39 protein-coding genes, 1 tRNA gene and 2 rRNA genes (2 of these 42 only partly in view) are annotated in these 57,671 nt (G+C 59.4%); 23 read left to right on the top strand and 19 right to left on the bottom strand.

Going from position 1 to position 57,671, the window contains the following annotated elements; genetic code table 11:
• Window positions 1-97, top strand: partial view of a mannitol dehydrogenase family protein gene (locus RL_RS00525; protein ID WP_011649922.1) — the final stretch only. It extends 1,361 nt beyond the left edge of the window; 97 of the gene's 1,458 nt are visible here — the last part of the coding sequence; its start codon lies beyond the left edge, outside the window; the stop codon is at window positions 95-97.
• A gap of 129 nt (window positions 98-226) precedes the next feature.
• Here the strand turns inward: RL_RS00525 and RL_RS00520 are convergent, their stop codons facing one another.
• The 7 genes from RL_RS00520 to RL_RS00490 all read right to left on the bottom strand — a co-directional run bounded on the left by RL_RS00520 (window position 227) and on the right by RL_RS00490 (window position 9,177).
• On the bottom strand, window positions 227-2,677 hold the full coding sequence (locus tag RL_RS00520; protein ID WP_011649921.1) for a GcvT family protein: 2,451 nt from the start codon (window positions 2,675-2,677) through the stop codon (window positions 227-229).
• Window positions 2,678-3,553, bottom strand: coding sequence for a phosphotransferase (locus RL_RS00515; protein WP_028743590.1), 876 nt, complete (start codon window positions 3,551-3,553; stop codon window positions 2,678-2,680).
• A gap of 286 nt (window positions 3,554-3,839) precedes the next feature.
• Window positions 3,840-4,916, bottom strand: coding sequence for an ABC transporter ATP-binding protein (locus tag RL_RS00510; RefSeq protein WP_011649919.1), 1,077 nt, complete (start codon window positions 4,914-4,916; stop codon window positions 3,840-3,842).
• A gap of 31 nt (window positions 4,917-4,947) precedes the next feature.
• Complete coding sequence (locus RL_RS00505) at window positions 4,948-6,045, bottom strand: Gfo/Idh/MocA family protein (RefSeq protein WP_173364429.1); 1,098 nt, start codon at window positions 6,043-6,045, stop codon at window positions 4,948-4,950.
• The gene (locus RL_RS00500) at window positions 6,045-6,923 is read right to left on the bottom strand and encodes a carbohydrate ABC transporter permease (protein ID WP_011649917.1); all 879 of its coding nucleotides are present in this window, start codon (window positions 6,921-6,923) and stop codon (window positions 6,045-6,047) included. The genes RL_RS00505 and RL_RS00500 overlap by 1 nt, the downstream gene beginning before the upstream one ends.
• 1 nt (window position 6,924) lies before the next feature.
• Window positions 6,925-7,884, bottom strand: coding sequence for a carbohydrate ABC transporter permease (locus tag RL_RS00495; RefSeq protein WP_011649916.1), 960 nt, complete (start codon window positions 7,882-7,884; stop codon window positions 6,925-6,927).
• Between the two features lie 6 nt (window positions 7,885-7,890).
• On the bottom strand, window positions 7,891-9,177 hold the full coding sequence (locus RL_RS00490) for an ABC transporter substrate-binding protein (RefSeq protein WP_011649915.1): 1,287 nt from the start codon (window positions 9,175-9,177) through the stop codon (window positions 7,891-7,893).
• A 198-nt stretch (window positions 9,178-9,375) separates the two neighbouring features.
• On the opposite strand from RL_RS00490, the gene RL_RS00485 reads away from it, so the two are divergent.
• The 5 genes from RL_RS00485 (at window position 9,376) to RL_RS00465 (ending at window position 14,891) form a co-directional block, all read left to right on the top strand.
• A complete protein-coding gene (locus tag RL_RS00485) occupies window positions 9,376-10,053 on the top strand; it encodes a TetR/AcrR family transcriptional regulator (RefSeq protein WP_011649914.1) in 678 nt (225 codons plus the stop codon).
• Between the two features lie 131 nt (window positions 10,054-10,184).
• The gene (locus RL_RS00480; RefSeq protein WP_011649913.1) at window positions 10,185-11,333 is read left to right on the top strand and encodes a Gfo/Idh/MocA family protein; all 1,149 of its coding nucleotides are present in this window, start codon (window positions 10,185-10,187) and stop codon (window positions 11,331-11,333) included.
• Between the two features lie 3 nt (window positions 11,334-11,336).
• Entirely contained in the window at window positions 11,337-12,500 is a 1,164-nt protein-coding gene (locus RL_RS00475) for a dihydrodipicolinate synthase family protein (protein ID WP_011649912.1), read from the top strand.
• A 137-nt stretch (window positions 12,501-12,637) separates the two neighbouring features.
• Window positions 12,638-13,462, top strand: a complete 825-nt coding sequence (locus RL_RS00470; RefSeq protein ID WP_011649911.1) for a sugar phosphate isomerase/epimerase family protein — start codon at window positions 12,638-12,640, stop codon at window positions 13,460-13,462.
• Between the two features lie 151 nt (window positions 13,463-13,613).
• Window positions 13,614-14,891: a Gfo/Idh/MocA family protein gene (locus RL_RS00465; RefSeq protein ID WP_028743588.1), complete on the top strand. Its 1,278-nt coding sequence runs from the start codon at window positions 13,614-13,616 to the stop codon at window positions 14,889-14,891.
• An 88-nt stretch (window positions 14,892-14,979) separates the two neighbouring features.
• On the opposite strand, the gene RL_RS00460 is transcribed toward RL_RS00465, so the two are convergent.
• The 3 genes from RL_RS00460 to RL_RS00450 all read right to left on the bottom strand — a co-directional run bounded on the left by RL_RS00460 (window position 14,980) and on the right by RL_RS00450 (window position 18,990).
• The gene (locus RL_RS00460; RefSeq protein ID WP_011649909.1) at window positions 14,980-15,990 is read right to left on the bottom strand and encodes a hydroxyacid dehydrogenase; all 1,011 of its coding nucleotides are present in this window, start codon (window positions 15,988-15,990) and stop codon (window positions 14,980-14,982) included.
• The gene (locus RL_RS00455; protein ID WP_011649908.1) at window positions 15,987-17,843 is read right to left on the bottom strand and encodes a DUF2264 domain-containing protein; all 1,857 of its coding nucleotides are present in this window, start codon (window positions 17,841-17,843) and stop codon (window positions 15,987-15,989) included. Before RL_RS00455 ends, RL_RS00460 begins: the two co-directional genes overlap by 4 nt.
• 127 nt (window positions 17,844-17,970) lie before the next feature.
• Window positions 17,971-18,990, bottom strand: a complete 1,020-nt coding sequence (locus RL_RS00450; RefSeq protein WP_011649907.1) for a LacI family DNA-binding transcriptional regulator — start codon at window positions 18,988-18,990, stop codon at window positions 17,971-17,973.
• 147 nt (window positions 18,991-19,137) lie between these two features.
• Between RL_RS00450 and RL_RS00445 the strand changes: the two genes are divergently transcribed.
• The gene (locus tag RL_RS00445) at window positions 19,138-20,424 is read left to right on the top strand and encodes an ABC transporter substrate-binding protein (protein WP_011649906.1); all 1,287 of its coding nucleotides are present in this window, start codon (window positions 19,138-19,140) and stop codon (window positions 20,422-20,424) included.
• Window positions 20,425-20,485: 61 nt separating this feature from the next.
• Here the strand turns inward: RL_RS00445 and RL_RS00440 are convergent, their stop codons facing one another.
• The 5 genes from RL_RS00440 to RL_RS00420 are packed head-to-tail and all read right to left on the bottom strand — an operon-like array spanning window position 20,486 to window position 25,896.
• Entirely contained in the window at window positions 20,486-21,457 is a 972-nt protein-coding gene (locus tag RL_RS00440; RefSeq protein WP_011649905.1) for a glycoside hydrolase family 26 protein, read from the bottom strand.
• 3 nt (window positions 21,458-21,460) lie between these two features.
• Window positions 21,461-21,982, bottom strand: a complete 522-nt coding sequence (locus RL_RS00435) for a DUF995 domain-containing protein (RefSeq protein WP_028743585.1) — start codon at window positions 21,980-21,982, stop codon at window positions 21,461-21,463.
• A 38-nt stretch (window positions 21,983-22,020) separates the two neighbouring features.
• On the bottom strand, window positions 22,021-23,889 hold the full coding sequence (locus RL_RS00430; protein WP_011649903.1) for a glycosyltransferase family 2 protein: 1,869 nt from the start codon (window positions 23,887-23,889) through the stop codon (window positions 22,021-22,023).
• Window positions 23,886-24,869: a UDP-glucose 4-epimerase GalE gene (gene galE, locus RL_RS00425; protein ID WP_011649902.1), complete on the bottom strand. Its 984-nt coding sequence runs from the start codon at window positions 24,867-24,869 to the stop codon at window positions 23,886-23,888. Before galE ends, RL_RS00430 begins: the two co-directional genes overlap by 4 nt.
• Window position 24,870: 1 nt before the next feature.
• Complete coding sequence (locus tag RL_RS00420) at window positions 24,871-25,896, bottom strand: UDP-glucuronic acid decarboxylase family protein (protein WP_011649901.1); 1,026 nt, start codon at window positions 25,894-25,896, stop codon at window positions 24,871-24,873.
• Between the two features lie 384 nt (window positions 25,897-26,280).
• Between RL_RS00420 and RL_RS00415 the strand changes: the two genes are divergently transcribed.
• Window positions 26,281-26,601, top strand: coding sequence for a hypothetical protein (locus RL_RS00415; RefSeq protein ID WP_011649900.1), 321 nt, complete (start codon window positions 26,281-26,283; stop codon window positions 26,599-26,601).
• Window positions 26,602-26,616: 15 nt separating this feature from the next.
• Here RL_RS00415 and RL_RS00410 read toward each other — a convergent pair whose 3' ends face one another.
• Window positions 26,617-27,399, bottom strand: a complete 783-nt coding sequence (locus RL_RS00410) for a helix-turn-helix transcriptional regulator (RefSeq protein ID WP_011649899.1) — start codon at window positions 27,397-27,399, stop codon at window positions 26,617-26,619.
• 843 nt (window positions 27,400-28,242) lie between these two features.
• Between RL_RS00410 and RL_RS00405 the strand changes: the two genes are divergently transcribed.
• The 15 genes from RL_RS00405 (at window position 28,243) to RL_RS00335 (ending at window position 54,992) form a co-directional block, all read left to right on the top strand.
• Window positions 28,243-29,199, top strand: a complete 957-nt coding sequence (locus RL_RS00405) for a hypothetical protein (RefSeq protein WP_011649898.1) — start codon at window positions 28,243-28,245, stop codon at window positions 29,197-29,199.
• A gap of 141 nt (window positions 29,200-29,340) precedes the next feature.
• Complete coding sequence (locus RL_RS00400) at window positions 29,341-31,377, top strand: hypothetical protein (RefSeq protein WP_011649897.1); 2,037 nt, start codon at window positions 29,341-29,343, stop codon at window positions 31,375-31,377.
• A 25-nt stretch (window positions 31,378-31,402) separates the two neighbouring features.
• Window positions 31,403-33,700, top strand: coding sequence for a type I secretion system permease/ATPase (locus RL_RS00395; RefSeq protein ID WP_011649896.1), 2,298 nt, complete (start codon window positions 31,403-31,405; stop codon window positions 33,698-33,700).
• Between the two features lie 5 nt (window positions 33,701-33,705).
• Window positions 33,706-35,055: an HlyD family type I secretion periplasmic adaptor subunit gene (locus RL_RS00390; RefSeq protein ID WP_011649895.1), complete on the top strand. Its 1,350-nt coding sequence runs from the start codon at window positions 33,706-33,708 to the stop codon at window positions 35,053-35,055.
• Between the two features lie 117 nt (window positions 35,056-35,172).
• On the top strand, window positions 35,173-35,664 hold the full coding sequence (locus RL_RS00385) for a hypothetical protein (RefSeq protein WP_011649894.1): 492 nt from the start codon (window positions 35,173-35,175) through the stop codon (window positions 35,662-35,664).
• Window positions 35,665-35,933: 269 nt separating this feature from the next.
• Complete coding sequence (locus RL_RS00380) at window positions 35,934-37,586, top strand: GNAT family N-acetyltransferase (protein ID WP_041936526.1); 1,653 nt, start codon at window positions 35,934-35,936, stop codon at window positions 37,584-37,586.
• A gap of 122 nt (window positions 37,587-37,708) precedes the next feature.
• Window positions 37,709-39,397 carry an ABC transporter ATP-binding protein/permease gene (locus RL_RS00375; RefSeq protein WP_011649892.1) on the top strand — a complete coding sequence of 563 codons (1,689 nt, stop codon included), beginning with the start codon at window positions 37,709-37,711 and terminating at the stop codon, window positions 39,395-39,397.
• A 112-nt stretch (window positions 39,398-39,509) separates the two neighbouring features.
• Complete coding sequence (locus RL_RS00370) at window positions 39,510-40,178, top strand: CBS domain-containing protein (protein WP_011649891.1); 669 nt, start codon at window positions 39,510-39,512, stop codon at window positions 40,176-40,178.
• 376 nt (window positions 40,179-40,554) lie between these two features.
• On the top strand, window positions 40,555-43,020 hold the full coding sequence (locus RL_RS00365) for a phosphoketolase family protein (RefSeq protein ID WP_011649890.1): 2,466 nt from the start codon (window positions 40,555-40,557) through the stop codon (window positions 43,018-43,020).
• Window positions 43,021-43,050: 30 nt separating this feature from the next.
• Window positions 43,051-46,941 (top strand): GH36-type glycosyl hydrolase domain-containing protein, encoded by a 3,891-nt coding sequence (locus RL_RS00360; protein WP_011649889.1) that lies wholly within the window; start codon window positions 43,051-43,053, stop codon window positions 46,939-46,941.
• Window positions 46,942-46,946: 5 nt separating this feature from the next.
• Window positions 46,947-48,266, top strand: a complete 1,320-nt coding sequence (locus tag RL_RS00355; RefSeq protein ID WP_011649888.1) for a glucoamylase family protein — start codon at window positions 46,947-46,949, stop codon at window positions 48,264-48,266.
• Window positions 48,267-49,169: 903 nt separating this feature from the next.
• The gene (locus tag RL_RS00350) at window positions 49,170-50,426 is read left to right on the top strand and encodes a DUF2092 domain-containing protein (RefSeq protein ID WP_011649887.1); all 1,257 of its coding nucleotides are present in this window, start codon (window positions 49,170-49,172) and stop codon (window positions 50,424-50,426) included.
• Entirely contained in the window at window positions 50,423-50,632 is a 210-nt protein-coding gene (locus tag RL_RS00345; protein ID WP_041936119.1) for a hypothetical protein, read from the top strand. Before RL_RS00350 ends, RL_RS00345 begins: the two co-directional genes overlap by 4 nt.
• 113 nt (window positions 50,633-50,745) lie before the next feature.
• A complete protein-coding gene (locus tag RL_RS00340; protein ID WP_011649886.1) occupies window positions 50,746-53,505 on the top strand; it encodes an MGH1-like glycoside hydrolase domain-containing protein in 2,760 nt (919 codons plus the stop codon).
• A gap of 8 nt (window positions 53,506-53,513) precedes the next feature.
• The gene (locus tag RL_RS00335) at window positions 53,514-54,992 is read left to right on the top strand and encodes an alpha-amylase family glycosyl hydrolase (RefSeq protein ID WP_225510311.1); all 1,479 of its coding nucleotides are present in this window, start codon (window positions 53,514-53,516) and stop codon (window positions 54,990-54,992) included.
• Between the two features lie 339 nt (window positions 54,993-55,331).
• Here the strand turns inward: RL_RS00335 and RL_RS00330 are convergent.
• From RL_RS00330 to RL_RS00320, 3 genes are all read right to left on the bottom strand, one after another.
• A tRNA-Met gene (locus RL_RS00330) sits at window positions 55,332-55,408 on the bottom strand.
• Window positions 55,409-55,622: 214 nt separating this feature from the next.
• Window positions 55,623-55,737: ribosomal RNA gene (rrf, locus tag RL_RS00325) — 5S ribosomal RNA — on the bottom strand.
• Window positions 55,738-55,978: 241 nt separating this feature from the next.
• A 23S ribosomal RNA gene (locus RL_RS00320) occupies window positions 55,979-57,671 on the bottom strand (it continues 1,248 nt past the right edge of the window).

The following is a 57,671-nucleotide window of genomic DNA, read 5'->3' as shown; positions in this document are numbered from 1 at the left end:
TTTCCCGGCGGCTTTGACAGGCCACCGAGCCTGGACGCAGGATGTGGCTGACAAGCTGGAGATCCTGATCCAGGACGACCGGCTGCCGCTATTCTGAGGCTTGAGGTCTTTCCGAGGTAGACTCTGTTCCGGCAGGGCGGAGTGGGGCGACCACGGCACAACATCTCCTCGTCACCTGTGTCCTCAGGGCTTGGCCCGAAGGCGGGGATGAGAAAAGTTCGAGTCGTCAGGCCTTCACCCGCGCCATATCCGGATCGTAGAGCGGCGACAGCGAGACCTTGCAGGGGATGCGTTCCCGCGCGACATCGAGCTCATAGGTGCCGGAGAGGACGAAATCCTCGGTCACGCCGTCGGGATTGCGGACGTAGCCGTAGCCGATCGGCTTGCCCAGCGTATAACCGAAGCCGCCGCTCGACAGCCAGCCGACGCGCTTGCCGTCGCGATAGATCGTTTCGCGGCCGAGCAGTACGGTATCGGCATCCTCGGGAACGAAGCAGGCGAGGCGCTTCTTGACGCCTCCCGAAAGCTGCCGCTCGATCGCCTCACGGCCGCGGAAGGGAATGCTCTTCCGCATCTTCACCGCCCAGCCGAGACCGGCCTCAACAGGCGTATGGTCGGGACCGATATCCGACCCCCAGGCGCGATAACCCTTTTCCAGGCGGCAGCTCTCGATGGCGCGATAGCCGGCATTCACGAGGCCGAGCTCACCGCCAGCGGCCATCAGCACGTCATAGACCGTGGTCGCATATTCAACGGGAATATGCAGTTCGTAGCCGAGCTCGCCGACATAGGTGATGCGCAGCGCCCGCACTGGGCAGCCTGCAATGCCGATGGTCCTGACCTTGCCGAAGGGGAAGGCCGCATTCGAGACGTCGCTGCCCGTCACCTTTTCCAGCACGGCGCGGGAATTCGGTCCCATCAGCGATAGCACGGAATAGGCGGATGTGACGTCGACCAGCTCGGCATGCATCTCCGCCGGAATATTGCGTGCGATCCAGTCGAAGTCATGGGTGGCGAAGCCGGTACCGGTGACGATGTAATATTCGTTCTCGGCGATGCGGGCGACCGTCACGTCGCATTCGATGCCGCCCTTGTCGTTCAGCATCTGCGTGTAGACAAGCGATCCCACCGGCCTTGCGACATCGTTGGAGGCGATCCAGGACAGCGCTGCCTCAGCATCCCTGCCCTTCAGCACGAATTTGGCAAAGGAGGTCTGGTCGAAGATGGCGGCCGCCTCCCGCACCGCCTTGTGCTCGCGGCCGACAGCGTCGAACCAGTTCTGCCTGGTGTAGCTGTAGACGTCCTTCGGCTCCTCGTTGGCGAAGAGATCGGCAAACCAGTTCGGCCGTTCCCAGCCGAGCTTTTCGCCGAAACAGGCGCCCTGCGCCTTCAGCCGGTCATAGAGCGGCGATTTACGGCAGGGGCGGCCGCTCGAATGTTCCTCGAACGGCCAGGCCATGGTGTAATGTTTGCCGTAGGCTTCGAGCGTGCGTGTCCGCACCCAGTCGGTATCGAAATGCGGACGTCCGAAACGGCGGATATCGACCGGCCAGAGATCATAGGGCGGTTCGCCCTTCGTCACCCATTCGGCAAGCGCCATGCCGGCGCCGCCGGCCGAGGCGATGCCGAAGGCGTTGAAACCGGCGCCAACGAAGAAATTCTTCAGCTCCGGCGCTTCGCCGAGAATGAAGTTGCCATCCGGCGTGAAGCTTTCCGGGCCGTTCAGCAGCTGCTTGACGCCGACATTCTCCAACGCCGGAACGCGGCCGAGCGCCTGTTCCATGATCTGCTCGAAATGGTCGAAATTACTGTCCAGCAGCGTGTAATGGAAACCGTCGGGGATGCCGTTTGCCGCCCAGGGAATGGGGTTCGGCTCGTAGCCGCCCATGACGATGCCGCCGACCTCTTCCTTGTAATAGGTCAGGCGATCGGGATCGCGCAGCGTCGGCAGGTTGGAGGGCACGCCGAAGGATTCGGTGATGATGTATTGGTGCTCGACGGAGACCAGCGGCACGTTGACGCCGAAGCGGGCGGCGAAGGCACGCGTCCATTGGCCGGCACAGACGACGACGCGCTCGCATTCGATGCGCCCTTGCGCCGTGATGACGGCACGGATCCTGCCCTTGTCGATTTCAAGGTCGAGGACTTCGGTATCCTCGAAGATCGAAACGCCCGACATGCGGGCGCCCTTTGCCAGCGCCTGGGTGATGTCGGAGGGATTGGCCTGACCGTCGGTCGGGAGGAAGGCGGCACCAACGAGATCGTCGACCGCCATCAGCGGCCAGAGATCGAAGGCTTCCTGCGGGGTCAGCAATTGCATTTCGAGGCCGAAGGACTGCGCGGTGGTCGCTTGGCGCCTGACCTCGGTCCAGCGTTCCTCATTGCAGGCAACGCGCAGGCCGCCATTCATCTTCCAGCCAGTGCCGAGGCCCGTTTCCTCTTCCAGCCGCTTGTAGAGATCGACGGAATAGCCGAGAAGCTGGGTGATGTTGGCGCTGGTGCGCAACTGGCCGACGAGGCCGGCGGCGTGGAAGGTGGTACCCGAGGTAAGCTTCTTGCGCTCCAGCAGCACGGTATCGGTCCAGCCGAGCTTGCCGAGATGGTAGGCCGTCGAGCAGCCGATGATGCCGCCGCCGATGACCACGGCTTTCGCCGTCTTCGGTAATTCCTTCGTCATTTATTGGTCCTGTTCAAAGGCTTGATAGGCGCGATCGAAGCGCGCGAGATTTTCGGCCGTATAGCCGGCGTAATCGAAATCGATGCTGGAATGAATTTCCGAAATCATGCTCCAGAGCGTCTCGCGCAGCAGCGAGGCGCATTTCATTGCGGTGTAGCGCCTGTTGAGATCATCGGTCAGCGGCCGGTCGAAATAGGTCTCCAGCATCGTGCGCTCGGTCGCCTCCGAGAGCTCGTTGTTGGAGGCCAATCCGCCGAGATCGAAAAGCGGCGTGTTGAAACCGGCATAGTCCCAGTCGATCAGCCAGAGCCGTTTGCCGTCATCGAGAAAGTTGGCGGCCAGCAGATCGTTGTGGCCGAAGGCGATCTCGAAAGGCCCTGCCGCTTCCTCCAGCGTCTCAGCCCTGCCGACGAGCCCCGGCAACAGAGGAAGATAGGCGCTCTCCGACGCCTTCAGATTGGCGGCGTAATCTCGGATGACGTGGAAGACCCAGAAGATCATCGCCTGGCCGCGGAAATGCCGGGCGATATCGCGATGGCAGGCACGCACCAGCGGCAAGACCCGGGCGAGCATTTGCGGCGTCCTGATATCCTCCGGCGAAAGCGCCCGCGCCTCGATATATTCGAGCACCAGCACGCCCGGCGAATGATGGATGACGGCAGGCGAAATGCCGGCGGCATGCGCCGCGCGGCTTGCGGCAAGCTCGTTCTGCCTGTTAATGTGATGGATCGGAATATCGGTGCCGAGCCTGACCACGCAGCGCGCGACGGCATCGCTGACCAGATAATTCCTGTTGGTGATGCCGCCTGCTATCGGCGAGATTGCGATCGGCCCCTGCCAGATGCCAAGCGCATGAATCCTATCTTCAGGCGTCATGCTCACCCCCCAGAGCATGATGCCGAAAAGTGTGAGCGGTTTTCGGACGACATCATGCTCTAACTATATAATGTAGAACAGGATTCAGATTTTGGGCCGACCCGGCCTAAAATCATCCTGTTCTAGCGGCCCCTCGTGAAATGATGGGCCAGAGGAGGATCGGCTGTCAAGCAGCCGCTACAGCGCCGCGCGTCCTTTCAGACGCGCAACGGACGCTGTAACACCTTTGAATTACTTCATAATTTATCCTTAAATCGATTCGGATTTAAGGAACTATGCAGTGGGGTCAGATCGTCTTGCCGGCCGCATCGAAGACGTGGCAGCGGGCCGGATCGAAGGAAGCCTTCACATTGGCGCCGCGCTCCACCTTCTGCTGGCCGTCGAGCGCGACGGTCAGGAGCTGGTTATCCGGCGTCGTGGTGTAGAGCATGGTGGCGCCGCCGAGATTTTCGACGAGATCGACGTTGATGGTCGAGAGCGTGATTGCGCCTTCGGCCAGCGAAAGATGCTCGGGGCGGATGCCGAAGGTGACCTCCTCTCCGGCCCCGCCTTTCAGCCGGCGCGGCAGGCGGACGGAATTGCCGCAGACATGAATGCTGGTTTCGGTCTCGCCGGCCTGCTCGATGCGGGCCTTCAGGAAATTCATCTTCGGGCTGCCGATGAAACCGGCGACGAAGCGGTTGGCCGGGTTGTTGTAGAGATCGAGGGGCGCTCCGACCTGCTCGATACGGCCGGAATTCAACACCACGATCTTATCCGCCATCGTCATGGCTTCGACCTGGTCATGGGTGACATAGATCATCGTATTGCCGAGGCTGCGGTGCAGGCGGGAGATCTCGACGCGCATCTGCACGCGCAGTTCGGCATCGAGGTTCGACAACGGCTCGTCGAACAGGAAGATACGCGGCTCGCGCACGATGGCGCGGCCGATCGCGACACGCTGACGCTGGCCGCCGGAGAGCGCCTTCGGCTTGCGCTCCAAGAGCTTCTCGATCTGCAGGATCTCGGCGGCGCGTTTCACCTTCGGCTCGATCTCGGCCTTCTTGTAACCCGCCGTCTCCAGGCCGAAGGCGAGATTCTTGTAGACCGACATATGAGGATAGAGCGCATAGGACTGGAAGACCATGGCGATACCGCGCTTGGCAGGCGCCACCTCGTTCATGCGCTCGTTGTCGAGCAGCAGCCCGCCGCCGGTGATCTCCTCGAGACCTGCGATCATGCGCAGCAGGGTGGATTTTCCGCAGCCCGAGGGCCCGACGAAAACGACGAATTCGCCGGGATCGATCGTCAGGTCGATGCCATGGATCACGTCCATCGCGCCGTAGCGCTTCTCGACCTTCTGAAGAACGACACTGGTTGCCATCTTCTCAAAACCCTCTCTTTTATTTTATCCGTTACTTCGTTCTTGCGCGCCAATCGGCGTATTTCGGACTATCGGGACCGACCGGCAGCGGCACGTCGGCGCCGCTGTCGGAAGACTGGTAGATGGCGGTGACGAGTTCGAGCGCGCGGCGGGCGTCCTTTGTCGTTACCGGCAGCGGCGCATGGCCACTCAGGAACGCATGGAACTGGCCCATCTGCGTGGTGAAACGCGGCGCGACCGGCTGCCAGTCGCCAACCACCCTGTCGATCTGCTCCCGCACGTCGTCATTCGCAGCGATGATCTTCCAGGGGTCTTTGCCGGGGGTATAGGGCTCGTGGCTGCTTTCAAAAGTGACATTCTCGAAGTGCAGCCTGAGCCGGCTAATCTGTTCCTGCGAACCAAGCGTGCAGGACAGCGAGACAAAGGCGCCGCTTTCCATCAGCAGGCTGGCGGAGGCACAATCCTCGACCTCGATATCGTTGACGCGGGTGGCGACGCGGCCGAAGACCCTGGCCGCCGGACCCATCAGATGCATCAGCATGTCGTGCAGATGCAGCGCATGGGTGACGAGCACGCCGCCAAGTTCCGTCGCCCATTTGCCGCGCCAGGGCACGGCGTAATATTCCGGCTTGCGCAGCCAGAAGGTTTCGACCGAAGCGGTATAGGGCTTGCCGGCAATACCGGCGTCGATGATCCGCTTGGCCTTCTGAATGCCGTCGCCGTAACGGTACTGGAAGATCGGCATCAGCACGCCTTTGGCGGTCTTTTCCGCTGCCATGATGGTATCGACGGCGGCAAGCGAGCCCGTCAGCGGCTTTTCGCAGACGACATGTTTACCGGCGGCAAGTGCTGCGACCACCTGTTCCAGATGGATGCCGGGAGGGGTGCAAATATCGATGATATCGATCGTGTCGTCGGCCAGCAGTTCCGCAAAAGAGGTGGTGCGCCGTTCGATGCCGAACTCGTCGCCGACCGCTGCCATGCGCTGCTCGTTCAGGTCGCAGATCGCCACGACCTTGAACTTGTCGGAATGAGGCAGGTAACCCTCGACGATATGGGAGCGGCCGATGCCGCAGCCAACGATCGCGACTGTCCTGATGCTCATGTCGCTCTTTCCCGTCATCGCCATCAACGCTTCATGCCCGTCGTGGCGATGCCCTCGATCAGCAGGCGCTGGAAGAACAGGAAGAAGAAGAACACCGGCACGAGCGTCAGGGTCGACATGGCGAACAAACCGCCCCAATCCGATGCGCTGGTCGAGTCGACGAAGGTGCGCAGGCCGAGCTGGATCGTATAGGTGTTCATGTCGTTCAGGTAGATCAGCGGACCGAAGAAATCGTCCCAGGTCCAGATGAAGGAGAAGATCGCAGCCGTTGCCAGCACCGGCAGCGACAGCGGCAGCATGATCTTCCAATAGATGCGCCAAGCGCTGCAGCCGTCCATCATCGCAGCCTCGTCCAATTCGCGCGGAATGCCGCGGAAGAACTGCACCATCAGGAAGATGAAGAAGGCATCGCTTGCCAGGAACTTCGGCACGACAAGCGGCAGGATGGTGTTGACCCAGCCGAGATCGAGAAAGAGCACATATTGCGGGATCAGCGTCACGTGATAGGGGATCATCAGCGTGCCGAGCATGATCGCGAACCAGAAATTCCGGCCGGCAAAACGCAGCCGCGCAAAGGCGAAAGCCGTCAGCGAACAGGCAATGACATTGCCGGTCACCACCAGCAGCGAGATGACCAGCGAATTCCAGAAGAACCGGCCGAAGCTGACATCGAGGCCGACCCAACCGCGCGCATAGGAGGAGAAATCGATCGACGACGGGATGAGCGAGGTCGACGAGAAGATCTCGGTTTCCGGCCTCACCGATGCCGAAACCATCCACAACAGCGGATAGAGCATGAGGAGTGAAGCTGCGATCAACAGGGCGTGGATGATCAGCGACGCCGGCAGGCTGCGTTTGGTGATGTCGGATGGCGGCCTGGCGGCGGTGACGGAAGCGGTCATCTCAGTCATCGTAGTGCACCCAATAACGCGAGGTCAGGAAGGAGAAGGCGGTGAAGATCGCGATGATCACCACCAGGATCCAGGCGAGCGCCGAGGCATAGCCCATGCGGAAATTGCCGAAGGCTTCCTGATAGAGGTAGAGCGTGTAGAACAGCGTCGAGTTGATCGGACCGCCGGTGCCGCCTGATATGATGAAAGCCGGTGTGAAGGCCTTGAAGGCATCAATCGTCTGGACGACGGCATTGAAAAAGATCACCGGCGTCAGAAGCGGCAGCGTGATCTTGTAGAATTGCCGGAACTTGGAAGCGCCGTCGAGGCTCGCGGCCTCATACATATCCTGCGGGATCTGGCGCAGGCCGGCCAGGAAAATAATCATCGGCGAGCCGAACTGCCAGACGGACAGCGCCACCAGCGTATAGATCGAATAGTTCGGATGCGAGATCCAGCTCGGACCTTCGATACCGAAATACGAAAGCGCGGCATTGACGAGGCCATCGCTGGCGAAAAGCTGGCGCCAGAGCACGGCGATCGCCACGCTGCCGCCCAGCAGTGACGGCAGATAGAAGATGGCACGATAGACCGACAGCCCGCGCAGGCCGCGGTTCAGCGCCATGGCGACCAGCAATGCGAAGGTCAGCTTGAACGGCACCGAGAAGACGACATAGGTCAGGGTGACATACATGGCGGCCGAGAATTTCGGATCCGCCGTGGCGATGCGCACGTAATTCGCCATTCCCACCCACCGCGGCGACTGAAGCATGTCGAAGTCGGTGAAGGAAAGGTAGAGCGAAATCAGGGCCGGCCCGAGCGTCAGCCCGAAAAAGCCGATGAGCCATGGAAGAAGGAAGAGATAGCCGGGAGCATTGGCATTCCAGAGACGCCTGAAGCGTCCATCGGCCACGGCCCCCTGATATCTTTCCACATTGATGGCCCCTGCGGGCGTGCGCATCGCATTGCTCATACGGGATCAGCCTCGTGCGAGAATCTGCGTGATTTCAGCGACAAGCTGTTTGCCGCCGTCGGAGGGAGACAGCTGTCCGAAGCCGACCTGTTCGGCGATGTTGCGTAACATCAGCTCACCTTCACCGGCGCCGGCCGGCGGCGGGGGCGGCAATTTGCCGGCGAGATCGCCGAGGCCGCTGACATAGGCCAGCGCAACCTTGCCGTTCTCATCAAGCTTCGCCGCGACGACCTCGCGCATGGCGCTCGATTCCGGAATGCCGCGTTCGACATCCAGAAGCAGCGCTGCCTCGGGATTCTTGACGAAGAAATTGACGTAGTCCACGGCCAGGTCCACGGCTTTCGACTGGGCGGACACCGAGAAGAACATCGAAGGCTTGCGATAGTGGCCGCCCTTCGATTCCGGCTTGATGCGCATGTAGTTGGTCAGCGCCAGCTTGTCCTTGTTCATTGCCTGATAGGCGACGAACTGGTTGGAATGGGCAAAACCGGCGGCCGACTTGCCGAGCGAGACCGTGTTGGTTTCGATATCGTTCTTGTCGAGAGCCTGGATATCGGCAGGAACACAGGCACCGGCCTCACGGAACTTGGCCCACATGTCGTACCATTCGGAGGCATCGTCCACGTCGAAGGCGATCTTGCCGTCAGCGGTATAAAGCGCCTTGCCGCGCTGACGCAGCCAGTTTTCGAACAGCGGTTCGCCGCCGCTGCCGTCGGCGATGCCGAACATGCCCTTGCGTTTGCCCGCCTTGGTGATCTCCGCACCGATGCGGCCGAATTCTTCCCAGGTGGTCGCCTGGGTCGGCAGATCGACGCCGGCCTCCTTGAAGGCCGTGGTGTTCAAGACCGTAGCCGCCGAATTCGCGCCCAGGCTGACGCCATAGAGATGACCGTCGACGCTGCCGCCTTCGATCTGCGCCTTGTCGAAATCGTCGAGGTTGAGCTTGGCCGGCATATAGGATTCGAGCGGGGCGAGCGCGCCGCGCCGCGCATATTGGACGATATAGCGATAGTCCATCTGGATGACATCGGGCGCGTTGCGGCCGGCGACCTGGGTCGCGAGGCGCGGCCAGTAGTCGCCCCAGCCGAGGAATTCGCCGGTGATCGACGTGCCCGGCTTCTTCGACTGATAGAGCTGCGATACCTTGTTGGTGCGGTCGGCGCGCGGCTGCGAGCCCCACCACAGGAGACGCAGTCGCGTTTCCTGTGCCAAAGCGCTGGTTCCCAGCGCCGAGAGCGAGAGAAGCGTGGCGCCTCCCGCGACGAAATTACGTCTGCTTACACGGAATGTCATTTCTTTTCCTCCTCCAAAGGGAAGCGCCTCCACACGCTTCCGAACCTGGTTACCCTTGCATAAATAACTAATTGGTTACAAGCTACGGGCAAAGCGGCGAGCGTGTCAAGCGGTGTCGCTCGCGGGGCTTTCAAATTCGGTTTTTACAATTTCGCACCGAAGGCTTATGAGCGCAACATGTGAGACGGAGGTGGAGAGATGAACGACAGCGGGGGGAATGGGGAAAAGAAAAGGTCTCGGCGCCCATCTGCCGAACGGACGGCCCAACGCGATCCGGAGCGGACACGCGCTGCTATCCTTGACGCGGCAACCCGGGAATTTGCCGAAAACGGCATGGGCGGGGCTCGTGTCGACGCCATCGCCGAGCGCGCCGGCACCAACAAGCGCATGCTCTATCATTATTTCGGCGACAAGGAGCAGCTCTACCTCAGAGTGCTCGAAGAGGCCTATGTCGGCATCCGCACCGCCGAGCGCGCGCTGCATATCGGCGACCGCAGCCCCGAGGAAGGCATCAGCGAACTGGCGCTCTTCACCTGGCGTTATTTTCTCCAGCATCCGGAATTCCTCAGCCTGCTCGGCACGGAAAATCTGCATCGGGCCCGCTGGCTGCGCCAGTCCGTCCGGCTCAAGGAACTGCACTCGCATCTGATCGGCGAGCTTTCGGACGTGCTCGAGCAGGGAAAGAAACAGGGGGTCTTCATCGAGACTGCCGATCCCCTGCATGTCTACCTGACGATCGCCTCGCTCGGTTATTTCTACCTGTCCAATCAATACACGCTTTCGACGATCTTCGGCCGCGACCTGATGGAGCCGACCCATCTCAATGCCTGGGAAAGGCATATCGTCCACGTCACGCTCGCCTCGATCAAGCGCTGAATTTCGAAAATCGGAATTGACTATTGACAGCCGCGTTGCTCTTCTGCCATCAAGTAACTGTTTAGTTACCGGCTCGGGAGGACCGGACGAGGATGCCCGCTCCCGCCGCAAAAATCTGCTGGGAGGAAAAAATGGCACGCTTGGGGATCATCTTGCACGGCGTCACCGGCCGCATGGGTTACAATCAGCACCTGGTGCGCTCGATTCTCGCCTTCCGCGACCAGGGCGGCATCACGCTGAAATCGGGTGAGAAACTCGAGATCGACCCGATCATCGTCGGCCGCAACGGCGCCAAGATGGAAGAGCTGGCGAAGAAGCATAACATCAAGCGCTGGTCGACCGATCTTGATGCCGCTCTCGCCAATCCCGACGACACGATCTTCTTCGACGCCGGCACGACGCTGATGCGCGCCGAACTTCTGTCCAAGGCGCTCGACGCCGGCAAGCATGTCTATTGCGAAAAGCCGATCTCCGACGATCTGCAGGTGGCCCTCGACCTTGCCCGCAAGGCGCGCCGCTCCGGCCTCAAACATGGCGTCGTGCAGGACAAACTCTTCCTGCCCGGCCTGCGCAAGCTGGCGCTGCTCAGGGATTCCGGCTTCTTCGGCAAGATCCTCTCGGTGCGCGGCGAATTCGGCTACTGGGTTTTCGAAGGCGATTGGGGCGTACCGGCCCAGCGCCCCTCCTGGAACTACCGTAAGGGCGACGGCGGCGGCATCATCCTCGACATGCTCTGCCACTGGCGCTACGTGCTCGACAATCTGTTCGGTGAAGTCAAAGCCGTATCCTGCCTCGGTGCTACGCATATTCCGCGCCGCATCGACGAGCAGGGCAAGCCCTATGACTGCGACACGGACGATGCGGCCTATGCGACCTTCGAGCTCGAAGGCGGCGCGATCGCGCAGGTCAATTCCTCCTGGGCCGTCCGCGTCCGCCGCGACGACCTCGTCACCTTCCAGGTCGACGGCACGCATGGTTCGGCCGTTGCCGGTCTGACGAAATGCTGGAGTCAGCACCGCGTCAACACGCCGAAGCCGGTCTGGAACCCGGATCAGCCGCAGACGATCGACTTCTACAAGACCTGGGATGAGGTTCCGGACACGCAGGCCTTCGACAACGGTTTCAAGGCGCAGTGGGAAATGTTCATCCGCCATGTCGTCGAAGACGCACCGTGGCCCTATGGCCTGGAAGCCGGCGCCAAGGGCGTGCAGCTTGCCGAACTCGGCCTGAAATCCTGGGCCGAGCGTCGCTGGCTCGACGTTCCCGCACTGGAGTTCTGAGCCGTGACGACGATCAATCTCCCTCTCGACGGCAAGATCGTTCCCTATACGCTGACCGGCACACCGATCGCGCTCGCCAAGCGCGACGCCAAGGCCTTTCCGCGCATCGCCTTTGCCGCCGCCCATGTCGTCGCCGATCCGCTCGCCGACAACGATCCGTGGCTGACGCCGGCGATCGATTGGGAGCGGACGCTCGCCTTCCGCCATCGGCTCTGGGATCTCGGCCTCGGCGTTGCCGAAGCGATGGATACGGCGCAGCGCGGCATGGGCCTCGGCTGGCCGGAAGCGCGCGACCTGATCCGCCGGGCGCTCAGTGAGGCGGCCGGCCGCAAGGACGCGCTGATCGCCTGCGGCGCCGGCACCGACCATCTGACGCCGGGACCCGACGTCACCGTCGACACAATCCTCAGTGCCTATGAGGAGCAGATCGAAACCGTGGAGGCGGCCGGCGGCCGCATCATCCTGATGGCGAGCCGGGCGCTTGCCGCCGCCGCCAAAGGGCCGGACGACTATATCCGCGTCTATGACCGGATCCTTCGCCAGGTCAAGGAACCCGTCATCATCCATTGGCTCGGCGAAATGTTCGATCCGGCGCTCGAAGGTTATTGGGGCAACGGTGATCATATCCAAGCCATGTCCACCTGCCTCGAGGTGATCGAGGCCCATGCCGACAAGGTCGACGGCATCAAGATCTCGCTGCTCTCCAAGGAGAAGGAAGTGGCGATGCGCCGCCGGCTGCCGAAAGGCGTGCGCATGTATACCGGCGACGATTTCAACTATGCCGAACTGATCGCCGGCGACGAAGAGGGCCATTCCGACGCACTGCTCGGCATTTTCGATGCGATCGCTCCGGCTGCCTCGGCAGCCCTCGAAGCGCTCGGCCGCAAGAGCAACCATGAATTCTTCGATCTGCTGGAGCCGACCGTGCCGCTGTCGCGCCACATCTTCAAGGCGCCGACCCGCTTCTACAAGACCGGCGTCGTCTTCCTCGCCTATCTCAACGGCCTGCAGGACCATTTCGTCATGGTCGGCGGCCAGCAGAGCACCCGCTCGCTGACGCATCTAGCCGAACTCTTCCGCCTGGCCGACAAGGCCCGGGTTCTCGCCGATCCGGAACTCGCGACGGCGCGCATGAAACAGGTGCTTGCCGTCCACGGGGTCAACTGAATCACGGGCTGCTGCATAATTTTGTCCTTAAGTCGGAACCGATTTGAGGACAAAATTATGCAGCAATTCAAAGTGCTACAGCGTCCTTTGCGCGTCTGAAGAGACGCGCGGCGCTGTAGTGACGGGAGGAGAATGACATGCAGGTCGAAGGACTTTCGATCAACCTGGCGACGATCCGCGAGCAATGCGGCTTCGCCGAGGCCGTCGATATCTGCCTGAAACACGGCATCACCGCGATCGCCCCCTGGCGCGACCAGGTCGCCAAGGTCGGTCTCGACGAGGCGGTGCGTATCGTCAAATCGAACGGCATCAAGCTGACCGGCCTTTGCCGCGGCGGCTTCTTCCCGGCGGCGAACGATGCCGACTGGCAGAAAAACCTCGACGACAACAGGCGGGCCATCGATGAGGCGGCAGCATTTTCCGCCGATTGCCTCGTGCTCGTCGTCGGCGGTCTGCCGGGCAGCTCGAAGGACATCGTCGCCGCGCGCCGAATGGTGTTCGACGGCATTGCTGCCGTTTTGCCGCATGCGCAGGCTGCCGGCGTGAAGCTCGCTATCGAACCGCTGCATCCCATGTATGCCGCCGACCGTGCCTGCGTGAACACGCTCGGTCAGGCGCTCGACCTGTGCGAGCAGCTCGGCGAGGACGTCGGTGTTGCGGTCGACGTCTACCATGTCTGGTGGGATCCCGATCTTGCCAACCAGATCGCCCGCGCCGGGCGCATGAAACGCATCTTCGCTCATCACATCTGCGACTGGCTGGTGCCGACAAAGGACATGCTGCTCGACCGCGGCATGATGGGCGATGGTGTGATCGACCTCAAAGGCATAAGACGGATGGTGGAGGCCGCCGGTTTCTTCGGAGCTCAGGAGGTGGAGATCTTTTCGGCCGAAAACTGGTGGAAACGCCCGGCCGAAGAAGTGATCGCCACCTGCGTCGAGCGCTTCAGGAGCTGCTGCTAAAGCATGTCGCGCAAAAGTGTGCAGCGGTTTTGCGACCATGACATGCGAAAAGCCAAAGACCTAAAGCGGGGCCAAGCGATCTGAAAGATCGCGACGCGCTTTGGGCCTGATTTCAGTATTTGTTTCATCACGCATGCAGGAGGATCATTCGATGGAGAAACGCCGTTTTGCCCTGATCGGCACGGGAAACCGCGGCACCACCATGTGGGGCAAGGATCTGCTTGCCGGCTGGCGCGAACATGTCGACCTGACCGCGATCGTCGAGAAGAATTCGCTGCGCGGCGAGCGCGCCCGCAACATGATCGGCAGCAATGCGCCGCTCTACGAAAACATCGATTCGATGCTTGCTGAGCAGAAGCCGGATCTCGTCATCGTCTGTACGCCCGATCATACGCATGACGATATCGTCGTGCGGGCGCTGGAGTCCGGCATCGACGTCATTACCGAAAAGCCAATGACGACCTCGGTCGAAAAGATTCGCCGGATTCTGGATGCCGAAAAGCGCACCGGTCGCCGGGTCGATGTGTCCTTCAACTATCGCTACGCGCCGACGGCTGCGAAGATCAAGGAATTGCTGAATGCCGGCGAGATCGGCCGGGTCACCTCAGTCGATTTTCATTGGTATCTGAACACCAAGCACGGTGCCGACTACTTCCGCCGCTGGCATGCGTATAAGGAAAATTCCGGCAGCCTGTTCGTCCACAAGGCGACGCATCATTTCGATCTGTTGAACTGGTATCTCGACAGCGATCCCGAGGCCGTCACCTCCTTCGCCGACCTGCAGAATTACGGCCGCAAGGGCCCGTTCCGCGGCCCGCGCTGCAAGCTCTGTCCGCATACGCATGAATGCGACTACTATCTCGATCTCGAGGCCGATCCCTTCCTTGATTCACTCTACGAAGATCCCTCGAAGATCGACGGCTACTTCCGTGACGGCTGCGTCTTCCGCGAGGACATCGACATTCCCGATACGATGGTGGTGTCGCTCCGGTACCGCAACAACGTCCATGTCTCCTATTCGCTGAACACCTTCCAGCCGATCGAAGGCCATCACCTTGCCTTCAACGGCACCAAAGGGCGGATCGAGCTTCGCCAGTATGAAGCCCAGCCCTGGGAAGAGCCGAAGCAGGACACGATCCTGCTCATCCGCAATTTCCCTGATGGTAAGGAGGCAGTGGAGCGCATCGTCGTTCCGCATTTCACCGGCGGCCATTACGGCGGCGACGACCGGATGCGCAACATGATCTTCAAACCCGATACGGAAGACAGGCTCGCCCAGCGCGCCGGCACGCGGGCGGGCGCCATGTCGGTGCTTTGCGGTATTGCCGCGCTGGAGAGCTCGCGCACCGGCAAGGTGGTCGATATTGCCGATCTCATGCCTGAACTTGCCAATGACGGTTCACCAAATTCGCTGAGGACGTCGCGCTGATACCCTTCGATAGAGCGTTTTTACGCAATTCAGGACGGAAAACCGCTTCGCACTTTTGCTGGAATTGATTTAAGCCGCTCGACGCGCGTCAGGCGATGTTTGCGAGATTTGCCTGGTGGATCTGGTAAAGCAGCGGCTGGCCGGTCACGAAGCGCTCTATCTCGTCCACCGCCATCTCACCGAGACGCGCCCGTTCCAGCCCAATAGCGCCGGCAATATGCGGCGTCAGAAAGACGTTCGGCAGATCGTAGAAAGCAGAACCCGCCTCCGGGATTTCCGGATCGGTGACGTCGAGGACCGCGTCGATACGACCGGTCTTCAGCACCGAAAGCAGGGCGGCCTCATCGATGAGAATGCCGCGCGCCGTGTTGATGAGCGTCGCGCCGTCCTTCATCAGCGACAGCCTTCGCGCATCGATCATATGCTGCGTCGACGGCAGCGATGGCGCATGCAGGGAAACGATATCCGATTGCCGCATCAATTCGTCGAGATCGATTTTTTCTGTTCCCAGGCCGGCGGCCTCGGCGGCATCAAGCGTCGGATCGGAGAGCAACAGCCTGTAGTCGAAGGGTTTCAAGAGTTCGATCACGCGCCGGCCGATGCGCGAAGCGCCGACGATGCCAACGGTGCGGCGGTAGTTTCCGATCGCTTCGCGCTGCATCAAATGTGTCCGGTTGCGGTTTCGGTCGGCAACATAGAGATCGCGGAAACGGAAGACGCGCTTGCCGGCGAAAATGATCGCCGCCAGCGTGAATTCGGCCACCGGCACGGCGTTAGCCTCGGCCGAATGGCTGACCGGGATACCGGCTTCGAAGATGGCGTCGTCGATGACTCCCTTTACCGTGCCCGCCGCATGGACGATGAACTTGAGATGCGGCGCCGCGGTGGGAATTTCAGGCCCGACATAGGGCCCGCCCCAGCCGGTGATCAGGATTTCCGCCTCGGCCAGCAGACGTCGCGCACGCTCGTCGTCGAAGCGCTGCAGCGGCTTGGAATCCAGCAGGCGACCGATGCCGCCCAGCCGGCGCAGGACCTCATCCGGCAGGACATGCTGCGTGCGCGACGGTTGCATGGCAAGGATAATGGCCGGCTGGCTCATGGCATTTGTCCGGGCGCTTCGATGGCGCTGACTGTCACGCCCTTTTCCCTCACCAGGGCCTCCAGCGCTGCAATGTCGGGCGCTTTCGGCGGTCTCGCCCAGGCAGACGAGAGGGCGGCGGGATCGTCAAGCGCCAGCACTGCCGTTACCAGAATGGTTTCACCGGTCGGAATCTGCCCGCGCAGCTGCGGCACCAGGGTTTTCGCGACAATCACATTGGTGTTGGGCATTGCCTTCTGGACGAGGCCCGAACGTTTGACCGAGGAGCCGAGATCGAGAATGCCGGTGAAATCGGCTTCGCCGACCGCATAAGCAACCCCACCCGAAGCGGACAGCGTATCCAGCTCGAAGTCCCGGCGGCCGATGGCAAAGCCGCCTTCGGCAATCCGCAGCGGCCGGCTTGTCCTGATCCTATGGAGGCGGATATGCCAAGGTGCGGCGGGCACGAGCCAGGTTTCGACGTCGACATCGGCAAAAGGCGACCATTTCGCAAACAGCACCTCGCCTGCGATCTTGGCTTCCTCGTTCGTTTCGCGCACGCGGTAGTGCAGGCCGTCATCGCTGAAGGCAAGCGCTGAATCGAAGGCGGCAAGCGCAAAGGCACGCTCATCGGCCTCGACGCTGAAGCCGTAGCGGGCGGAATAGGCGAACTTCGCGTATTTTTCCGTGCCGCACCGCATCTGCAGGTTTTCCTGGCCGGAAGACAGCGCAACGACATCGCCGCCCGCCCGCATGATCACCATGCCGGGATGACGCTGGGGGATGATGTCAGGTGCTTGCTCCGGCACTTTTTCCTTCGCCGTCCAGAATGGGTGATCCTCAGCGATCGCCAGCGGCAGGAAGGCCTTGAAGGCCCAGTAGGGCGAGCCGGCGGAATTGTAACTCTCCGACATCAGCAGGTTCGGATAGCCGAAACCGATCGACAGCACGCCGTCGCGATCGGCAATCGGCTTATCCTTCCACCAGCGCAGATGCTGCAGGCAGAGATGCTTGACCTCGCCCCAGGGCAGAGCCTCGACATCGGCAAAGGCGAGCGCCGACCAGAAGCCGGCACAGGCAAAGCGATAAGTCAGGCTGCGGCCGAAGGGGATCGTCGCCCCGTCAGCGGCAAACCAGTGCCGGAAATCCCGGGCGAAGAGGACCGCGCGCTCGCGGTAGCGCTTTGCATAGTCGTCGTCGACGAGCTTCGAATAGATCAGGCCATAGAAATGCATGGCGAAGGGAATGTAGTGGTCGATGCGGCGGACGTTTCCGTCACGATACCAGCCGTCGCCGATATAAAAGCCTTCGAGCTCCTCAAGATATTGCCGCGTCAGGCTGCGGTCGAAATCGGCGCCGAGACGATCGAGCGCGATATCGACGAAGATCCGGAAGAATTTCCAATTGTTGTCGGCATAGTCGAACTGCCGGGCATGCTTGAGATAGGCGACGACATTGCCGCGGGCACGCGCATCGAGCGGCTCCCAGATCTTTTCGGGCACCAGCGCCAGGGCAAAACCGAGAGCGGCAAGCTCGACCATCCGCTGATCGCGGCCATTGACCGTTCCCCAATATTCGGGGTGGGCGGGATCGGTGCCGTTTGCGAGGCCTTCGGCAAAACGATGCCAATGGGCGAAGTCGCCATTGCCGGCGCCAAGCGGCGCCAATCCCCAGAGCGGGCGGGCGAACCCTTCGAGATCGGCTGCTGCCCGGTCGAAATGGGCGCCGCCGCCATTGAGGGTGACGCGGGCATTGCCCTTCGAGAAACAGGCAAGCAGCGGATCGAAGAGCGCAAGCAGGGCGCGGCTCATATCGGCGCGGGTTTCCAGCGGATTGCCTGCGAGCGGGTTGGCGCTGGCGGGATCATAGGTCATCGGTATCACTCACGGGTTCTAGAGCATGATGCCGAAAAGTGTGAGCGGTTTTCGGACGACATCATGCTCTAACTATTTAATTTAGAACAGGATTCGGATTTTAGGCCTTGACCTAAATCATCCTGTTCTAGGCGTTCGGAACGGTCCCTCCCGGAATGGGAGCGACCGCCTGGCAGATGTGGCGCGCAGAGGCCGTCCTGTTGCGGAAACGGGACAGCATCAGCGAAACGGCTTCGCGCCCGAGGGCGGCGCGGTCGACACGCATGGTGGAAAGCTGCGGATTGGTCATCTGCGCGCAGGGCAGATCGTCGAAGCCGACAATCGCGAAATCCTCCGGCACACGCAGGCCTGCCTCGGTGACGGCCTCGAGCACGCCGACGGCGATGAAATCATTCATGCAGAAGGCGGCGGTAAAACCGGCATTCTCGGCAAGTGCTTCTGTCGTGCGTTCGTGCGCCTCCCGGCTGGCGCTGCCTTGAAGAGCCAGGGATACGAGACGGCCCTCGGCGCCGGAGACGGCGGCGATTGCCGCCTCGAAACCGCGCACGCGCTCCCGGATCGTATGGCGGTGAGAACCGCTCAGGTGCAGGATGCGGCGATGGCCGGCCTTTGTCAGCCGGCTGGTCGCCTCATAGGCGCCAAAGAAATTAGCCGGCGAAACGCCATCGAACTGCATCCTGGGATCGGTGCCGTTGACAAGAACCGTGGGAGTCATGCTGGCTTGCAGCCAGTCGCGCAAACTCTCGTTCGGATCTATACCGACGAGAAAGAGACCTTCGGCGCCCGCGGTCTGCATATAGTCGCGCACGGCATCCGGCGTGGTTCGATCCTCGCGGACCAGCCGGACTTCGAAGGGCATACCCGCTTCGGCAGCGCCGGCGCGCAGGCCGTCGACGATCGCTTCATAAAAGACGCTGAGGGTGCCGGTGACGCCGTCGCTGGCAATCAGCGCCAGTCCCCCGGCAACGGCCTCGGAAGCAGGCTTGACGGGATAGCCGTTCTCGGCTGCCACTTTCAATATCTGCAACCGCACGCTTTCGCTGATACCAGGTTCGTTGGCGAGCACGCGTGACACCGTGGAGACCGAGACGCCGGCCAATGTGGCTATATCGGCCTGACGCGGCCGTCTGATTTTTTGGTCGTTCATAGGGCAAGCATCATGCAAATAATGCAAATTTGCAAGAAAATGATTACTTCTTGCAAAGAATATTTTTTTGCGTAGTCTATTTGCTGAAATGCCCTGACAACGCCATTGGAGGATGGCAGCAGGCATATTTGGGACAAGGAGGATATCATGCAGGTCAATCGCCGTTCATTCCTGATGGGTTCAGCCGGTGCGGCCGCCGGCTTGGCCTTCGGTGCCGGAAGCGCCATTCCGGCCTTTGCCGAAGACGCACAGCTACGTGCCATGTGGTGGGGTTCCAACGATCGCGCCAAGCGCACACTTGACGTCGCCAAGCTCTATCAGTCCAAGACGCCCGGCGTCACGATCGTCGGTGAATCGCTTTCGGGCGACGGCTACTGGACGAAGCTCGCAACGCAGATGGCCGGCCGCTCGATCGCCGACATCTTCCAGCTCGAGCCAGGAACCATCTCGGACTATTCCAAGCGCGGCGCCTGCATGCCGCTCGATGAATTCGTCCCCTCGACGCTGCAGGTCGACAGCTTCGGCGCTGACATGCTGAAACTGACCACCATCGACGGTAAGCTCTATGGTGTTGGCCTCGGCCTCAACTCCTTCTCGATGTTCTTCGACACAGTCGAGTTCGAAAAGGCAGGCATCCCGGTGCCGACGCCCGACCTCACCTGGGATGAGTATGCCAAGCTCGCCGTCGAACTCGCCAAGTCCTCCGGCAAGAGCGGCGGCCCCTATGCGGCGCGCTACGCCTATGTGTTCGATGCCTGGCTGCGCCAGCGCGGCAAGAGCCTCTTTGCAAGGGAAAGCGTTGGGCTGGGCTTCACGGCCGACGATGCCAGGGAATGGTTCGACTACTGGGAGAAACTGCGCAAGGCGGGTGGCACTGTTGCCGCCGACGTGCAGACGCTCGATCAGAACACGATCGACACCAATGCGCTTGGTCTCGGCAAGTCGGTGATCGGCATGGCCTATTCAAACCAGATGATCGGCTATCAGCTGATCATCAAGAACAAGCTCGGCATCACCATGCTGCCGCGAGAGAAGAAGGGCGGCCCGTCGGGCCACTATTACCGTCCCGCACTGATCTGGAGTGTCGGCGCCACGACGAAGAACGGCGAAGCGGCCGCGAAATTCATCGACTTCTTCGTCAACGATATCGAAGCCGGCAAGATTCTCGGTGTCGAGCGCGGCGTGCCGATGTCGCCGACCGTGCGCGAAGCCATCCTGCCGCAGCTTAACCCGACGGAGCAGGAGACGGTCAAATACGTGAACCTGCTCAAGGATCAGGTCGGCGAATATCCGCCGCCGGTGCCGATGGGCGCAACCCAATTCGACCAGCGGGTGTTGCGCCCGATCTGTGACGAACTCGCCTTCGAACGGGTCTCGCCCGCCGATGCGGCAACCCGGCTCATCGAAGAGGGTAAGGCAACGATCAAGGGATGATCGGTCGCCGGACGTGAGAGGAGAGGCCCGCAACACCCCGGCGGGCCTTTCTGTTTTCTGGCTATCGGTTAGCCAGACTTTCGACCACGCGCCAGTCCGGCCGACCGAGATCGAAGGGCCAGGCGTGCACATCCCGATCGTTGAAATAGACCACCTCCTGCAGATTCGGGAAGGCGCTCTGCTTCAACGCAACCGTTTCGATCCACGGCTTCATATAGGCGTCGCCGCCTCCATAGCCGAGCTCCGCCACCCAGATGGGCTTTCCGTAGCCGGCGACGAGATCATATCCCTGCTTCAGCGCTTCCGAGAAGGTGCGGTGCCCATTGTAGGCAAGCTCGTCGTAGCGCTGCAGGCCGAAGACCGAGAGCCCGACGAGATCGACATAATCGTCGCCGGGATAATAGGCCTGGAGGCCAGGCTCTCCCTTCGGCGACCACATGAGCTCGGTGCCGGGCGCCTCTTGGCGGACAATGTCCATCATCCGCTTGTAGGCCGTGATATAGTCCTGCGGGCTCCAGCCGGACCATGAAAACCGCCCTGACTTGTCCTCCATCTCCTGTCCCCAGCGGACGATCACCGGGCTTTTCAGCTCAGATATCATCTGCGCGATCGCACGCATGTTGACATCATAATCACCGCGCAGGACCTTTGCGCGAAGCTCCGCGGAGGTCAGCCGCCAATCGACGTCCCAGGACCATGGCTCCACAGTGATCAGCAGGTTGCGGCCTCTGGCCTGCGCATAGGCATCGGCGACACGCAGCGTCTCGAGATCGACGTCCTCCCATGGCAGGAACAGGGCTTCGGTCGCGACACTCGCCTGGGCGCCGAAATCGCCGTGCGGATCGTAGGCACCGAACTTGATGCCGTCGGCATGAAGCACGGGGCGCTTGTCGATGATCGTCCGCACGGCCGCCGCCGGGTTCGGGGCAATGCCGGCATATTGCACTTCGCTTCGGCCCGGCAGATCCGCGACACACAGTAGCAGCAGCGCTATCGCGGCGGTCGAGAGGTTTTTTTTCATCAGCTTCTTCATGGCTCACCCTCCTTTTCGGGCTACTTCCTGGCTCAACAGGATCTGCTTCACTTCGCTTGCCTTCGCGCTCACGGTGTCCGTGGGAACAAGCTTCTGGAACTCATCACCCTGACGCACCGATGCGTGGCGGAAGACGTACCATTCGCCGTTCGGCTGGCGCCGCTGGTAGATCGTATTGCCGATCTTGCGATGTCCGAAACAGGTGCTGGCGCGGGCCGCGCCCTCGGCATTCGTCCAGGTGGCGCGCATGCAGAGCTGGCCGAGATCGTCGACCACCCATCTGCCTTCGGCAAAGGACGGCTTCCCCTTGTCGTTGCTCCAGGCGACGAACCGCCGGCCGTCATAGAAGAAACGACCGCCGCCGGTGTTCCAGGTCCAGGTCTTGTCGCCGTAGATCCGATAGAGCTCATAGGCGCTGAGCGGCGTCGGCGCCTTCGTTTTGGCAACCTCGGCGCCGTGCGTTGCCACCGGCAGGCACAGGCTGAGAGCAAGCGCTGCTCCCCATAGTCTCGATCCGATACTCATTACATCCTCCATACTCGACACTTGCCGGTTCCGCCGGCTCACGCACCCTGTTCATCTCGGCCGGTTCTGCCGAAACCATTCCATCTCAGGTGGAATTTCACGATCCTGGTCTTGCCGCCGCCGAGGCCGGCGCCGGCCACGGCAAATTGCGTTTCGGTGAAACTGACAAACGTCTGGCCGTGCGAAAGAGCTTCGAGGCCGCGCAGGCCGTGGCTCCCCGCCTGCGTGCCGCCGGCGACGAAAATCGCAAGCCCGGTTGCTGTCGCAAGCCACAGCCCGCGCGATTGCGGCAGCAGCGGCAGATCGTTTTCGACCGCATGGCGAACGACGATCAGCACCGTCAGCGCCAGGTAGACCGAGAGGTTCATCATGGCGAAAACATAAAAACCCTGGGCGGCCGCGGCATCGGTCGCAAACATCATTGCCGCGGCGGAAAGGCCGGCGAGCCCGATATAGGGCGCGATGACGCGCAGCGGCAAAGACCGCTGCTGCTGCCTTCCCTTCGGCGTGATGCGAAAATCGACGAAGGAGCCGCAGATATAGTCGCGAACAGCGGCAAGGCTGCCGGCCAGCGACCACGGCCAGCGCAGAAAGATGAAGGCAAGCCCTTCCCAGCCGAGCAGTTTCGCATCGTGCGGCCTGAAGGTTGCCGTTGTCCGCCAGAAGAAAGCAAACAGCGTCAGCACCATCGACATCGGCACGAAATGCAGCAGGAAATCCGGATAGGTGACATTGACGAAGACACGGCCCGTCAGCAGCGCGGCAACCGGCAGCAGGAACATCATGGCCATGAAGACGGAAAAGAGCGGGTACCAGAGCTGCGAGAACACAAACTGGAACCTCAGCCGCCAGGGCAGGTGCATGATGTGACGGCGGGAATGTTGCAACAGAATGGTGACCAGGCTGCGCGACCACTGGAATTCCTGGACGACGAGGTCGGTGAAATTCGCCGGTCCGTCGCCATGCGCAATCGCATCGACGGCATGCACGCCACGCCAGCCGCCGGAATTCATCATCAGCGTCGTCGAATGGTCTTCCGCAAGTTCCGGGCCGAGGCCGCCGATCTGACGAAGGGCTGATGTGCGAACCGCATAATGGGAACCGATGCAAAGAGGCGCCCAGCCATTATTGTAACCCGTCTGCAGCGAACCGTGCAGGCTTGCCTCCGCATAGAGCCTGCCACGCGCCGCCCAGCTTGTCCCGGCATTGGCATCGCAGATGCTCGGAGCGGAGACATAGCCGATCTCGGGATCGGCGAAGGGGCGCAGGATTTCACGGAGGTAGGTCGGCGTCGGCACATGGTCGGCATCGAACTGGGCGACGAAATCGTAGCGCGCATAGCCGAAATGGTCGTAGAAATAAGCAAGGTTGCCTTCCTTGCAACGCGTCCGGCGCGGCCAGGTGGTGCGATGATACTCCGCCACACCCTTACGAGTGGAGATCAGCACGCCGTGCTCCTCACACCAGCGCCTGGTTTCCTCCGAAGGGTCCTCGTCGGCGAGCCAGACATCAAAATCGACGCCGATCTGGTCGAGCATCGCCTGCAGCGTGGTGCGGACGACGGCAAAGGGCTCGGACGGCGCCTTGGTGACGACCATAGCCACCCGCCCTTCCGGCAGCCCTGCGCGAGGGCTGACCGTCCTCGCATCGAGGAAGATCAGGATGAAATAGGCCGGCACAAGCGTGATCCAGACAAGCACGAGGGTGACGAGCACGAAGGTGGCCCAGGAAATGATATGGGCGGACTGGCACCACCAGATCCAGAAATAGCCAAGTGCCGTCAGCCAGCAGAGAATGCCGAAGCCATAGGCGACACGGTTCCAGCCGGTGAAAACAGGATCGAATGTCTCAACAGTTGCGGCTTTGGCCGTCCTGACGCCATGGCCGATTTGCGAAACGCTGCTCATGCCCTCATCTCCAGCCCGAAGGTGGGGCCGGCGGTGCGGATGATCGTATCGATATCCGAGAAAGCCGGCGCGAAGCCGAGTTCCGCCTTCGCCCTTGCGGTATTGGCAAAGAGGATCGGCGGATCGCCGACACGGCGGGAGCGATAACGCACGGGGACTTCGCGGCCGCTGGCGCGATGGATCGCCTCGAGAATCTCGCGCACCGAGGTGCCCCGGCCGGAGCCGAGATTGACGCTGAGCGAGCCGCCGTCCGCCAACAGATGATTGACGGCGGCGAGATGCGCCTGCGCGAGATCGCTGACATGAATATAGTCGCGAACACAGGTTCCGTCCTCGGTCGCATAATCGGTGCCGAAGATATCGAGCCGCTCCAGCCTGCCGGCGGCGGCGAGAAGGGCGCGCGGGATGAGATGGGTTTCGGGTTGATGGCGCTCGGCGAGCTCGCCGTCTGGATCGGCTCCAGCCGCATTGAAATAACGCAGTGCGGCAAAGCGGATGCCGTAGGCAGCGGCAAAATCCTCGAGCGCCATTTCGAAAATCAGCTTGGTGCGCCCGTAGGGATTGACCGGATGCTGCGGGCTTTCCTCCCGTATCGGCAGCGAGGCGGGGACGCCATAGGTGGCGCAACTGCTCGAAAAGACGATCCGGTCGATATCCTGGTCGAGGCAGGCCTCCAGCAGTGTCAGACTGCCGACGACGTTGTTCCGGTAATATTTTCTCGGCATCTCGACGGATTCGCCGACATAGGCATTGGCACCACAATGGATGACGCAATCGGGCGAAAACTCCGCAAGGGTCCGGCGCAGCGCGGCTGCGTCGGCAAGTTCCGCCCGGATGAGCGGCCCCCAGCGGACGCTGTCGGCATGTCCGGTCGAGAGATTATCGTAGGTAACCGGGATCATGCCGGCGCGCGACAGCGCTTTGCAGATATGACTGCCTATGAAACCGGCGCCGCCGGTGACGAGGATGTAGCGGGGCATCTCATACGACCTCCGCCTTCTCTGTGCCGGCGAGCAGCCCGTCGAAATAGTCGACGGTGCGAGCCAGGCCGGTTTCGAGGCCGATGCGGGGCTGCCAGTCCAGCTCGGCCATGGCCCGGGAAATATCCGGCCGCCGCTGACGGGGGTCGTCGGTGACCGCCGGAAGGTGGACGATCCGGGAACGCGAGTTCGTCAGGTCCCGGATGATTTCCGCCAGGCGTCGAACGGTCATTTCTGTTGGATTGCCGAGGTTGATCGGCCCGTTGCAGGCGCTGCCGGCGGTCGAAAAACGCAGGAAACCCTCGATGAGATCGTCGACATAGCAGAAAGAACGGGTCTGCTGGCCATCGCCATAGATCGTCAGATCCGCGTTGCGCAGGGCCTGCACGATGAAATTGGAAACCACCCGCCCGTCGTCCAGGCGCATGCGCGGTCCGTAGGTGTTGAAGATGCGGCCGACCTTGACGTCGACGCCATAAGTCCTGTGATAGTCGAAAAACAGGGTTTCGGCGCTGCGCTTGCCCTCGTCATAACAGCCGCGCGGTCCGATCTGGTTGACATTGCCGCAATAGGATTCGTGCTGCGGGCTGTGGATCGGGTCGCCATAAACCTCCGACGTCGATGACTGGACGACGATCGCACCGGTCTTTCGCGCGCAATCCAGGGTGTTGACGGCGCCGAGCACGTTGGTGAGCAGCGTTCCCACAGGATCCCGCTGATAGTCGGGCGGAGAGGCCGGAGAGGCGAAATTGAAAATGAGCGACGCTTCGATGTCGAAGGGCTGGCGAACATCATGCTCGACGATGTGGAAGCGAGTGTTCGACGCAAGGTGATCGACATTCGCACGGCGGCCGGTGGAAAAATTATCGAGGCAAATGACACGGTGGCCGTGCTGCAGAAGCCTTTCGCAGAGATGTGAACCGAGGAAACCTCCCCCGCCATTCACAAGAACGGTGCGCAACGCTTGCGCTACCGGTATGCCTGACGACACTTCAGAATAGCCTTCGCTGGGAACGAAACTACGCATTACAAACTCCTTCCCATGTATTTAGTCTTTTGATTTATTTATGCGCTTCAAGTCTTCCTATCCGTCTGGATGTTCGTGATCCCTCCCTTTCAAGACATAACTTTGTAGTTATTCTTAGGATAACTGATTTACTACTCAAATGATAAGACGATTAGCGTGAAGGTCAACTTGAAAAAGTTCCAGTATCCAAAATAATTACACAAGTATTCTTCAAGGTAACGAATGATTAATCACACTTAATACTTCTCCGCCACAATGCTTTCACCCGCCGCTTAAGCTCCACTCAATGCAGCTAATATAAAGGGGAAGGCGGGAGATTGGCCGAGCTCAACAACTGCACCGCCGGTCTTGCATCCGGAAGCGCCATATGCGAGGGGTTTTGACATGGTGAAAAAACAAGATGCAGCGCAGCTGAAAGGCCGGCGTATCCGCTCGGCGATGTTCGCCTGGGGAACGGCGCTTCTTGCGATCGGACCGACGGCCTGCACGGTCGTCGACGACCATATCGCGGTCGTCGCGAAGAAGAATATCCCCGTGGTCGAGGCGCCGCGCGTTTCCAAGGCCTATGCCTATCCGGCAAATCGCGTCGGGCGCCCGGCTGCGGCAACGGTCCGCACCGTAGCCTATCACGGCTCGGCGCCCTATATCTGCTCTCCAAGCGGCTTCGGACAGAAGTCACGCTGCTTTGCACGCCCCCCGATCTGAAGCAAAAGCGTCAGATCAATTGCGCCACCGGCCGGACATATCTTCTTCACCGGCCGGATGCTCGTTGAAGAAGCGGGATGCAGCTTCCGTGCGGTTTCGGACGTTCATCTTCTTGTAGATGTTGCGGACGTGAACCTTCACGGTATTCTCGGAAAGGTGCAGCTTGTCGGCGATGATCTTGTTCTGCGTGCCCTTGCATATGAGATCCAGGATCTGAACCTCCCGGGTCGTCAAAGCGGAGATGCTGTCGCGTCTCAGCTTGAGCGCATTGCTGCGGGCCGCATCGACCGATTTTGTCTGATAGAGCGAAGGCTCCAGCTGGGCGTTTTTGTTGGTGAGGCGATTGAGAAGTGCCGACGGAAAATGTTCGCCGCCCTTCATCAGCAGATCCACTGCAGCCATGAAGACATCGAGCCGCAGGTTGAGTGGCAGGACGCCGTCGATGATCCGGGCTTCTACCAGCCGGCTGACATAGGGCTCGAGCATGTCGATAGCTTCGACGACAAGTCCGATTGAGGTTTCAGGGTGGTTTTCGCGGGCGGCCTGCAGCGCTTCATGAAGCTCCGGGCCGGGTATATGATAGAATAAAACGAGCTTCATATCGCTGGAATCTTTATCCAGTATCGGCTTTGTACTCGTTATGCTTGCCACTTCACAGTTCGGAAATTTCTTTGCCAGTGCTTCTACCATGCATTCGGAAAACAGATCCGCCTTGGCCACCACTAGTATAGTATCTCCGGACGAACCCAACTTCCTCCCCTGGTCCGCATTCTCCATTCCTGAGCCTGTCATGAACATTTACGCCTCCCCTAGCGTTACACTTTACTCAACTTGGCGCGATGGCGGGTATTAGATAGTAAGAAATGCCGATCCCAAATGTCATCGCTTTATTTTTTAGACATTTCTTAATTATGTTAATACGGATTGAGAAGGAAGGAAATGGCCCAAAGTGATTAGTTTTAGCGGGCGAAAAACGATACGATACAAAGCTTTGGTTGTATTTTCACTGCGATAGATACTTCAAGGCTATATTTGCTCCGACTATAGATGATCAGTTGAATGTAATATTTCAGTACAAATTGTCATGTTTTAGTTGTGCAGGGCAGGCCGGATATGAGACAGCGAGATGTCGACAGGTGCCCGTCAACTCTGCGGTGGATGCCGGGAGCCCCGGATTATCGCTGCTCGCCGACGCGGCCACCGAACAGATCTTAGCGCTCCGACGACAGGAGCTATCCGAGGGCTATTCGGGCGGGGCAGATCCGCCTTAGCCCGAATTGATGTCTATCGGATCCGCATTTTTTCCAGCATTCTGTGATCGTCGTCCAAGTGGCGACAGGGAGAAGCCAGGTATTGTTATGCGTTTTTGATACACGGCCTCCATTATAGGGCAACTCAACGAAAAGAAAACCTGACCACTCCCTATCCTTTTCAGGATTCGGAGCCGGATATGTGCGGCCTTGTACTGAGTACGTACGTTCCCAATACCAACGGTTTGATCAACAAATCGCGATGAAGCTGCAGATGACTGGTATCGAATACATCTGCCGATGTTAACCGCATCGGAGCGAGCGCGAGTAAAATCCCATTTGAGATGAGAGGGATTTCGAAAAGCTGCTCCGGTTTTTTCTGGAGAATGCAATGTCTGACGACACCGAAATCACGAAGGTCGGGGCGCTTGCCGACGGGTTTGCCAACAGCGCGATCAATTCGACTGAAATCGACGACGATTCGACCGGTTATGTCGGCGGCGTCGCCAATGGCGACAATCGCGACAATACCGACAACAGCGTCGACGTCGACGTCAAGGCGGAAATCGATGTCGCTACCAATAATGGCGACAACCGCGACAACGAATATGACTGGAGCTACAAGTCCGACGACGATACGAGCACCAAGACCACAACGATCACCGATACCGACACCAAGACCGATTACGACTGGAGCTATGACAGCAAGACGTACAGCGACAACGACACCGACACCAAGACGATCACGGACACCGATACGAAGACCGTGACCGACACCGATATCAAGACCGTTACGGAGACGGAGACGGATACGAAGACGGTTACCGACAGCAACAACACCTCCGACAGCTTCAACAAGACGGACACCGACTTCGCCGTCATCGAGGACGTCAAGGACTCCAACCTCGGCGTTGCCGGACACGACCTCACCTTCAACCTCGGGGACGACTTTTCCTTCACTCTCGACGTCGACAGCATCCTGAACAATTCGCTGACCGGCGCAGGCAATGACAGCGGCTTCAGCGCCGTCCAGGCGAACCATCTGGCTGACCAGGATAGCGCCTGGAACACCAAGATGGAGAACGAAGGCGCTCAGAACCACCTGAATGCCAATGGCGGAACTGCCAACAGCGCAGAAGGCATGGAGATGGACGGCAAGAGCTGGGATCTCAAGGCCGGCGACGATGCCAATGGCGCGAGCACGGCCGATGCTTCGGCGATCCTTGCCAATTCCGGCTTCCACCTCGAGCTCGTTCAGGGTGCGAACCTGCTCAGCAACACAGTCGACTCCAGCGTCATCGGCGGCAATTCTCATACCTCCGACGTCGGCGAGGACACCAGCACCTGACACTGACCTCCAACGACCAAGACGAACTGCACCGGCTCAGGCCGGTGCAGTTTGACTGCTTGAAAACGATTTGACGACCACACCACGGCTCCCGGCGGGCGCCTCCAAGGCCGATCGTCATTTCGAATGGGAGGCCGAACCATGCATATCGAGAAGATTTCGGAAATCATTGCGCACTTCATCGGTCTCTTCGAGATGACGACCGACGAGATGAGGTTGCGTACCAACTATGCCGAAGGCGCAGGACCGGGCGCGGATGGACCGGCTCTGCCGGATCAGGATGCCTTCACCGCCGCCTTCTCTTCCGATCTTCAGCTCAAGGACTACGATCCGGGCATCAATTACAAAAGCGGCAGCTACGAAATCGAATTTGGCCCGGCACGCCATTTCGGCCGCGTCTTCGAAGAGAGCCTCGAGAAGCTGGCAGCGATTGCGGGAAAGGACATCCCGTTACCGCATTTCGGCGATCCTACAGATATTGTGCTCACGGATGAGCCGGAACTGACAGTCTTTGCCGGGCCTGGGTCGGCGATCAGTCATGTCCTCCAGGTCAACGCTCTCTACGACGACGACTATCTCGATATGACGGATGGCGTCCATGCGCCCCGAGACACGAGTTTCGTCATCGAGCGGCTCGCGGATTTCAGCACCAAGGCCGAGATCTTCACGCCTTTTGCGAGCCTCCACCGCACCGATACCTATGATGGCGCCCTGAAGGTCGCCGAGGATCTCGAAGTCTATATCCAGAATGCTCAAAATACCGAGGACAGCGGGACAACTTCGCTCGGCACCGACGCGACGCATGAGTTCGTCCGTCTCGATCCCGGGGTCAACGACACCGTTTACATCAATGGCAAGGCCGAGACCGATATACCGGTTCTCGACGACTTCCTGCCCGACCGCGGTCTCGCCAAGCTCCCGGAAGAGCCCGATGACAGCAATACATCCGTCGAGCAGGACGACCCGAGCGGCACCAGCCTTGAGGTGACCGCCGGTGCAAATCTCGTCGTCAACGTCGCCTCGGTGATCAATACCGGCGTCATCACCTCGGTCACGGCGGTGATGGGTAATTATCACCAGGTCGACGCGATCTCCCAGGCCTTTGTCTACAGCGACAACGACGAGATCGCTTCAACGCTGCATTCATCCGACCGATCGGGCGAGGCGGCGGAAACGATCGCCAAAAATATCGCCCTCTTCGAACACAGCACCTTCGAAGCATCGAGCCACGCCGACACAGATGCAACCGAGCCGACCTTCCCGAACAGCTGGCGCGTCAGCGTCATCGACGGCGACGTCTCCTTCGTCCAGTGGATCGAGCAATATCAATTCGTCACCGACAACGACACGATGACGGTCATCACCTCGGGATCCGAAACCACGGTTCTGACGGGCGGCAACACCTCCATCAACTTCTCGTCATTTTTCGGGATGGGCATGCAGTATGATCTGGTGATCATCGGCGGCAACGTGCTCGACATCAACAGCATCACACAGATCTCGCTGCTCTACGACAATGACTGGGTGCGGGCGGAAGACGGCGTCGATCCCGGCGCCGACATACAGACGGGCGACAACCTGATCTGGAATTTCGCCTCGATCCACAATGTCGGGACGGACAGCCCGTTCGCAGCCATGCCGGACTATATGGCCGCGACGCAGAAGGCGATCGAGGACCGCGATCCAAACATGCCGGAAGGGCTGTCCTTCGATGTGAATTTCCAGGGCTATGCCGGCCTCAACGTGCTCTATATCACCGGCAATCTCTACGACATGACGATCATAAAGCAGGTCAGCATCCTCGGCGATTCCGACGATGTGACCCTGGCGGCATCGACCATCCTCGAAAACAATCCCGACGCAACGGTTACAATCGACACGGGCAGCAATGCGGTCGTCAACATCGCCGAAATCGTCGACTACGACAGTTTCGGCCAGACGACCTATCTGGCAGGCCAGCTCTATTCAGACGCCATCCTCATTCAGGGCGGGCTGGTGGAACATGACACGACACAGCCGCAGCCGGCCGACGACAGGCTCGCCAACGAAGTCATCGCCTTTTTCGACAACGACGATCCGGCGGGCGGCGATTGCGCTGACGGCGTCATCAATGCCGGGAATGATTTTTCATGGTCGTCGACGCACCCCGCCGACGTAATGCAAGCCATGGTCGCCTGACCTTGAGTATTGCGAGGGAACCACGATGAACCAGATTTCGAAACAAATCTTTGCGGCAGGCAGCGCCCTCGATCTGAGGTCGGGCACTATACCCTCCGCTGCCCCTTCGGAAGCGACGATGACCGATGTGTGCGTATCCGCGATCGACGAGGCGGTCGAGAACCTTCGCAGGCTGAGCGGCGCCGCTGCTTCGTCGCCCGATCGCCCCAAGAAGACGTCCGAAGCTGCGGCAAACGAGGCTGCCGATATCGGACGCGCAAGCGCTACGCAGGCGCCCCTCCCGGAAAAGATGGTGGTGCCGGAAGCTAAAGTGGAAACGGCACCTCCTGTCGCGGTGGCGCAGGGCCTGGCGACAGCAAAAACGCCGGAAGCGCCGGCCCGGCCGCAGATTGAAGCGCGGGTGAGCCCCGAACAGCCGAAAGAGAAGATCGAGCTTAAATCGAGCCCGACGATGCCTTTCGCCAAGACCATCGAAGGCGAAAGCGGTCCGATCAGCGAGAACAATAGGCGGATGCGCGCTGGCGGCGGCGGAAACGGCAAGGATTCCGATCCCGGGGGCGGCGGGGGCGGGGGCGGGGGAAGCGGCGGCGGTTTTCACAAGCGCAGCGAGCCTGTGAATTTCGCCGCCAGCCTCTCGCGCGGCATGGCGGCGGTACGGCACAACATGGTGGTCGTCATGATGTTCACGATCGCCATCAACGTCCTTCTGCTGGCAATCCCGCTCTATCTATTCCAGATATCCGATCGTGTGCTGACCAGCCGCTCCGTCGACACGCTCGTCATGCTCTCGATCGCCGTGATCGGCGCCGTGCTGCTGCAGGCCTTCATGGATTCGGTGCGGCGCTTCATCCTGATGCGCACCGCGGTGGAGCTCGAAGTGCAGCTCGGCGCGCCGATCCTCAGTGCTGCAGCCAGGGCATCGCTGCATGGCAGCGGCAAGGACTACCAGACGCTGCAGGATCTGCAGCTGCTGCGCGGTTTTCTGACATCAGGCACGCTGATCGCATTTCTCGACGCCCCGCTGATGCCGTTCTTCGTGGTCGTCGTCTATTTCGTGCATCCGCATCTCGGCATCATCATCATGGTCTGCTGCGCGGTGCTTTTCGTCATCGCCTATCTGAACCAGAAATTCACCGCCCGGCAATTCGCCGAATCCAACGGCTATCTCAGCCGGGCGAATTTCCATCTCGATTCCATGTCGCGCAATTCGCAGATCATCAACGCCATGGCGATGATCCCCGAGGCCGTGAAGATGTGGGGCCGGGAAACGGCGGGCTCGCTGAAGTCGCAGGTCGAGGCACAGGACCGCAATATCATCTTCTCCGGCATATCGAAGGCCTGCCGCATGATCACCCAGGTCACGCTGCTCGGCTGGGGCGCACATCTGTCGCTCTCCGGCGAGCTGACGGGCGGCATGGTGATTGCGGCCTCGATCATCTCGGGACGCGCGCTGGCACCAATCGAAGGCGCCATCGAAGGCTGGAACCAGTTCAACCGGTCGGCAGCCGCCTATAGCCGGATCAAGGGACTACTCTTGAATTCCCCATTGAACTTCCCGCGCCTGCGTCTTCCCAATCCCGAAGGCCGGCTCGATGTCGAACGCATTCTCTTCGTGCCGCCACCGCAAAAGAAGGTCATTCTCAACGGCATCTCCTTCTCGCTCAGGAAGGGGGAATCGCTTGCGATCATCGGTAATTCCGGGTCCGGCAAGACGACGCTCGGCAAGATGCTTGTCGGCTCGATCGTCCCGACATCGGGAAATGTGCGCCTCGACCTGATGGATCTGCGCAACTGGGACCAGCGCCAGTTCGGCGAAAGCATCGGCTATCTGCCGCAGGACGTGCAGCTATTTCCCGGCACGATCAAGGCTAATATCTGCCGTATGCGCGACGACGTCGACGATCACCAGATCTACGACGCCGCGGTGCTGGCCGATGTGCACGAACTCATCGCAGGCTTCCCGCAGGGCTACGAAACCATCGTTGCAGCCGACGGCGCTCCGCTTTCGGGCGGCCAGAAGCAGCGCATTGCGCTGGCCCGCGCCTTCTTCGGCAATCCCAAATTCGTGGTGCTCGACGAGCCGAATTCGAACCTCGATACGCAGGGCGAGGCAGCACTTGCCAAGGCACTGATCCACGCCAAGAAACAGGGCATTACCACCGTCACCATTACCCAGCGCCCGGCTCTCCTCCAATGCGTCGACAAGATCCTTGTGCTCAAGGACGGCACTGTCGCCATGTTCGGGGAAAGGATCGAGGTGCTGCAGGCGCTTTCCAAGAACAACGGCAATAACGGTCAACAAGCACCGCGCATTGAGGGATGAACAACATGGGACGGAAAAATCGGGAGACGACCGGTCCGGTGCAGCTCGAGTGGTATAGCGATGTGCCGCGCTCGATCCGTGTGCACAGCATCGTTGGCCTGACGGTTCTCTTCACTTCGTTCGGCGGCTTCGGCTTCTGGGCGGCGACGGCGCCGCTCGCCTCCGCCGTTATCGCGCAGGGAAGTTTCGTCGCGACCGGCAACAACAAGATCATCCAGCATCTGGAAGGCGGCATCATCAAGGAGATGCGTGTCAGCGAAGGCGATACGGTCAAGGAAGGCGACATCCTGCTGACGCTCGATCCGACAGCATCCCGCTCAAACGAGCGGATGCTGCAGCTTCGTCGCCTGCGCCTTGAAGCCGTCGTCGCCAGGCTCCGTGCCGAAGCGCAGGGCCTGCGCCAATTCCAGCTTCCCGATATCGTGACGAAGGAGGCCGGAGATCCTGATATCAACGCGATCATCCAGAGCCAGAACGTCGTGTTCCACAGCAAGCAGATCAAGCTTGAAGAGCAGCTCAATCTGATCGGGAAGAACATCGCATCGCTCGAATTCCGGTTCGTCGGCTATAGGGGCCAGCGAGAATCCTTCGAAAGGCAGCTGTCGCTGCTGACCGAGGAACGCGACTCCAAGGCTCGGCTGGTCAAGGTCGGCTATATGCGCAAGACGGATCTGCTGGCAATCGAACGGGCGATCGCCGATGCGATGGGCGACATTGCTCGACTGAACGGCGAGCTCAACGAGAGCGAGGCGGAGATCGCCAAATTCCGCCAGGAAGCCGTCATCGCCGTCAACTCCAACAAGCAGGCTGCACTCGATGCGCTCGAGACCGCCGAAACCGATCTGGACAGTGTGCGCGAACAGATGCGCGAGGCAGCCGGCGTGCTCGAACGCACCACTATCCGTTCGCCGGTGTCTGGCACGGTGGTGCGCTCCTATTTTCACACAGCCGGCGGTGTCATCACGACAGGAAAGCCGATCATGGAGATCCTGCCGTCGCATGTGCCGCTGATCCTGGAAGCGAAGGTGCTGCGCACTTCGATCGACCAGTTGCATGAGGGAGAAACGGCCTCGATCCGCCTCACGGCGCTCAACCGGCGCACGACCCCTGTTCTGCAGGGCAAGGTCTTCTACGTCTCAGCCGATTCGATCGAGGAAAATGCGGGTGCTTCGGTCAAGGACGTCTATATCGTCCGCGTCGGAATACCCGATTCCGAGATTGCGCGGGTGCACAATTTCCATCCCGTTCCCGGCATGCCGGCCGAAGTGCTGATTCAGACGTCAGAACGCACCTTCTTCGAATATCTGAGCAAACCGATCACCGACAGCATGTCCCGGGCTTTCAAGGAGCGCTGATCGCTCGCGAGCCGGCATAGGCGGTCGGGCAGATTGACGGACTTGCCCGTTGTTCTGATGTAATGTCCACATGTCATCCCTCGAAGGAGGGACCCCTCCGGGGAGAAAGGGTCAAGCATGGCGGCGATGTCCGATGTCCTGCTGCGGGTCGGCCGCCTGAACTATGTCTGGACCAACACCGAAAGCCTGCTGATCTACATCATCGCCCATCTTCTCCGGGTCGAAAAGGATGCGGCAATCGTCGTGTTCCTGACGCTCAACACCACGCGCGCCCGGATCGATCTCATCGAACGGCTGTCCAAGCTCGCTTCGACCTCCCCTTCCGACCGCAAGGCGATCCTTTCAGCCATGTCGCGGTTGAAGAAAGAATCAAAGACCCGGAACAAGTACAATCACTGCATCTATTCTTTCGACGAAAAGGGGGATATCTCGAGCACGCAGCTGATGCGGCTCGTCGAGGACGACAAGCAGATCCGTTACGGCAAGATCGAACAGATGGACGCGCGCGAGATCGAGCATCTGGAAAAGTCGATCGCCGAGATCGTCGCCATCAGCCGGACGCTCTGGGCCTTCATCCATGCGAGCCCGCAGATCTCCGGCGAGCTCTGATCTAATCCTTATGTACGTATGTTCTCAAAAACCGCTGCAAACTTTCGGGCGAGGTCCGTTGAAGCGCAGCATCCTTCAGGACGCGTTTTGCCTATCGCTTTGAATCTGTGCATCATTTTTACCAAAACGGGTTGCGATTTTGGGTTATGCGCCGGCTCAGAACTAATCCCATTTAGGCCATTTAAATCATCCGGACGGTTTATTTGAAGATCGGTGTTTCCCATTAGAATGAAACCTCCCGAGTGACGTATGGGGTATTGGGGGCGGACATGCGCATAGATATCATCGACACCATTGCGGGGTTCGAGGCGGTACGCGAGAACTGGGATCAGGTCTTCATGGAAGATCCCGACGCGCAGCATTTCCTCTCCTGGATATGGATGAAGAACTATCTCTCCCGCCGACGCCGCTGGTTTATCCTTGCCCTTCGCGAACGCGATCCCGAAGCACCCTATGTCGCCTTCTTTCCGCTGCGTCTCATCACGCATCTAAACGAGAAGACCGGGCTCTTCTACGACGAGATCATCATGGCAGGGAATTTTGCGGCCGATTATACCGGCTTCATCGTCAGACCGGATTACGAGCATCACGCCATTGCCGGCTTTGCTTCGTTTCTCAAACATCAGAACTGGACTGATCTGAAGCTCGAATATTTCAGCGGCCCAGCCGGCCGGCGGGAGAAGATGATCGAGGCGCTGCAGGGGCCGGAGGTGATGTTTCGTGACAGCTCGCCCAAGAACAGCGAGAATATCGACAATACGATTTGCCCGATCGTCCCTCTGCCGGCAAGCTTCGACGACTATCTCGAACAGCGCATGAGCAGCCAGACGCGCCAGAAACTCCGGCGGTTCCTGCGCAAGGTCGAAGGCGACGATGTTTACCGGATCACGATGGCAACCGCCGAGACCATCGATCGGGACTTGGACATCCTCTTCAATCTCTGGCGGATCAAGTGGAGTGCCCGCAAAGGCACGGAGCGGACCGAGCGGCTGATCATCACCACACGCGAAATGCTGATGGACAGCTTCAATTGCGGCAATCTCGAGGTGCCGGTCTTTTGGCATGGCGACCAGCCGCTCGGCGCGCTGGCGAATATCATAGACCGGCAGAAGAAGGCGATCCTCTTTTATATCACCGGCCGCGACGAGAACTGGAAGACGCCGTCCCCCGGTCTCATCCTGCATGGCTACTGCATCCGGCGGGCGATCGAGCACGGCTTCAAGACCTATGATTTCCTGCGCGGAAACGAACCCTATAAGTATATGTTCGGGGTGGAGGAAAGGCGGATCAGCTGCACCCTGTTCCGCACCCGCAACGGCCAGAATCTGCATGGCGTACTCAATCCGCGCAGCATCCGTTTCGTCTATGAACAAGCGCTCGACATGTACCGCAACGGAGCCCGCAGCAAGGCGGAGATCGCCTTCAACCAGGTCCTGCAATCGGCTCCAGGCCATACCGGCGCGGAATTCGGGCTCGCCAATCTGCTATTCGACCGCGGCAAACTGACGGAGGCACAGGCTGCCTACAAGGTTCTCGTCGAGCAGGCGCCCGATCCGACACCGATCCAAATGCGGCTTGGCGACACGCAGCTTGCCCTGCATCAATATGACCAGGCCGCAGAGACTTTCCGCCAGATCGGCGAGATCGGGCCGCATCTCATCCAGGCGCATTACAAGCGTGGCATCGCCCTTGCGGCCAGTAAACGGCTGGCCGAGGCGGAGGCCGTCTTCGCCGCGATCCAGGAGGTTCATTCGGACGATCCGACTGCACTCGACTATGTCGCCAAGGCGAGTGCGGCCCTCGAACGGATCCGCGTGAGTGCCGAGCCCGCCCCTTGCAAAACGGACGCCGTGCCGGAGACCATCGCCCGCTGGAACCGGGGACGGCAGCTCAGCGAACGACGTCGACCGCGTCTGCACTGACATTAAACCCTATCGCCGATCCATTTCTTGATTTCGCTTCTTCCAGCACACATGGCGCAGTGGTGTTCCAGGCGCGGTTGTGCTTTAAATTTGGGCATCACCCATGGGGGAAGACCACTGCCATGGATACGCAGCAAATTCCCTTCAAGGTAACAGCCGTTCGCTTCGTGCGAGCGGTGAAGGTCTTCATGTCTTCCGAGGTAGGCGGAAAAGCGGCATTGATGTTTGCCGGGCTGGTAGCACTCTTCCTCGCGCTCAGCGGCCTCAACGTTGCCAACAGTTACGTAGGCCGCAACTTTATGACAGCAATCGCTAATCGCCAGACGCCCGAGTTCATGCGGCAGGCGATATTTTACATCGGAGTCTTTGCAGCATTCACCATCGTCGCGGTTGTCTCCCGGTTCATTGAAGAACGCCTTGCGCTGCTTTGGCGAGAATTCCTAACGCGACGGGCCGTCAGTTTATATCTCGCCGACAGAGCCTACTATCATCTGGACGTCTCGGGACAGCTCACCCATCCCGATCAACGCATCGCCGAGGACATGCGTGTATTCACGGTCACGACGCTATCCTTCATTCTAATGATCCTAAACAGCAGTCTGACAATCATCGCCTTTTCCGGGGTGTTATGGTCGATAAGTCCCCTGCTGTTTGCGGTTGCCGTTGTGTATGCGGCTTGCGGGTCGTACCTGACGATCGCGCTTGGGCGACCGCTCATCAAACTGAATTACGACCAGCTCGACAAGGAGGCCAGCTTCCGCTCCGGCCTGATACAAGTTCGAGAAAACGCCGAGGGCATAATGCTGGCGCATTGCGAAGAACAGCAGGGTTTTCGTCTGCTACGACGCCTCGATGACGCGGTCGCCAATTTTCGCAAAGTCACCGCCATCAATCGCAACGTCGGATTCTTCACCACAGGTTACAACTGGCTGATCCAGATCATTCCCGCTTTGATCATTGCTCCCGCCTACATAAGAGGGAATATCGACTTCGGCGTAATCACCCAATCCGGTGCAGCTTTCGCAATGCTGGTGGGTGCTTTTTCGCTGGTTATAACCCAGTTCCAGTCCATCTCCACGTTCGCCGCGGTCGTCGCGCGGCTTAGCTCGCTGATGGAGGCTATCGAACGGGCAGGAACACCCGCGGACGCAGGCATCGAGGTTGTCGAGGGAAAGGAGCGTCTGGCTTACGAGCAATTGACCCTGCTGCACGCGACGAACAGTGTCCCTATTGTGAAGGACGTATCGATTTCGATCCCCTTGGGAACGCGCGTCTTGATTACGGGGCCGGCCCGAGACGCCCAGGCAGCGCTGTTCAGAGCGACGGCCGGCATTTCATTCAAGGGATCCGGGCGCATCATTCGCCCAGCCGCCGATGACATACTCTTTCTCCCGCAGCGGCCTTATCTGCCGACAGGGACACTGCGCCAGATTCTTGTACGCAACGAGCGCGCCGGCAAAATCCCGGATGACCGCATCGTGCAGTTCCTGCGCGAACTCAATCTCGAACACGTGCTGGAACAGGCGGGCGGATTAAATACCGAACAAAACTGGGAAATATTGCTCTCGCCGCAGGAGCAGCAACTTCTGGCATTCATCAACATTCTCATCGCGGCGCCGCAGTTCGCCTTCCTGGACCGACTGGACGCGACGCTCGGTCTCGAACGACTTCACACGATCATGCAGATGCTTTCCGAGAGTTCGATCACATACATCAACAACGCAGAAACCGCCGCCCTGCGCGATTACCACGATGCGGTGTTGGAATGCGGTGAGGATGGCGGATGGGTGTGGACCGTGAACCGGGCCTGAGATGAGGTATGAGACCGGGCCGCGGCAACGCCGGTAATTCGGTTGTAGAACGCCCGCAACAGGTTTATTTTGTCAGATCCTCGATACCCTTTTGAGGGAAGGTCGTGCGGAGATGCTAGTCAAAGATGTGATGATCACGAAGGTTGTCGGCGTATCACCTGACAATAGCGTTCGGCGAGCCGCCGAGATTATGCTTGCCAATCACGTGAGTGGTGTCCCGGTCATCGACGATGCGGGTCGCCTCGTTGGAATCATCAGTGAAGGCGATCTGCTGCGAAGGACGGAGTTGGGACGGGAAGCCACCGCCGAACTCGGAACGTCTGCCCTTACCGCCGAAGAGAAAGCCACAGCTTATGTTAGAAGCAACGCGTGGAGAGTTGCCGACGTCATGAGCTGCGATCCGATCGTCGTAGAAGGGGACACGTCACTGGCGCGAGTGTCTGCATTGATGCAGGAACATCACATAAAACGCCTTCCCGTTATGAGGGACGGCGTGCTGGTTGGCATCGTCAGTCGTGCAGACCTTCTGAAGGCGATCGTCACGGCCGATCAGGATGAAACCGCGTCAGGTGACGAGGCCATCCGTCGCAGCATTGCGACACGCCTCAGCGAAAATGCGGATCTTCTGGGAAAAGACACGACCGTGACCGTCACCGACGGTGTGGCTCACCTGTGGGGAACCATCGACACGGAAGAGTGCAAGAAGGCGGCGCGCGTCGCTGCCGAAAGTGTCCGCGGCGTGAGGCGAGTGGTTGAACATTTCTCGGAGGATCGTCGGTAAAAGCCGGCAGGATTTCCTTCGCTATCGGCTTCTGTCTTCGGATTAAACCTCGGATGCCGTCGATTTTAACTGTGCTTCCGATGCATTTCGTGCGAGTATTAGCTCGTACGCATAGACAGCTTGGAGCGAAGCCGCTTCGACGGCAGGGCGATATAGAAGAAAATAGAGATGTAAGTGATGGCCGCAGCGGCAACGGGCGGGCCAGCGTCTCAGGCTGATTGAAACAGGCACCATATGGCATATTGGGTCGACAACGACCGCTGCAGATCCGCCAAGCATCTATCGCTCGCTTCATTCGCTAGCAGTTAGAAACTCGACAATTTCTCACCTTGGAAGATCTTACCGCAGCAATCTGGGCTCAGAGGAGGAGGCACCCATGGTTTCGCTCAAGACGGCACGAGATGCAAAGGTCGCCCTACACGCGAAGATGGCAACGGGCGGCCCCCTTTCGACGGAAGAATTGCAGTCCATCGACGCCTATTGGCGCGCATCGAACTATCTGTCGGTCGGACAGATTTATCTTCTCGACAATCCACTGCTGAAAGAACCATTGAGGCGCGAGCACATAAAGCCGCGACTGCTTGGCCATTGGGGCACGTCGCCGGGTTTGAACATGCTTTACGTGCATCTCAACCGCGTGATCAAACGCGATGATCTTGAGATGATCTACGTCATCGGACCAGGACATGGCGGACCGTCGCTGGTTGCGCACGCCTATCTCGAAGGCACCTACAGCGAAGTTTATCCCAATATAAGTCAGGATGCCGAGGGCATGAAGAGGCTGTTCAAGCAGTTCAGCTTCCCCGGCGGCATCCCTAGCCACGTTGCCCCGGAAACCCCCGGCAGTATCCACGAGGGCGGCGAACTGGGTTATGCCCTCAGCCACGCCTATGGGGCGGCGTTCGACAACCCGAATCTGATTGTCGCCTGCGTCGTCGGCGACGGGGAGGCCGAAACCGGGCCGCTTGCAACAGGCTGGCACGGCAACAAATTCCTCAATCCCGCTCGCGACGGCTGCGTGCTGCCGATCCTGCATCTGAACGGCTACAAGATCGCCAACCCGTGCTTCCTCGCCCGCATTCCCCGGGACGAACTGAGGAAGTTCTTCGAAGGCATGGGCTACACGCCGTATTTCGTCGAGGGTAGCGACCCTGAAAACGTGCACCAGCAATTGGCCGGCGTGCTCGACACAGCAGTGGCGGATATCCAGGAAATCTGGGCAACAGCCCGCACCAAAGGCAAGATAAAACGCCCGATGTGGCCGATGATCATTTTCCGCACGCCAAAGGGCTGGACCTGCCCCCCCGAGATCGACGGCAAGAAGTGCGAGGATTACTGGCGGGCGCACCAGGTGCCGATGGGCGACATGGACAAACCGGAGCACATCCGCATTCTGCAGGAATGGATGAAGAGCTACCGCCCTGAGGAATTGTTTGATGACAGCGGTCGCTTCAAGCCAGGGCTGGCGGCGCTGGCGCCCGTGGGGCAACGCCGAATGAGCGACAATCCGCATGCCAACGGCGGATTGCTATTGCGGGACCTGAAAATGCCCGACTTCCGGGACTACGCGGTATCCGTTCCAAGCCCCGGGCAAACACACACTGAGGCCGCGCGGGTGATGGGCAAGTTTCTCCGCGATATCATGAAGATGAACATGGACAGCAAGAACTTCCGACTGTTCAGCCCCGATGAGAACAACTCCAATCGCTGGCAGGATGTACTGGAGGTCACCGACCGCTGCTACATGGCGGATATCTATCCGGAAGACGATCATCTTTCGCCCGATGGCAGAGTGATGGAGGTGCTCAGCGAGCATCAATGCCAAGGCTGGCTGGAAGGTTACCTGCTGACCGGCCGGCATGGCTTCTTTTCCTGCTACGAAGCTTTCATCCATATCATCGACTCGATGTTCAACCAGCACGCCAAATGGCTGAAGGTGTGCAACGACATTCCATGGCGGCGATCGGTCGCCTCGCTTAACTATTTCCTGAGTTCCCACGTCTGGCGGCAGGACCACAATGGCTTTAGCCATCAGGACCCGGGGTTCATCGATCACGTGGTCAACAAGAAGGCGGATGTTGTCCGGATCTACCTGCCGCCGGACGCCAATACATTGCTCTCTGTAACCGATCACTGCTTGCGCAGCCGCAACTATGTCAACGTGGTTGTCGCAGGCAAGCAGCCAGCCCCGCAGTGGCTGACGATGGATCAGGCCATCAAGCATTGCAGCGAAGGTCTCGGCATTTGGGAATGGGCCAGCAATGACAAGGGAAGCGAACCTGACGTTGTGATGGCATGTTGTGGGGATGTTCCAACGCTTGAGACGCTGGCGGCGGTCGAGCTAATCCGGGAGCACCTGCCGGAGCTGAAAGTTCGTGTTATCAACGTCGTGAACCTGATGAAACTTCAACCCCCGTCCGAGCATCCACATGGGCTGCCGGATCGCGATTTTGATGCGCTGTTCACCAAGAACAAGCCGATCATCTTCGCCTTCCACGGCTATCCGTGGCTCATCCACCGGCTCACCTACCGCCGTACCAATCACGGCAATCTGCACGTCCGCGGCTACAAGGAAGAAGGAACGACGACGACGCCGTTCGACATGGTGGTCCTGAATGAAATGGACCGCTTCCATCTGGTCGAGGACGTCATCGACCGGCTGCCGCAACTCGGTGCACGCGCTGCATATTTCAAGCAGGCAATTCGCGAGAAGCTGGTCGAACATCGCCAATATATTGAGAAGTATGGCGACGACATGCCGGCAATCAGCGGCTGGAAATGGGGCTCGAAAGCTCAGCCAAAAACACGTCAAAGGACCTCCACCGAAGGGGACAATGCTTGAGCAACATTGTGCAATCGAACGGAGGTTCCAGTGGCAACGAGCACGGCCGACGCGCCACGCCATGATAGTATCGCGGAGCTCAATCCGAGTTCCGCGGTCGCATTGCTTTCCAACGACCGATACAGTGTCCTGGTCACCGCTGCCGGCGCTGGTTACGGAATGTGGCAAGGCCTCGACATTACCCGGTGGCGCGAGGACAGCACCCGCGATTGTTGGGGCCAATTTTGTTACGTCCGGGATCTCACGGACAACGATCTCTGGTCGATTGGGCGGCAGCCATTATTTCGCCCTTCAAATATCTACGAGCACGCCTTTCATGGAAACCGGGCCGAACTCAGCTGTCACGCCGGCGACATTGAAATCGCCTCGAAAATCTGTGTCGCACCCGATGTGGACGTGGAAGTGCGCATGCTCACAGTCACGAACCATGGCACGCGGGAAAGAACCCTCGAACTGACAAGCTATGCCGAAGTCTGCCTGTACAATCGCAGCGCGGATATGGCGCATCCGGGTTTTGCCAAGCTTTTCGTGGAGACGCAGTTTGACGAGGCGACAGGCGCCTTGTTTGCCCGTCGCAGGCCACGTGCTGCCGGGGAGAAAGCCACTTGGGCAGTTCACGTCTCCTCATCGAACCTGCAGCCTGCCCAAGCGGCACAATATGAAACCGATCGGCTGAGATTTCTTGGTCGAGGCCGGACAACAGCCAACCCGGTGGCATTCGACGCGGGCGCATCGCTCTCCGGAACAACCGGGCCTGTCCTCGACCCGATTTTCTGTCTGCGGCGAACCGTTCGTCTGGCGCCAGGCGCCGATGCGCGCATCGCCTTCGTCACGGGAGCGGCAGACGACCAGTCGGCCGTGCAGCTCATCGCCAAGAGATATGCCGAAATCGACGCAGTCGAGCAAGCTTTCTCCGATGCATCGAGGAGATACGAAAGCGAACTCCAGACGCTGGGCCTGAAGCCCGGCGATATCTCGCTGTTCAATCGGCTGGCCGGGAGCGTCATATTTGCGAACCCGGCCATGCGGCAGGCGACCGATCTCCAGAGAGATCGGTGGGATCGGGCAGCTCTCTGGGCTCACGGTATCTCCGGCGACCTCCCGATCGTGCTCGTCCGCGCGAATAGCGACAGGCACCATGCCCTCGTTCGCCAGGTAACGATGGCTCACGATTTTGCTCGGCGGAGGGGCTTGAGATTTGACCTGATCCTAGTTGACGAGGGCGGCTCGGCAAGCGCCAAGCGGCTGGCCGAAAAGTTGCAATCAGGCCCGCAGGCCGAAATGATCGGCAAACCCGGCGGAATCTTTATTCTTTCCGAGCCCGATACCGGAAACGACCACCTGGCGACCATCGCCGCGGCAGCGCGCGTCGTCCTGCTCGGAAGCGGTGGCGAACTCGGTGATCAACTCAACCGGCTCTCCCCGGCCAGGTCACCTCTTTCGCCCACTTTTACCACTCGGCTGAACGAGCAACCCGCAGCCCCGCTTCCTAAACCAGCCGAGGATTTGCAATACTGGAACGGGCTCGGCGGCTTCACAGCTGATGGGCACGAGTATGTGGTGCGCGTGGACGCGCTCAAACCCCAAGCCCCCACCCTGCCGCCGGCGCCCTGGACCAACGTGATCGCAAATCCGCATTTTGGCTGTCTGACGACTGAAGCCGGCCTTGGCTATACATGGGCGGAGAACAGTCAAATGAACCGGCTAACACCGTGGTCGAACGACCCGGTTACGGATGCGCCGGGCGAGGTCCTCTATCTGCGGGATGAGGAAACCGGAGATATCTGGACGCCGACACCCTTGCCGCTCGGTCCCGGTGCGGTCGTGACTGTTCGTCACGGCCAAGGTTACAGCCGGTATACAAGTTTTAGCCGACACCTCAGTCAGGAACTGACGGTATCGGTCGCGCCCAACGATCCGGTCAAAATCATGCGCCTCAGGCTTAGCAACGAGGACACCCGGGTTCGGCACGTGACCGCAATCTATTTCGCCGAGTGGGTGCTTGGAACCCAGCGTGAACAGACAGCAGCGCGGGTCGTCTGCGAGCGGGACGCCAGATCGGGTGCGATCGTGGCCAGGAATCCCTGGGCCGGCGATTTTGCCGGAAGGCTGGCTTTTGCTGCCGCCAGTCAGCCGGCAAGGTCGACCACGTCGGACCGAACAGAGTTTCTGGGTCAATACGGTTCCGTGTTTCAGCCGGCAGCCCTGGGGCGAACCGATCTGGCAGAACGTTTTGGCCCACTACTGGATCCCTGTGCCGCGCTGATGGTGGATATCTCCCTGCGCCCCAACGAAAGCAGGGAGATTGTCTTCGTACTTGGGCAGGCTGCCGATCTCGATGAGGTCAGCAGGCTCGTCCATGAGCATACCGACCTCGAGCGCGCAGCCGCGAGCCTGTCGGCTGTCTGCCGCCAATGGGATGACATTTTGAACTCGATCCAGGTCTCGACGCCGGATACGGGCGTGAACTTGATGATGAATCGCTGGTTGGTGTACCAGGTTCTGGCATGCCGCATGTGGGCGCGCACGTCCAACTATCAGTCCGGCGGCGCTTACGGGTTCAGGGACCAGCTGCAGGATGTGATGGCGCTGGTCTATAGCGTGCCGAGTGAGGCCCGCTCACACATCTTGCGATCGGCGGCGCGCCAATTTGAGGAGGGGGATGTCCAGCACTGGTGGCACCCGCCATCTGGCGTCGGCGTTCGCACCCGTATCACCGACGACTTGTATTTCCTGCCTCTCGTCGTTCACCATTATGTCTCCACGACAGGCGACGTTCAGCTGCTTGACGAGACCGTTCCCTTCATCACGTCACCGGTGCTGCGAGACGACCAGGAGGAAGACTTCAACCAGCCGGCGACCAGCGAACAGTCCGGCACTGTCTATGAACATTGCGTCCGAGCGCTGGAGCATGGCTACCGGCTGGGCAGCCATGGCCTGCCCCTGATGGGAACCGGCGACTGGAACGACGGCATGAACAAGGTTGGCGCTGGGGGTAAAGGGGAGAGTGTCTGGAATGGCTGGCTCTATCTCACGGTGCTGAAATCTTTTGCCGAGATTTCAGCGTCACGCGGGGACCAGAGCCGTGCCGCCTGGTGCCGCGAACGGGTAGAAGCCTTGCGCATTGCCCTTGAGGCCAACGCCTGGGACGGCGGCTGGTATCGCCGGGCTTATTTTGACGACGGCACGCCGCTTGGATCGTCCCTGAATGACGAGTGCCAGATCGACGCCATCCCGCAAGCTTGGGCTGTCATTTCCGGCGAGGCGGATGCGGAACGCGCTTCGCAGGCAATGCGTGCGGTCCACGACCGGCTTGTCCGCCAAGAAGACAGACTGATCAAACTCTTCGACCCGCCGTTTGACGACGGCGTGCTCCAGCCAGGCTACATCAAGGGCTACGTCCCCGGCATCCGTGAAAATGGCGGGCAGTACACACATGCGGCAACCTGGGTGGTCTGGGCGACTGCTTTGCAGGGCGACGGCGACCTCGCATTGAAGCTCTGGAACCTGATCAATCCGATTTATCACGGTGCAACGAAGGATCAAGTCGAACGCTACAAGGTCGAACCATATGCGGTCGCCGCCGATATCTATGGCGCGCCCCCGCACACGGGGCGCGGTGGATGGACCTGGTACACGGGATCGGCCAGTTGGCTTTATCGCGTGGCGCTCGAGGCGATCCTTGGCTTTCGTCAGGAGGGGCGGTTCCTGCGGTTCGAACCCTGCGTTCCGGCAGGCTGGCCGGCCTATGAGATCGCATACCGATATGGATCTGCGACCTACCGCATCCATTTCGACAACTCGAAGGGCATCGGCCGGGGTGTGCAATCCGTCACGCTGGATGGCGAACTTGTTGCGAACGAGAGCGTCCCGCTTGCGCAAGACGCGCGCACGCACGACGTTCACGTTATCATTGGATAGCGGCCATGCCCGAAACGCTCTCGACCGACGCCGATCTCGACCGCTTGCCAACGGACGACGATCTCAGTCGGCTGCAGTTCACCACTGTCTTATACTATCTCCACTGCACGAATCCGGACAACGGTCTCGTCCGCGACAAGACGGAACCCAACGCACCGGCCAGCATCGCGGCGATCGGCATGGCACTGGCGACGATCCCCGTGGTCGTGGAACGCGGCGTCCTCATTCGCGAATTTGCGGCAAAGATCACCCGCAACCGCCTGAGATACCTGATGGCATGCCCGCAGGGGCCTGAGCCGGATTCATCAGGTTACAAGGGCTTCTTCTATCATTTTCTGGATATCGAAACGGGCCGCCGAGTTTGGCAATGCGAGCTGTCGACGATCGACTCCGCTTTCCTGTTTGCGGGTGCCTTGACCGTTGCCACTTATTTTGATCGGGATACGGCCGATGAGGCGGAAATCCGCGGGCTCGCAACGGCGCTTTACGAGCGGGCCGATTGGAATTGGGCCCGCGACGGCGGCGCAACTCTGACGCATGGCTGGCGTCCGGAGAGCGGCTTCATCCCCTATCGATGGCGCGGCTATGATGAAGGCCTGCTTCTCTACATCATTGGTCTCGGATCCCCAACTCACCCGCTGCCGCCCGAATCTTATGCCGCCTACACCGAGAGCTACGAATGGAGGAATATCTACGGCCGAGAACTGCTGTATTCGGGACCGCTCTTCACCCACCAGTTGTCGCATATGTGGATAGATTTTCGAGGCATACGCGATGCGTTCATGCGCGAGCATGACACCGATTATTTCGAAAACACCCGGCATGCGACATATGTCCAGCAGGAATATGCAATCCGCAACCCGATGAACTTTGCAGGGTATGGCGAACATTGTTGGGGGTTTACAGCGTGCGACGGGCCTGGCTGGGGCAAGCGGACGACAGAAGGGGTCGATCGGGAGTACTTCGACTATATCGCCCGCGGGGCTCCCTTCGGGCCTGACGACGGCACGATCGCACCATGGGTCGCCGTCGCCTCGCTGCCGTTCGCGCCGGAAATCGTTGTGCCGACTGTTCGCAACTTTGCGCGAATGAACCTCGGCATGACGCGGCTTTACGGTTTCAAGCCGTCGTTCAATCAAACATATGCCGTGGAAAAGAGCCCGACCGGCTGGTGGGTAAGCCCGCATCACTTCGGCATTGATCAAGGACCCGTCGTCCTGATGATCGAAAATTATCGGACCGGATTGCTCTGGAGCATCATGCGCCGTTGCAGGCCCATTGTAACCGGATTACGACGCGCAGGATTCTCTGCAGGCTGGCTTTAAATGACCGCCAGGCGACGGTTGCCCCGAACGGAAGGAAGGCTTTGTTTGCAGTGGAAAGCGAAGCTCTTCGGCCAGCGATAGTAGGTGCTGATCTTTAGAGAGGAATTTGGTTTTGGGGGCAGGCTTTGAACCGATCGCTTTGCTCACCCTTCAGGTTATGGTGAGCTCTGCGAACGAGGAGCGTCCCCCAGCACCAACAGAGCCCCCGGCGTTTCCACCCTGGCCGTACCCCGCACCAACGCTGCATCGTATGAAGCCCGCCTCGCCAACTCCAGTCGCACTGGAAAATCACCCTCGTCCCGAGGGGAGGCCACAACTCCGATGCGTCATTCTGCCTCAGAACGCAACCGCCGACAAGGTGATTGCCGCTGGCGACCGCTGGGCGCCACCGCGGCATGCGGGAACCTGCAGCTGGCGGTCTCGATCTCCGTGCCCTGAACGCACCTGGCCGCCTCTGGCTCTGTCGTCTCGGTCCCAATGTAAGTTGCATTTAACCAAATTCTAATGTATTCTCTGGTTGCTGCATTAGGGTTATGGATCGGGATGGTGCGGAAGGTGGGGGTACCGGCCGAGCGGACTATTGCACAGGCGCAGAATGCCACCTGATCCAATCCCGAAACCGTCGAATCTCCCGTTTTTCTGAACGCATGCATTCAATTCACCGCGACCGGCCTTGGTCGTCTTTGTCTCATTAGACTTAGTCTACGCGCGGGAACGGCGATATGACGGGAGACCGCCCAGACCGTGCGCGGTTCACCCCATGCGGGCACCGGCTTGAAATTCTGATCCATAAATTCGGCCGCACGCCAGCGGCAACTTTACTTTGCTTGTTCAGCATGTGTGGAATTGAGGCACGCAGTGTTCGGTAATCATATTCACAAACCAGTGAGAAGGATTTATCCGATGTTTAGCACACAAATTAAGATGCTCGAACGCAGAGAATACGATAGGGCCCGACGGAAACTTAGCGAAAGTACACCGGGGCATCGGGGAATTGCTCGACAATTTTTCCTGGCAGTTGCCTTCGTCGTCGCTGCAAACGCCCCATCCTGGTCCCAGGAAGACGAGGCCAAGCACTACAGTAAAGAAGCCATGCAGCAGGCGCTGCAGACCAGGGATCAGTACGATGTCTATGGCCTGCGTTTCGGCGTTGGCAAGTCGACACTGCAACCTGGTGCTGAAACGCTTCTCGATGACATAGCGACTGCGCTTAAGAACTTCCCTGATTGGAGCCTGAGAATCGTCGGCCATACCGACGCAAGCGGCAATGCAGAAACCAATGAACGTCTTTCACTTGAGCGTGCCAACGCCATCAAGGCGGCGCTGGTTGAGCGAGGGGTCAATACTGACAGGTTACTAGCGGCAGGCGCGGGGCAGACGCGGCCAATCGCCAGCAATGAGACAGCCGAAGGAAAGGCTCTCAACCGCCGAGTTGAACTCGTGAGGCTCACCGACTCGGCCGAAGCCAAGAAGCTGCTCAAGGGCATGTCCGACTATCTGGCAGCCCAGAAGACCATATCCTTCGCATACGATGCCAATCTCCAGGTTGTCACCAACAGTGAGCAAAAACTTGGGCTGACAAGTTCAGGGACTGTGGTCCTGAGCCGGCCTGACAAGGTGCACACCACACGTTCCGGTGGTTTTGTCGAGATCGAGGCGCTATTCGACGGAAAAACGCTCACCCTTTTGGGAAAGAACCTCAACAAGTATACGCAAGTCGATATTCCTGGCACGGTCGACCATCTGATAGACGAGCTAAAGGACAGGTATGGATTGCCGTTGCCTGCCGCCGACTTGTTGATGACCAATTCATATGACGAGCTGATGCAGGGTGTCTACGATTCGAAAGACCTGGGAAGCGGCGTCATTAATGGTGCCGAGTGCGATTCTCTCGCCTTTCGCAAGGACGAGGTAGATTTCCAGATCTGGGTCGCCCAAGGAGCTCAACCTTACCCGTGCCGCTTGGTCATTACTTCGAGGATGGTCAAGGGTGGACCGGAATACAGCGTCCAAGTCCGGGATTGGAAGTCGGGGGATGAGCTCATGCCGGGTGATTTTGGCTTCAAGAACCCGACAAACGCCGAAAAAGTCAACATCAAGGACATCCAGAGTAATCTGGGTGATTTGCCGGGGAACTTCGTAAGAGGAGACGGAAAATGACCTTTTTTAGACGCATGGGAATCATCGGTCTCGCTTCGGCGGCTTTACTGGTCGGTGATTTGGTGGGGGATCAGTCAATTGTTTCGATGCCCCGCTTCGTTTCTGATGCCGTCGCCGTAGTCGGTCGACCGCTGACGCCGGTCAGCGTGGCGGGCGTCGCCCGGCGAACGACTCGGCGCTGTGCCGCTGGTGCCTATGATTGCTAGTCAGGGCCTATGAACTGGCCCGCCCCTGCAGAATGCCGCGTTCGCTGCGGGACCTTCTCATCTAGGAGCGGCGACAACCCGTTGGTGCGCTGTCATGAAGACGGAGGTGTCAGTTGGATAAGAAGCTAGCATCTGCTCGAACCGGCGCCGAAACGAAGCGCCTCGCTGAGGCGCGGGATCGCGGCATAAACTGGAAGAAATGGGGTCCCTATCTCAGCGAGCGACAATGGGGCACCGTCCGCGAGGATTATAGCGAGACAGGGGATGCCTGGAATTTCTTCACTCACGATCACGCCCGCTCGCGTGCGTACCGTTGGGGAGAGGATGGCATCGCCGGCATATCGAACGACAAACAGAACCTGTGCTTTGCGCTGGCTCTCTGGAACGGGAAAGACCCAATCCTCAAGGAGCGGCTCTTTGGGTTGACCAATAACGAGGGCAACCACGGCGAAGATGTCAAAGAGTATTACTTCTACATCGACAGCACACCGACGCATTCGTACATGAAGTACCTGTACAAATACCCGCAGGCGGTTTTTCCGTATGCAGATCTCGTGGAGACAAATGGACGGCGCTCTCGAAACGAATTCGAGTACGAACTGCTTGATACCGGTGTATTTGATGATGATCGTTACTTCGACGTCTTCGTGGAATATGCCAAAGCTGCTCCGGAAGACATTCTTGTAAAGATTACTGCTTTCAATCGTGGACCGGACGCGGCCAATCTACATCTCTTGCCAACGCTATGGTTCCGGAACGATTGGGCGAGCTGGATTGCCGAAACGAGCAGAGCCGCCCGGAAACCAAACCTGCGGCAGATTGAGGCGGCGGCGGGTCAGAGCACGGTCGCCGCAACCGATTCGGTGGGAGGTGCGTTCCTTCTATCTTGCGAAGGCGACGTGCCTCTGCTCTTCACTGAAAATGAGACAAACGCCGAGAGGCTTTTCCCCGGTCAAAGGAACGAGAGCCTTTATGTCAAGGACGGCATCAACAATTTCGTGGTCCAGGGCGATCAGAACGCAGTAAACCCTGAAAGACAGGGTACCAAGGTCGCGGCGCACTATCGCATGACGATAGCCCCCGGCCAGTCGGCGACCGTGCGGCTGCGTCTGAGCGCTGCAAAGACTGCGCAAGCCAGGACTGCCCAAAATGGCTTTGGCAAGGAGTTTGACCAGACTCTGGCCGAGAGGTTGCAGGAGGCGGACGAATTCTATAGCTCACTGACCCCCTCATCCGTCTCTCCGGATGCGGCTAACGTGATGCGTCAGGCCATCGCCGGCATGCTGTGGAGCAAGCAGTTCTATTTCTTCGACGGTGACAACTGGCTGGACGAGCACCATTCCAATCCGCTGCATGCCGGATATCGCCACACTCGGAACTCCGATTGGTTCCACATGCTCAATGAAGACGTCATCTCGATGCCCGACAAGTGGGAGTATCCTTGGTATGCGGCTTGGGATTTGGCCTTCCACACGCTCCCGATCGCAATCGTCGATCCCGATTTCGCCAAGGACCAGTTGAAACTTATGCTACGCGGCGTTTACTTGCACCCGAACGGCCAGATGCCCGCGTATGAATGGAACTTCGGCGACGTGAACCCCCCGGTCCACGCTTTTGCGACATTGTTCCTGCACCGCACCGAGCAAGCTCTGCGCGGTGAGACGGACGTCCAGTTCCTCAGAGAGGCATTCAACAAGCTCGTGCTGAACTTCACCTGGTGGGTCAACCGCAAGGATCGGTTTGGAAAGAATGTCTTCGAGGGCGGCTTCCTCGGTCTGGACAACATCGGCATCTTCGACCGCAGCGCTCCGTTGCCTACTGGCGGCCATCTCGAGCAGGCCGACGGCACGGCCTGGATGGCTCTTTTCAGTCAGAACATGATGGAACTGGCGGTGGAGCTCGCGGTCCACGACCCCACCTATGAGGATATGGTCGTGAAGTTTGCGGAACACTTCTACTATATCGCAGGGGCGATGAACCAGCCGGATAAGGGCGGCATGTGGGACGAAGAGGACGGCTTCTACTACGACCTTTTGCGGCTCCCTGATGGCAGCGGCACGCGGCTCAAAGTGCGCTCGATGGTAGGGCTATTGCCTCTGTGTGCGGCGACGGTCATGGAGCCGTGGCAGCGCGAGCGCATTCCGCGGGCGATGGAACAGTTGGCTCAACGCATGCGCCGCATGCCCGAGTTGCAGCAAAACATTCATGTGACAGGACCTGGTCATTATGGCGTGTCTGACCGAGGGATGTTTGCACTGGTCAACTCGGAGCGGCTTCGCCGGATTCTCTCGAGGATGCTTGACGAAAACGAGTTCCTGAGCAGCTACGGCATCCGCTCGCTCTCCAAGGTCCATGAGCGGGATCCGTATGTCTTCCAAGTGCAAGGTCAGGAATATCGAGTGGACTATCTGCCAAGTGAATCGAACACCGGGATGTTCGGCGGCAATTCGAACTGGCGCGGGCCGGTGTGGATGCCGGTGAATGTGCTCATCATTCGGGCATTGCAGAATTTCTACCTATACTATGGCGATAACTTCAAGATCGAATGTCCCACGGGATCAGGAAAGTTGATGAACCTCTTCGAGGTGTCCAAGGAAATCGCCGACCGGCTCGGCCGCATCTTTTTGCGCGACGAGCATGGCAGGCGTGCTGTTTATGGAGGCACCGAGAAGTTCCAGACCGACCCACACTGGCGCGATCTCGTTTTGTTCTACGAGTACTTCCACGGAGACAACGGTGCAGGGCTTGGCGCGAGCCACCAGACCGGTTGGACCGGACTTATCGCAAAGACCATTCAGCTCTACGGTCTTCTGGATCCGCAAAAGGCGTTGGAAGTTGGCAAGCAGGCAGCGTTCACTCAAAATCCGAAATGAAGCAAACGATGAGCACATGGCCCAAACACCCTGTCATTTACGAGATAAACACCTGGGTCTGGCTTGGTGAAGTGAGCCGGAAATACCAGAGGCCCGTGAACCTTTCCTCGGTGCCGGCCGATGAGTGGGATCGGATCGCATCCTTTGGCCTTGACGCCGTTTGGCTGATGGGCGTCTGGGAGCGCAGTCCCGCTGGAATCGAAATCTCCATGCAAAACGAGAGGCTTCTTGAAGACTTCAGGAGAGCCCTGCCTGACTTTACGCCGGAGGATAACGTCGGCTCCCCGTACTGCGTGCGCCGCTATGTCGTTGATGACCACCTCGGTGGGCCGCAGGGACTCGCCGTCGCCCGATCCATGCTTCATGAGCGCGGGCTGCGCCTGATCCTCGATTTCGTACCAAACCACGTGGCGCCGGACCATCTATGGGTCCGCGATCAGCCTGGATACTTCGTACAGGGAAGCGATGACGACGCGAGAAACGATCCGGCATCCTTTGCCACGGTGGGAAGCAAGGTGTTCGCCCGCGGCCGGGATCCGTTTTTTCCGGCTTGGCCCGATGTTCTTCAGCTCAACACCTTTTCACCAGCGTTGCGGGAGACCGTAGTTGAAACAATTGCGGAGATTGCAGGCCAGTGCGAGGGTGTCCGCTGCGACATGGCGATGCTAGTGTTAAACACCATCTTCGAACGCACGTGGGGTGACCACGCCGGAGCAAAGCCGGATGACGATTACTGGTCGACGATTATACCAACAATCAAATCGAGATATCCCGAGTTCAAGTTCATCGCCGAGGCCTACTGGGACCTGGAGTGGGAACTGCAGCAACAGGGCTTTGACTATTGCTACGACAAGAAACTCTACGACCGCATGGAACATGGAGATGCCGAGAGCGTGCGGCAGCACCTTTTGGCGGATTCCACCTACCAGGAAAAGATGGTCAGGTTCATAGAGAACCACGATGAACCCAGAGCCGCCGCCGCTTTTCCTCTTGAAAAGGCGCGCGCTGCGGCGGTCGCAATGCTCACGCTCACTGGGGCGAAACTGCTGCACGAGGGACAGTTCGAGGGGGCAACGACGAGACTGCCGATCTTCCTTGGCCGCCGCCCAGTGGCGTCGGTCGATTGCGATCTCTCGGCCTTCTATGCACGCCTCTTGACGGCGATCCATGGCGATGTCTTCAAGAATGGGGAATGGCGCCTGTGCGAGACGAGCGGCTGGTCGGACAACCAGAGCTGCAGGAACATTCTCTCCTGGTGCTGGGCCAAGGGCGAGGCACGCTGCCTGATCGTCATCAACTTCAGTGAAACGGCCTCCCAGGCGCTTGTCCACGTGCCGTGGGACGAACTCCGAGGAAAAGAGTGGCGCCTCGACGACGTACTATCGGAAGACTGTTACGACCGAAACGGGAGCGAGATAAGGGACGTTGGATTGCATGTTGATCTGTGGCCGTGGAAATCCAGCCTATTCGAGCTACGCGCACGATAACCCAACCCCACTCGAGCCTTGCTGAGTTAAGCTAATCCTACCCTGTTTTCAAAGTAAGCGACAAGCTGACCCAATCTGGCGTCGGTAGCGTTGGCCCCTGTATTGCGGACAGACGATTGACCTGAGATAACTCCTCGACCTTCTTGAACGCAAAAAGCCCGCACGAGGCGGGCTTTTTGCGTATTGTTTTTATGGGAAGGTTTGGTTGCGGGGGCAGGATTTGTTGTTTTCTGTCCCGCTGCGTCGGCTTTGCCTTCTTGCGGGCCCCTGATTAGGCATTAAACCCTCGACCCGTTACCAGATACGAGAAAGCCCGCACGGGGCGGGCTTTGTCGTATTTGGTTGCGGGGGCAGGATTTGAACCTGCGGCCTTCAGGTTATGAGCCTGACGAGCTACCGGGCTGCTCCACCCCGCGTCCAGCGCAAATCCCGAAGGGATTTGTCGCGTCTGCGTAAAGCGCCTTTGGCGTTTTACGCTTACTGCCCGAGCAAATTGCTTGCAATTTGTCTCGTATTTTCCTGCCGATGCATTTTAACACAAAAGGCCGCTTTGTGAGCGGCCCTTTTGTCTCGGCTTTGGGCCGTTGGCTGTGAATGAGAAGATTGTTTTACATCAGTTGCGTTTTGCAGACCTGGCAGCGACCTACTCTCCCGCGTCTTAAGACGAAGTACCATGGGCGCAGGGGCGTTTCACGGCCGTGTTCGGAAAGGGAACGGGTGCAGCCACCCCGCCATAACCACCAGGTCGGCAAAGCGCAACTTTATGTTTTGAGAAGCTGGCAGGCGTTAGCCTGTTTTCTTTTTTTGAACACGTCTTTTGGAACCTCTTCCGGCTGCGGGTGCTTGTGGCACCCATACAGGCCAGAGGCCGTCGCCAATCGTTTGGCGGGCCGTCCGCAGCGCCATGGCGCGTCAGGACAAAGGTCTGGCACATCGGTCCGGACAAACACGATGTGTTTGCCGGGAGATGAGCATAGTCAATGAGAACGATCAAGCCGATCGAGCTATTAGTACCGGTAAGCTTCATGCGTTGCCGCACTTCCACACCCGGCCTATCAACGTGGTCGTCTTCCACGGCTCTGATAGGGAATACTCGTTTTCAGGTGGGTTTCCCGCTTAGATGCCTTCAGCGGTTATCCCGTCCATATGTAGCTACCCTGCTATGCCCTTGGCAGGACAACAGGTCCACCAGAGATATGTCCATCCCGGTCCTCTCGTACTAGGGACAGATCCTGTCAATATTCCTACACCCACGGCAGATAGGGACCGAACTGTCTCACGACGTTCTGAACCCAGCTCACGTACCGCTTTAATTGGCGAACAGCCAAACCCTTGGGACCTGCTCCAGCCCCAGGATGCGATGAGCCGACATCGAGGTGCCAAACAACCCCGTCGATATGGACTCTTGGGGGTCATCAGCCTGTTATCCCCGGCGTACCTTTTATCCGTTGAGCGATGGCCCTTCCACGCGGGACCACCGGATCACTATGACCGACTTTCGTCTCTGCTCGACTTGTCAGTCTCGCAGTCAGGCGGGCTTATGCCATTGCACTCGACGACCGATTTCCGACCGGTCTGAGCCCACCATCGCGCGCCTCCGTTACTCTTTCGGAGGCGACCGCCCCAGTCAAACTACCCACCATACACTGTCCCGGACCCGGATAACGGGCCGCGGTTAGACATCCATGACGATAAGGGTGGTATTTCAAGGATGGCTCCACGGAAACTGGCGTCCCCGCTTCAAAGCCTACCACCTATCCTACACATGCCGACACGAATGCCAGTGTAAAGCTATAGTAAAGGTGCACGGGGTCTTTCCGTCTGACCGCAGGAACCCCGCATCTTCACGGGGAATTCAATTTCACTGAGTCTATGTTGGAGACAGCGGGGAAGTCGTTACGCCATTCGTGCAGGTCGGAACTTACCCGACAAGGAATTTCGCTACCTTAGGACCGTTATAGTTACGGCCGCCGTTTACTGGGGCTTCGATTCAAAGCTTGCACCTCTCCTCTTAACCTTCCAGCACCGGGCAGGCGTCAGACCCTATACGTCGTCTTGCGACTTCGCAGAGCCCTGTGTTTTTGATAAACAGTCGCTACCCCCTGGTCTGTGCCACCCCATAATAGTTGCCTAGCATGGGGTCACGCTTCTTCCGAAGTTACGCGTGCAATTTGCCGAGTTCCTTCAACATAGTTCTCTCAAGCGCCTTGGTATACTCTACCTGACCACCTGTGTCGGTTTCGGGTACGGTCTATACGGTGGAGCTATTTCCTGGAACCGCTCCGCTGCCCATCCAATCCAATAAGAATGAACAACTTGTGCAATCCGTCACTACCACCAGGCCCACGAATATTAACGTGGTTCCCATCGACTACGCATTTCTGCCTCGCCTTAGGGGCCGGCTAACCCTGCTCAGATTAACTTTAAGCAGGAACCCTTGGTCTTTCGGCGAGAGGGTCTCTCACCCTCTTTATCGTTACTCATGTCAACATTCGCACTTCCGATACCTCCAGGAGCCCTCACGGGTCTCCCTTCATCAGCTTACGGAACGCTCCGCTACCACTTGCATTACTGCAAATCCTCAGCTTCGGTGCATGGCTTCAGCCCCGTTACATTTTCGGCGCAAAGACCCTTATTTAGACCAGTGAGCTGTTACGCTTTCTTTAAATGATGGCTGCT

The sequence above is a fragment of the Rhizobium johnstonii 3841 genome (assembly GCF_000009265.1).
GTDB classification, from domain to species: Bacteria; Pseudomonadota; Alphaproteobacteria; order Rhizobiales; family Rhizobiaceae; genus Rhizobium; species Rhizobium acaciae.
The sequence above is the reverse complement of the archived record's forward strand: the minus strand, read 5'-3'. Positions and strand labels throughout refer to the sequence as shown.

What these genes read in the sequence shown, in the direction of transcription:
- RL_RS00520 (WP_011649921.1), bottom strand. Translation starts at nt 2,677, where the DNA reads ATGACGAAGGAATTACCGAAGACGGCGAAAGCCGTGGTCATCGGCGGC.
- RL_RS00515 (WP_028743590.1), bottom strand. Translation starts at nt 3,553, where the DNA reads ATGACGCCTGAAGATAGGATTCATGCGCTTGGCATCTGGCAGGGGCCG.
- RL_RS00510 (WP_011649919.1), bottom strand. Translation starts at nt 4,916, where the DNA reads ATGGCAACCAGTGTCGTTCTTCAGAAGGTCGAGAAGCGCTACGGCGCG.
- RL_RS00505 (WP_173364429.1), bottom strand. Translation starts at nt 6,045, where the DNA reads ATGGCGATGACGGGAAAGAGCGACATGAGCATCAGGACAGTCGCGATC.
- RL_RS00500 (WP_011649917.1), bottom strand. Translation starts at nt 6,923, where the DNA reads ATGACCGCTTCCGTCACCGCCGCCAGGCCGCCATCCGACATCACCAAA.
- RL_RS00495 (WP_011649916.1), bottom strand. Translation starts at nt 7,884, where the DNA reads ATGAGCAATGCGATGCGCACGCCCGCAGGGGCCATCAATGTGGAAAGA.
- RL_RS00490 (WP_011649915.1), bottom strand. Translation starts at nt 9,177, where the DNA reads ATGACATTCCGTGTAAGCAGACGTAATTTCGTCGCGGGAGGCGCCACG.
- RL_RS00485 (WP_011649914.1), top strand. Translation starts at nt 9,376, where the DNA reads ATGAACGACAGCGGGGGGAATGGGGAAAAGAAAAGGTCTCGGCGCCCA.
- RL_RS00480 (WP_011649913.1), top strand. Translation starts at nt 10,185, where the DNA reads ATGGCACGCTTGGGGATCATCTTGCACGGCGTCACCGGCCGCATGGGT.
- RL_RS00470 (WP_011649911.1), top strand. Translation starts at nt 12,638, where the DNA reads ATGCAGGTCGAAGGACTTTCGATCAACCTGGCGACGATCCGCGAGCAA.
- RL_RS00465 (WP_028743588.1), top strand. Translation starts at nt 13,614, where the DNA reads ATGGAGAAACGCCGTTTTGCCCTGATCGGCACGGGAAACCGCGGCACC.
- RL_RS00460 (WP_011649909.1), bottom strand. Translation starts at nt 15,990, where the DNA reads ATGAGCCAGCCGGCCATTATCCTTGCCATGCAACCGTCGCGCACGCAG.
- RL_RS00455 (WP_011649908.1), bottom strand. Translation starts at nt 17,843, where the DNA reads ATGACCTATGATCCCGCCAGCGCCAACCCGCTCGCAGGCAATCCGCTG.
- RL_RS00450 (WP_011649907.1), bottom strand. Translation starts at nt 18,990, where the DNA reads ATGAACGACCAAAAAATCAGACGGCCGCGTCAGGCCGATATAGCCACA.
- RL_RS00445 (WP_011649906.1), top strand. Translation starts at nt 19,138, where the DNA reads ATGCAGGTCAATCGCCGTTCATTCCTGATGGGTTCAGCCGGTGCGGCC.
- RL_RS00440 (WP_011649905.1), bottom strand. Translation starts at nt 21,457, where the DNA reads ATGAAGAAGCTGATGAAAAAAAACCTCTCGACCGCCGCGATAGCGCTG.
- RL_RS00435 (WP_028743585.1), bottom strand. Translation starts at nt 21,982, where the DNA reads ATGAGTATCGGATCGAGACTATGGGGAGCAGCGCTTGCTCTCAGCCTG.
- RL_RS00430 (WP_011649903.1), bottom strand. Translation starts at nt 23,889, where the DNA reads ATGAGCAGCGTTTCGCAAATCGGCCATGGCGTCAGGACGGCCAAAGCC.
- galE (WP_011649902.1), bottom strand. Translation starts at nt 24,869, where the DNA reads ATGCCCCGCTACATCCTCGTCACCGGCGGCGCCGGTTTCATAGGCAGT.
- RL_RS00420 (WP_011649901.1), bottom strand. Translation starts at nt 25,896, where the DNA reads ATGCGTAGTTTCGTTCCCAGCGAAGGCTATTCTGAAGTGTCGTCAGGC.
- RL_RS00415 (WP_011649900.1), top strand. Translation starts at nt 26,281, where the DNA reads ATGGTGAAAAAACAAGATGCAGCGCAGCTGAAAGGCCGGCGTATCCGC.
- RL_RS00410 (WP_011649899.1), bottom strand. Translation starts at nt 27,399, where the DNA reads ATGTTCATGACAGGCTCAGGAATGGAGAATGCGGACCAGGGGAGGAAG.
- RL_RS00405 (WP_011649898.1), top strand. Translation starts at nt 28,243, where the DNA reads ATGTCTGACGACACCGAAATCACGAAGGTCGGGGCGCTTGCCGACGGG.
- RL_RS00400 (WP_011649897.1), top strand. Translation starts at nt 29,341, where the DNA reads ATGCATATCGAGAAGATTTCGGAAATCATTGCGCACTTCATCGGTCTC.
- RL_RS00395 (WP_011649896.1), top strand. Translation starts at nt 31,403, where the DNA reads ATGAACCAGATTTCGAAACAAATCTTTGCGGCAGGCAGCGCCCTCGAT.
- RL_RS00390 (WP_011649895.1), top strand. Translation starts at nt 33,706, where the DNA reads ATGGGACGGAAAAATCGGGAGACGACCGGTCCGGTGCAGCTCGAGTGG.
- RL_RS00385 (WP_011649894.1), top strand. Translation starts at nt 35,173, where the DNA reads ATGGCGGCGATGTCCGATGTCCTGCTGCGGGTCGGCCGCCTGAACTAT.
- RL_RS00380 (WP_041936526.1), top strand. Translation starts at nt 35,934, where the DNA reads ATGCGCATAGATATCATCGACACCATTGCGGGGTTCGAGGCGGTACGC.
- RL_RS00375 (WP_011649892.1), top strand. Translation starts at nt 37,709, where the DNA reads ATGGATACGCAGCAAATTCCCTTCAAGGTAACAGCCGTTCGCTTCGTG.
- RL_RS00370 (WP_011649891.1), top strand. Translation starts at nt 39,510, where the DNA reads ATGCTAGTCAAAGATGTGATGATCACGAAGGTTGTCGGCGTATCACCT.
- RL_RS00365 (WP_011649890.1), top strand. Translation starts at nt 40,555, where the DNA reads ATGGTTTCGCTCAAGACGGCACGAGATGCAAAGGTCGCCCTACACGCG.
- RL_RS00355 (WP_011649888.1), top strand. Translation starts at nt 46,947, where the DNA reads ATGCCCGAAACGCTCTCGACCGACGCCGATCTCGACCGCTTGCCAACG.
- RL_RS00350 (WP_011649887.1), top strand. Translation starts at nt 49,170, where the DNA reads ATGTTTAGCACACAAATTAAGATGCTCGAACGCAGAGAATACGATAGG.
- RL_RS00345 (WP_041936119.1), top strand. Translation starts at nt 50,423, where the DNA reads ATGACCTTTTTTAGACGCATGGGAATCATCGGTCTCGCTTCGGCGGCT.
- RL_RS00335 (WP_225510311.1), top strand. Translation starts at nt 53,514, where the DNA reads ATGAGCACATGGCCCAAACACCCTGTCATTTACGAGATAAACACCTGG.